This window comes from Thiothrix lacustris DSM 21227, from assembly GCF_000621325.1.
Taxonomy (GTDB): domain Bacteria; phylum Pseudomonadota; class Gammaproteobacteria; order Thiotrichales; family Thiotrichaceae; genus Thiothrix; species Thiothrix lacustris.
On sequence record NZ_JHYQ01000007.1, the window covers coordinates 1 to 57,671 of the forward strand.

Annotated in this window: 31 protein-coding genes and 2 rRNA genes (1 of these 33 running past the window's edge); 8 read left to right on the plus strand and 25 right to left on the minus strand. The window is 51.1% G+C overall.

The features are described from left to right. Both Q394_RS0104575 and rrf read left to right on the plus strand, forming a co-directional pair. Nucleotides 1-256, plus strand: a 23S ribosomal RNA gene (locus Q394_RS0104575); the annotation flags it as partial. Nucleotides 257-382: 126 nt separating this feature from the next. After that, nucleotides 383-498, plus strand: a 5S ribosomal RNA gene (rrf, locus tag Q394_RS0104580). A gap of 219 nt (nt 499-717) precedes the next feature. On the opposite strand, the gene lptG is transcribed toward rrf, so the two are convergent. The 5 genes from lptG to Q394_RS0104605 are packed head-to-tail and all read right to left on the minus strand — an operon-like array spanning nt 718 to nt 6,162. Next, nucleotides 718-1,785 (minus strand): LPS export ABC transporter permease LptG, encoded by a 1,068-nt coding sequence (gene lptG, locus Q394_RS0104585; protein WP_028488235.1) that lies wholly within the window; start codon nt 1,783-1,785, stop codon nt 718-720. Then, the gene (gene lptF, locus Q394_RS0104590) at nt 1,782-2,849 is read right to left on the minus strand and encodes an LPS export ABC transporter permease LptF (RefSeq protein WP_028488236.1); all 1,068 of its coding nucleotides are present in this window, start codon (nt 2,847-2,849) and stop codon (nt 1,782-1,784) included. The genes lptG and lptF overlap by 4 nt, the downstream gene beginning before the upstream one ends. 6 nt (nt 2,850-2,855) lie before the next feature. Further along, on the minus strand, nt 2,856-3,611 hold the full coding sequence (locus Q394_RS19130) for a phosphatase PAP2 family protein (RefSeq protein WP_051542788.1): 756 nt from the start codon (nt 3,609-3,611) through the stop codon (nt 2,856-2,858). Beyond that, nucleotides 3,608-5,164 (minus strand): ArnT family glycosyltransferase, encoded by a 1,557-nt coding sequence (locus Q394_RS0104600; protein WP_051542791.1) that lies wholly within the window; start codon nt 5,162-5,164, stop codon nt 3,608-3,610. The genes Q394_RS19130 and Q394_RS0104600 overlap by 4 nt, the downstream gene beginning before the upstream one ends. Further along, the gene (locus tag Q394_RS0104605; RefSeq protein ID WP_051542794.1) at nt 5,164-6,162 is read right to left on the minus strand and encodes a glycosyltransferase family 2 protein; all 999 of its coding nucleotides are present in this window, start codon (nt 6,160-6,162) and stop codon (nt 5,164-5,166) included. Before Q394_RS0104605 ends, Q394_RS0104600 begins: the two co-directional genes overlap by 1 nt. Before the next feature lie 58 nt (nt 6,163-6,220). On the opposite strand from Q394_RS0104605, the gene Q394_RS0104610 reads away from it, so the two are divergent. The 3 genes from Q394_RS0104610 to Q394_RS19140 are packed head-to-tail and all read left to right on the plus strand — an operon-like array spanning nt 6,221 to nt 9,275. Next, entirely contained in the window at nt 6,221-7,159 is a 939-nt protein-coding gene (locus Q394_RS0104610; RefSeq protein WP_051542797.1) for a lysylphosphatidylglycerol synthase domain-containing protein, read from the plus strand. Then, nucleotides 7,159-8,586: an ArnT family glycosyltransferase gene (locus tag Q394_RS19135; protein ID WP_051542800.1), complete on the plus strand. Its 1,428-nt coding sequence runs from the start codon at nt 7,159-7,161 to the stop codon at nt 8,584-8,586. Before Q394_RS0104610 ends, Q394_RS19135 begins: the two co-directional genes overlap by 1 nt. Then, on the plus strand, nt 8,583-9,275 hold the full coding sequence (locus Q394_RS19140; protein WP_051542803.1) for a phosphatase PAP2 family protein: 693 nt from the start codon (nt 8,583-8,585) through the stop codon (nt 9,273-9,275). Before Q394_RS19135 ends, Q394_RS19140 begins: the two co-directional genes overlap by 4 nt. Here the strand turns inward: Q394_RS19140 and Q394_RS0104625 are convergent. From Q394_RS0104625 to Q394_RS0104645, 5 genes are read right to left on the minus strand one after another with little or no spacing between them, the layout of a single operon-like run. Beyond that, complete coding sequence (locus Q394_RS0104625) at nt 9,272-9,469, minus strand: CPXCG motif-containing cysteine-rich protein (protein ID WP_028488240.1); 198 nt, start codon at nt 9,467-9,469, stop codon at nt 9,272-9,274. The genes Q394_RS19140 and Q394_RS0104625 overlap by 4 nt on opposite strands. Nucleotides 9,470-9,471: 2 nt before the next feature. Continuing rightward, nucleotides 9,472-10,620 carry a radical SAM family heme chaperone HemW gene (gene hemW / locus Q394_RS0104630; protein ID WP_028488241.1) on the minus strand — a complete coding sequence of 383 codons (1,149 nt, stop codon included), beginning with the start codon at nt 10,618-10,620 and terminating at the stop codon, nt 9,472-9,474. Next, nucleotides 10,617-11,360, minus strand: a complete 744-nt coding sequence (locus Q394_RS19145; RefSeq protein WP_245606731.1) for an ATP-binding protein — start codon at nt 11,358-11,360, stop codon at nt 10,617-10,619. The genes hemW and Q394_RS19145 overlap by 4 nt, the downstream gene beginning before the upstream one ends. Then, the gene (locus Q394_RS0104640) at nt 11,357-15,112 is read right to left on the minus strand and encodes a restriction endonuclease subunit S (protein ID WP_028488242.1); all 3,756 of its coding nucleotides are present in this window, start codon (nt 15,110-15,112) and stop codon (nt 11,357-11,359) included. The genes Q394_RS19145 and Q394_RS0104640 overlap by 4 nt, the downstream gene beginning before the upstream one ends. A 13-nt stretch (nt 15,113-15,125) precedes the next feature. Beyond that, nucleotides 15,126-15,701, minus strand: a complete 576-nt coding sequence (locus Q394_RS0104645; protein WP_028488243.1) for a Uma2 family endonuclease — start codon at nt 15,699-15,701, stop codon at nt 15,126-15,128. 114 nt (nt 15,702-15,815) lie between these two features. Between Q394_RS0104645 and recQ the strand changes: the two genes are divergently transcribed. Then, nucleotides 15,816-17,648, plus strand: a complete 1,833-nt coding sequence (gene recQ, locus Q394_RS19150) for a DNA helicase RecQ (protein WP_038140530.1) — start codon at nt 15,816-15,818, stop codon at nt 17,646-17,648. Here the strand turns inward: recQ and Q394_RS19155 are convergent. From Q394_RS19155 to Q394_RS0104675, 5 genes are all read right to left on the minus strand, one after another. Continuing rightward, on the minus strand, nt 17,645-17,839 hold the full coding sequence (locus Q394_RS19155; protein WP_038140532.1) for a hypothetical protein: 195 nt from the start codon (nt 17,837-17,839) through the stop codon (nt 17,645-17,647). The genes recQ and Q394_RS19155 overlap by 4 nt on opposite strands. A 109-nt stretch (nt 17,840-17,948) precedes the next feature. Next, complete coding sequence (locus Q394_RS0104660) at nt 17,949-22,322, minus strand: TIR domain-containing protein (RefSeq protein ID WP_028488244.1); 4,374 nt, start codon at nt 22,320-22,322, stop codon at nt 17,949-17,951. 108 nt (nt 22,323-22,430) lie between these two features. Further along, nucleotides 22,431-23,231, minus strand: a complete 801-nt coding sequence (gene rsmA, locus Q394_RS0104665) for a 16S rRNA (adenine(1518)-N(6)/adenine(1519)-N(6))-dimethyltransferase RsmA (protein WP_028488245.1) — start codon at nt 23,229-23,231, stop codon at nt 22,431-22,433. After that, nucleotides 23,231-24,733: an OmpA family protein gene (locus Q394_RS21315; RefSeq protein WP_051542806.1), complete on the minus strand. Its 1,503-nt coding sequence runs from the start codon at nt 24,731-24,733 to the stop codon at nt 23,231-23,233. The genes rsmA and Q394_RS21315 overlap by 1 nt, the downstream gene beginning before the upstream one ends. Before the next feature lie 48 nt (nt 24,734-24,781). Continuing rightward, complete coding sequence (locus Q394_RS0104675; protein ID WP_028488246.1) at nt 24,782-25,195, minus strand: hypothetical protein; 414 nt, start codon at nt 25,193-25,195, stop codon at nt 24,782-24,784. A 298-nt stretch (nt 25,196-25,493) separates the two neighbouring features. Between Q394_RS0104675 and Q394_RS0104680 the strand changes: the two genes are divergently transcribed. Both Q394_RS0104680 and Q394_RS0104685 read left to right on the plus strand, forming a co-directional pair. Then, on the plus strand, nt 25,494-28,493 hold the full coding sequence (locus Q394_RS0104680) for an Ig-like domain-containing protein (RefSeq protein ID WP_028488247.1): 3,000 nt from the start codon (nt 25,494-25,496) through the stop codon (nt 28,491-28,493). Nucleotides 28,494-28,653: 160 nt separating this feature from the next. Then, a complete protein-coding gene (locus tag Q394_RS0104685) occupies nt 28,654-29,145 on the plus strand; it encodes a metallophosphoesterase family protein (protein ID WP_028488248.1) in 492 nt (163 codons plus the stop codon). Nucleotides 29,146-29,151: 6 nt separating this feature from the next. Here Q394_RS0104685 and Q394_RS0104690 read toward each other — a convergent pair whose 3' ends face one another. The 10 genes from Q394_RS0104690 to Q394_RS0104735 all read right to left on the minus strand — a co-directional run. Continuing rightward, nucleotides 29,152-29,616: an FKBP-type peptidyl-prolyl cis-trans isomerase gene (locus tag Q394_RS0104690; RefSeq protein WP_245606732.1), complete on the minus strand. Its 465-nt coding sequence runs from the start codon at nt 29,614-29,616 to the stop codon at nt 29,152-29,154. Between the two features lie 78 nt (nt 29,617-29,694). After that, on the minus strand, nt 29,695-34,233 hold the full coding sequence (locus Q394_RS0104695) for a choice-of-anchor L domain-containing protein (RefSeq protein WP_028488250.1): 4,539 nt from the start codon (nt 34,231-34,233) through the stop codon (nt 29,695-29,697). A gap of 240 nt (nt 34,234-34,473) precedes the next feature. Continuing rightward, on the minus strand, nt 34,474-41,205 hold the full coding sequence (locus Q394_RS0104700) for a GEVED domain-containing protein (RefSeq protein ID WP_028488251.1): 6,732 nt from the start codon (nt 41,203-41,205) through the stop codon (nt 34,474-34,476). A 195-nt stretch (nt 41,206-41,400) separates the two neighbouring features. After that, nucleotides 41,401-44,043, minus strand: a complete 2,643-nt coding sequence (locus tag Q394_RS0104705; protein WP_028488252.1) for a hypothetical protein — start codon at nt 44,041-44,043, stop codon at nt 41,401-41,403. 32 nt (nt 44,044-44,075) lie between these two features. Beyond that, a complete protein-coding gene (locus Q394_RS0104710; RefSeq protein ID WP_169735878.1) occupies nt 44,076-50,069 on the minus strand; it encodes a YfaZ family outer membrane protein in 5,994 nt (1,997 codons plus the stop codon). A 106-nt stretch (nt 50,070-50,175) separates the two neighbouring features. Continuing rightward, on the minus strand, nt 50,176-53,187 hold the full coding sequence (locus tag Q394_RS0104715) for a beta strand repeat-containing protein (RefSeq protein ID WP_028488254.1): 3,012 nt from the start codon (nt 53,185-53,187) through the stop codon (nt 50,176-50,178). Between the two features lie 80 nt (nt 53,188-53,267). Beyond that, the gene (locus tag Q394_RS0104720) at nt 53,268-53,774 is read right to left on the minus strand and encodes a DUF11 domain-containing protein (protein ID WP_028488255.1); all 507 of its coding nucleotides are present in this window, start codon (nt 53,772-53,774) and stop codon (nt 53,268-53,270) included. Between the two features lie 164 nt (nt 53,775-53,938). Next, complete coding sequence (locus Q394_RS0104725) at nt 53,939-54,838, minus strand: CoB--CoM heterodisulfide reductase iron-sulfur subunit B family protein (protein WP_028488256.1); 900 nt, start codon at nt 54,836-54,838, stop codon at nt 53,939-53,941. 18 nt (nt 54,839-54,856) lie between these two features. After that, nucleotides 54,857-55,492, minus strand: coding sequence for a 4Fe-4S dicluster domain-containing protein (locus Q394_RS0104730; RefSeq protein WP_051542808.1), 636 nt, complete (start codon nt 55,490-55,492; stop codon nt 54,857-54,859). Between the two features lie 13 nt (nt 55,493-55,505). Next, a protein-coding gene (locus Q394_RS0104735) for a hydrogenase iron-sulfur subunit (RefSeq protein ID WP_028488258.1) crosses the window boundary here: on the minus strand, nt 55,506-57,671 show its 3' portion. It continues 51 nt past the right edge of the window; the window shows 2,166 of its 2,217 coding nt (coding positions 52-2,217); the start codon falls outside the window, past its right edge; it ends in the stop codon at nt 55,506-55,508.

The following is a 57,671-nucleotide window of genomic DNA, read 5'->3' on the forward strand; positions in this document are numbered from 1 at the left end:
ACCTTAGTACGAGAGGACCGGGTTGGACGAACCTCTGGTGTTCCTGTTGTCACGCCAGTGGCATTGCAGGGTAGCTATGTTCGGACGGGATAACCGCTGAAAGCATCTAAGCGGGAAGCCCCTCCCAAGATGAGATCTCCCTGACCCCTTGAGGGTCCTAAAGGGCCGTTGGAGACTACGACGTTGATAGGCTGGGTGTGGAAGTGCAGTAATGTATGCAGCTAACCAGTACTAATTGCCCGTGAGGCTTGATTCTATAACCCAAAATGGTCTATTTAGAGATGTATGACATCTGACCCAGTATTTAAAGTATCCCTTGATATTTTTCCAGTTTAGGTCATGAAGGCTGCTACGGCATCCCCTTCTTAACCTTGCCAGTTTGCCTGGTATCCATAGAGCTGTGGAACCACCTGATCCCATCCCGAACTCAGAAGTGAAACGCAGCATCGCCGATGGTAGTGTGGGGTCTCCCCATGTGAGAGTAGGTCAATGCCAGGCTTCAATCTAAAAGCCCCGTCTACGGTTTTCCGTGACGGGGCTTTTTTTTTGCCTAGCATTTATCAGGTCAGGCGAAAACAGCGAGTGAAAGCCCTTCATGCCAAGGTCACAATCCGAAAGGTAGCGTGGGTGTTTAACACATCTGCATGGATGTCAAAGGCTAGCACTACTGCTTGTTAGCGCTATGATTGGTTATGTTGTTTTGTCTTTAGGTTGCTATCAACGTATCCGCTTCAACATCCATAGCCCACCAAACAGGAACATAAGCAATGGTAAGGTGGCTGACAGTAGTGGTGAAATTCCGTAGACAATACCAATGCTACCGAGCGTGCGATTAAACAGGAAGAACACGATGCCGATGAGGATACCGATAAAAATCCGCTGTCCCGCCCCGGCATTGCGTTGGAAACTGAATACAAAAGGTGCAGCAATGATCAGCATGACCAGCGTCGAGAGCGGTGTCGTGAAATGCTGCCAGAAGGCTTGCTCAAAACGGCTACTGTTTAAGTCATTATCGCGTTGATGACGGATGAAGTCCGCCAATTCGCTGGCCGCTAGCTGATTTGGTTTGACGGCTGCAATACTGAGTACCTGTTCGGGAACCAGATTATCCTCATGAACCTGTGGCAATACTTCCTGTGTTACCCCATCTTCCTGAATATGCTTGCGATTAAGGTCGTATAGCATCCAACCGTTTGCATCCCGTTCTGCCCGGTCTGCGTGGGTAATCGTGTCGATGCGGCCTGCTTCTGGATTGATTTCGTAGATCGAAATACCCTCCATCTTTTGCTCTGACCACAGCTTGGCAATGTTAAGGATGCGGTTGCCATCCTTAACCCAGATACCCTGGTTGCCGACTGCCAGTTGCTTCTGCTGCATTCGTAACTTGAAACTGCTGGCGGCGAGTTCCGTATGCGGTGCAACCCATTCACCTAATACAAAAATGAGTACGACCAATACCAAGCCGAGCTTCAAGGTCATCATCACAATCTGGCGGATCGAAACACCCGCTGCCCGCATCGCTGTTAGTTCGCTATTCGCCGCCAGATTACCCAAGCCTAGCAAGCTACCAATCAAGGTCGCGGTAGGAAAGTAATCGTACAGCAACTTGGGCGTACCCATCAGGATGTAGTAAAAGGCTTGCAAGTTACCGTATTGCGTTTCGGGGCTGACATCGCCGAGTTCACCGAGGAACGCGAAAAACCGATCGAGCAGGGCGAGCGAGAACCAGGTAAGCAGGATACTGGTAAGGACGCTTTTCCACAGGTAGCGCTCTAAAAAATTCATGAGGGTTTCCCGTAATATTTGCGTAATAGCCAGAAGGCCAAGCCCAGCACTAACAAGTGTATCCACCATAAGCCCGGTAATTGGGGAAAATCCCCGCGTTCCATCATGCCGCGCACGCTTGCCAGAATACTGGCATAGATGGCATAGATCAGGATGGCCACCCCAATTTTGCCGTAACGCCCTTGCCGTGGCGCGGTGTAGCTGAGTGGAAACGCCAACAATGCCAACAGTGGCGCAGAAACAATGATGGCAATACGCCATTGCAGCTCTGCCCGTGCTGGGTTGTCGGTCTGTTGCCATAATTCCTCGATGGGCATCGAGGCGAGACTGCTACTGGAGGTGTAATCACGCAGGGGAATGCGGATACTGTGTTCACCGAAACGTATGACGGTCATGCCACCGTGTTCCGGGTCGGATTCGTAACGGTAGCCATCACTGATTTGCAAAACCCGTTCACCGCTACCAGAGTCAATGAACAGCACGGCAGATCTTGCCCAGATCAATACTTCATTGCTACCGTCTTTCACGCGGATGAAAAAACGTTCCATCACCGTATGGCTAGTGTCGATAGCCTCGGCCAAGGCAGTGTAATTACGCTCAGCCGTGCCAGAACTGACGAATTCACCCGAAGGAATGCCCGCTGCTTCCGGGCGTTCATTGATTTCGCGGCGTAACTCAGCATTATTGGTTTCCAGCCACGGCGATACGAAAATAACCAACACCGCCAATAACAAGGTAAGTGGCAACACAAAGCTGAAGATGGCGCGGTAAAAATGGCGTGGTGCAAATCCGGCGGCACGTAAGGCGGCCATTTCCGAATCACGGTACAAGCGGCTAAAAGCCAACATCATACCAATGAGCAGCGCGACCGGAATCAGGCGGATCAGTTGTTTCAACGAGCCGAACCATAACAGGTTGCCGACCAAATCGGTGGGAAGGTTGCCGGTACTGGCATCGGCCAGCAGGCGCACAAAGGTGTTGCCGACGATGATCAGCGTCAATACCAACAAGGTGGCAGCGAAGCTGAGGGCAATTTCCTTGAACAGGTAACGATTAATGATCATATTGGATTACGTTGTGTTGTGCCAAGTGTGCCAGAGGGTCAACAAGCTAGAGAGGGTCGTGGCACTGGCAATGCTCATTTGCAGCCAAAAGGCTTGTGGGTAGCCGGTATTCAGCCCAAACAGCGCAAGCGCCAGTAATAAGAAGAGTGCCGCCAATACTTGTTGGCCTCGGCGTAAACGGCTCCAGTGCCAACCAGCAGCGAGTTTCCACCCTGCCCATGCGGAAAACCACCCAAGTGCAGCCCCAGCAAATACATCCATCGGCCAATGTGCGCCCACTGCAATACGGCTGAAGCCTGCTAACAGTGCCACACAAAACAGCGCGGCGGTTATGCGGTCACGTTGTAATACCAAGGCATAAACCCCGGCAACCACGAAAGCCGCAGTCGTATGCCCGGAAGGGAAGCTGAAATTGAACAAATCCGAACCAATCACGTGTACCTGTGAACCCAACACCGTCAAGGGGCGCTCGACTTCCAGCAAATTTTTCAGGCTGCGGCTCAACAAGGTGGCGATTAGCCCTGCGAGTATGCCAGCAGGCAGCAAGGCCGGATAGCGCACGGCCAATAGGCTGAGGAGCACCATTGCCACCAGCGCATCCCCCAAAATCGTCAGGTTTGCCCACAGCGCATCGGGAAACAGTTCTGCGAGATTCTTTGCGGCAAAAAATAACGGGGTATTCAGCTCGCTCATATCAAGGGTTGCGACCAACAACAGCATTAATATGACGGGCACACCGATGGTTTCAGCTTCATCTCTCACGGTACGTTTACCTTTTTTGCCAACACCAAACCACCCTGCTTGAATACGACCAGATAGTTTTCTACTGGTTGCAAATAGTCTGCCTTGGTAAACACGTATTCACCCACGACCGGCGCTCGGCGTGGCGTAACCGTTTCCCGATACGTGGTGAAACTGGGCATGTTTACCCCATCCATGACAATCACCGAATCCACGAGATAGTGGCGGGCAAATCGCGCCGCTTCTTTCACCGCACTCTGCTGGGTGTAAGCGACCACCGGCAGCAGCACGCTGCCAAGGAATAAAGTCTGCAATACCGTTACCCCCAACAAGCGCAGGTGGTTCTGCACCTGAGGCCACAACAGCAAGGCCAGTAACGCCAGTAAATAAATACCTGTTGCCACCCGGTAATAAAGCCCAGTGACTTGTTGTGACTGCTCCAGCAAACCCTGAAAATAGGGTGTCGGATTTTTCGCAACGACACTCGTCAGCACTTCCGGCAAAAACAGCAAGACCAGCGCAACCAGTGCGGCGGGAACAACCGCTAGCCAACGGTTAGGATTTTCCCCGCAATGCATCGCGAGCAGTAGCAACAACGGCGTGATGCCATACAGTAAGTAATGTGGTAATTGCGTGTTGGAAAACGAAAAGAACACAAAGACGAAGGCAAACCAGAACCAAAGAAAGCGCTCGATGCCTTGCCCACTGATGTTCTTCAACAACTGCACCAGCAACCCGCCAAACGGCATGATGATCAACGGCAATGCCACGAGGTAATACCAAACTTCCCCGCCATGCCCTTCCATCGTGTCCGAGAAGCGGCTGACATTGTGTTTGAAGAAAAAACCGTCGATAAACGCCTGTCCCTGCGCTTGGTATTCGAGGAGATACCAAGGTGCCGCGACCGCCAGAAAGACCGCTAGACCGTAGGGGCTGAACACGGTTTTTAGCCAGATTCTCCACTGCCCGTGGCTGATATACAGAAAGGCGCTCACTACCAGTGGAATCGCGACGGCTACCGGCCCTTTGCACAAGAAACCTAGCCCTAGCCACAAGAATACCCGGAACAACACCATGCGCGTTGGTTGTTCCCAGTAACGCCAGACATCGAAGAGGGTAAGGGCAATCAGCAGGTTCAGCATCGCATCGGCAATCGCCGCCCGCCCGATGATGACGATCATCGCGGAGGTTGCCACCATGACCGCTGCCAGTATCGCGTTGCGACGCGGCATCCGGGGTTTGGCGAAATAATACGTCGCCGTGACCCACGCGCTAGCCGCCAGTGCTGAAGGCAAGCGCACACTCCATTCGTGCAAGCCAAACGCTGAAACACTGATGGCTTGCAGCCAGTAAATCAGGATAGGTTTGTCGAAACGCGGTTCGCCATTCAGGAAAGTCGTGATGAAATCGCCACGCTGAAGCATTTCCCAAGTCGCCGCGCTGAAAGCCCCTTCATCCAGGTCAAACAGCGCTGGCGTGCCGAGTTGCCAGAAAAACGCGAGGATCACCAACGGCAGCAGGAAGCCATCCCCGCTGTGCAGCAACCAATGCCGCAGGCCAGATGCAACGCGCATCAGGCGGGTTTGTGCCAGTCATGTTCCACCGCTTCCTCACGGCTGGGGCGGATCACGTAAGCATCGCGACTGGAGGATTCAAAGTAAACCCGCGCCAACATTTCAGCAATAATACCGGTGGTGAGGAACTGGATGGAGGTTATCACCAGCATTACCCCCGCCAGCAGCAGTGGACGGCCTCCAATGGGATTCCCCAGAATGAATTTGTCGACGCCCAGCCATGTAAGGATCAACATCCCCAGCATCCCAAACGCCAAGCCAATCGTGCCGAACAAATGCCCCGGACGCGCCCGGAATCGCATGAAAAACCACATGAACAGCAAGTCGATCACCACCCGGAACGTGCGCGAAATGCCGTATTTGGATTCCCCACTGAGGCGTTCGTTGTGGTTAACCACCCGCTCGCCGATGCGTGAAGGCGGTACAGTCGTGGCAACCCATGCAGGAATGAAACGATGCATTTCGCCATACAAGCGTACCCGTTCCATCACGGAAGCGCGGTAAACCTTGAGGCTACAGCCGTAGTCGTGCAGGTAAACGCCGGTGACTTTGCGGATCAGGCGGTTGGCAATGCGCGAGGGGATTTTGCGTAAGACCAGCGTATCCTTGCGGTTTTTGCGCCAGCCGACTAACAGGTCGAGGTCGCGTTCCTGCAATTCTTTGACCATCGCGGGGATGTCAGCGGGGTCATTTTGCAGGTCGCCATCCAGCGTTACCAGCAGGCTGCCGCGTGATTGGTCGATACCGGCCTGCATCGCGGCGGTTTGCCCAAAGTTGCGTTGCAGCTCAACAACGTGGATGTGTTTGCCGAACGTATCTGCCGCTTCGCGCAGGCGTTTCAGGGTCTGGTCGGAGCTGCCGTCATCGACCAGCACCAGTTCCCAGAGGCATTCAAAATTGGCAAGCGCTTCAGTGACGCGCTCGACTAGCGGCAGAACATTACCTTCCTCATTATAGAAAGGCACTATGATGCTGACGGTATCAGGAGAATTTGTCATTAAATCAATGTCCGGTTCGGTTACAATGCTGCATCGGATTATACGTTAAAGCGAGTGAATGATGACAGAACAGCGCAATACATCAACCTCACGCTGGAAATTGTTGGTTTCCTGGCTGGTGTTGATCCTGTTTGTTGCAGGTGTCGAGTACTGGATAGGCTGGAAAACAGTACTAGCACCGTGGGCAAGCTTTAGCTGGGCAGATGGTTTGATTGCTCTGGCCTTGTTGGTGCTGAGTTATGCGCTGCGAGCGTGGCGTATGTATGACTACTTCCCGCAACAGTTAGGCGGCCAGTGGATGCAGACGTGGCGGTTGATGTTGATCCATAACGCACTGAATAATTTGTTGCCTGCGCGTACTGGGGAAATCAGTTTTCCGGTGATGATGAAACGCTACTTTGACGTGGGTTACGCACATTCGGTGTCGGCCTTGGTGTGGTTCCGTTTTCTGGATTTACATACTATTCTAGCGTTTGCGATTTACCCGCTGTTGGTGGTGACACCGCTGAAACGGATAGCGATACCACTGGTGGTATTGTGGCTGCTGTTGCCTATCGTGGTATACCTGTTGCGCAACCGTATCGAAGTGGCGTTTGCAGGCAAAGATGGCAAGCTGAGCAAGCTGGCACAACAAGCCATGTACGGTTTGCCGGATAACTGGAGCGAGTTCTGGCGTAGCTGGGGCATGACCTGGGCAAACTGGATGGTGAAGCTGGTGACACTGGCGTGGTTATTGGGGCAGTTCGTACCGAATGTCAGTTGGAATATGTTGCAAGCGGGCGTGGTCGGTGGCGAGTTGACCAGCGTATTGCCGATCCATGCCCCCGGTGGTTTTGGGACGTATGAGGGCGGGGTGATTGCGGCGTTGTCGCCTATTCGCACGGTGACTATCCATGCGGCGACGATTGGCGCGGTGAATGTACATTTGTTCGTATTAGGGTCTTCACTGGTGGGTGCACTGGTGGGCTGGTTGATTCCTTTAAAAGCTAAAAAATAATGATTGAACGTAGGGCTGGGCTGTTTCTGCTGTTATTGCTATTGGGTATAACAGCGTATCGGGTATGGGTGGTGGCCAGCAGTGGCCTGAACCTGTATGTGGATGAGGCGCAATACTGGTATTGGGCGCAACACCTCGAATGGGGCTATTACTCCAAACCGCCGGTGATTGCGGCGATTATTGCTGCCACCACTTCGGTGTGCGGCGATAGCGAAGTGTGTGTGCGGGCGGGCAGTTTGTTGCTGTATCCGCTGAGTACCGGGTTACTGTTTTTGCTGGCCAAGCGTTTGTTTGATGCCAAAGTGGCATTATTGGCGGCGGTGTTGTTCATTACCCTGCCTGCGGTTAGCCTGTCTTCTACCCTAATTTCGACCGATGTGGCGCTGTTCTTTTGCTGGACCTTGGCGCTGTATGCCTTCGTGAAAGCGCTGGAAAGCGATGCGTGGGGTGATTGGCTGTTGCTGGGTGTGGCGCTGGGCTTGGGGATGTTGAGCAAGTACACCATGGGAATCTTTCTGGTTTCCGCCCTGTTGTATGTCGTTGTGGCGAGGCGTTTTGATGTGTTGCTGAATCGGCGGGCATGGTTCGCGGTGCTGGTGATGGCGCTGATGTTTGCCCCGAACCTGTGGTGGAACTGGCAGCATGATTTTCCAACTTTTAAGCACACGGCCGATATTGCTGCGGCAAGCACGCAAGGGGCATTGCATTGGGATGAGTTCAGCGAATTCATCGGTGGGCAATTTGGGGTGTTTGGCATTTTGTTGTTCCCCTTATTGGCGTGGGTAATCATGAAGGGCAAGGTGGCACACAAAGCCTTGTTGCTAAGTTTTGCCTTACCGTTTTTGCTGATCATTACCTTACAGGCATTGTTTGGGCGGGCGAATGCCAACTGGGCAGCACCGACGTATGTTGCTGCTACCTTGCTGGTCGCCGGGTGGTTGCAGGGGCGTTGGAAATTACTGACCTTGGCTTTGCTGTTGAATATTTCGTTGGGCTTATTGGTCTATCACCCCGCGCCGCTGAACTACCTGCTCAAGTCCGATTTGCATAAGCGTTTGAAGGGATGGGAGGTTATCGGGGAGCAATACCTCGCACTTCAGCAGCAATACCCGCAGGCCATTTTGTTGTCGGATAGCCGTGAAGTGTTGAGCGAACTGGTGTATTACGCCCGCCCACAAGGTTTACGCGGGGTAAGCTGGAACCCGCAACACCAGTTGCGCCACCATTACGATCTGGTGACGACGCTGGATGGCAAGGTTGGGGATGATTTCTTGTTGGTGACAAAAAATCCATTAGCGGCTGATGTAGCAGGTTATTTCGAGTCCAGTCAGGCACTGGAGCCGTTACATGTCGAGGTTCATCCTACCTATACACTGGATTACCATGTGTTCCTGCTGAAACACTTCAAAGGGTTGGTGTCGCCATGAAATTCTGGAAAACATACCCGCAACTGTGGCTGTGGCTCAATCTGGTGGCAGCATCGACGCTGGTGTTCTGGTTGTCCAACTGGGATTTGACGGTGGCGGGGTTGTTTCAGCGGGCTGATCATTGGTTATTGGATGATTTTCCCTTGTGGAAAGCGGTGTTTTACGACGGTGTGCCGTATATCGCGGGCAGTGTGCTGGGCAGTAGCTTGTTGATCATGCTGGCGAGCACGGTATTGCGCCGTTGGTATCGCCTGCGCTTGTATGCGGCTTATGTGTTGCTGGTGTTTTTGGTAGGGCCGGGCTTGCTCGTCAATAGCCTGTTCAAGGATAACTGGGGCAGGCCGCGCCCGGTGCAAGTGTTGCAACTCGGTGGGCAGGAGGCTTATGCGCCGCCGGGGTATTGGGTGGCAAACGGTCACGGGCGCTCGTTTCCCAGCGGGCATAGCTCGATTGGGTTTGCGTTTGTGGCGTTCTGGTTTGTGTGGCGGGAACGTAAACCCCAATGGGCGCGGCTGGCGCTGGTGGCGAGTGTGTCGCTGGGTTGTGCGATTGGCCTGACCCGTATGGCGGCGGGAGGGCATTTCTTGTCTGACGTAATGTGGTCAGCGTGGGTGGTGTTATTCGCGGCGTGGGTATTGTATTACCCAGTAATGCGCATCCCGCGCCGCGAAATGGCTTACAACACTTAGCTATTACCCGGTTGTACGTCGATATGGGTGATTTCACCGTCGGCATCGATGTGGATGAAGAGTTGAATCGGGTTGCAGCAGATCTGGCAGTCTTCGTAGTAGTCCTGACTGCCTGCGGTAATGTCGATTTCGGTACTAAAGGCCGAATAGCAGTAAGGGCAGGTGATATTGCTGTGTGTTAGAACCTGCGACATGATTAATCCTCCAAAAACAGTTGAATAACCTCATTCAGGAATTGCCAGCCGATTGCTGTAGGGCGGATATGCCCCTCCTCAACATCCAGTAACCCGCGCTGCAATGCCTGATCCAGCCCCGCCTTGAGGTGATGGAATGCCAGACCGGTACGCTCCGTCAACAATGTTATGGGAAAACCGTCCCGCAAGCGCAACGCATTCAGCATGAACTCAAAGCTCAGGTCAGCAGGGGTAAGGATTTGCTCACCGCTGCGGGCTGCGCCGATGCTGGCTTGTTGCATGTACTCGGCGGGTTGGCGGTGGTTGTGGTAACGGGTGATGCTGCCTTGCGCGGGGTTGGTTATTTTCCCGTGTGCGCCTGCACCGATTGCCACGTAATCACCGAATTCCCAGTAGTTCCGGTTATGCCGACATTCAAAACCCGGTCTGGCATAGGCGGAAACTTCGTATTGAGTATAACATGACAAATTGATTAAATGTTGACCTGCGAATTGCATTTCGGCAACTAAATCATCGTCGGGCATGGGGGGTGGTTGTTTATAAAAAAGCGTGTTGGGTTCGAGGGTGAGTTGATACCACGACAAATGCGTGGGGTTCAGGTCAATGGCTTGTTGCAAGTCTTGCAGTGCCTGTTCTTGGGTTTGCTTGGGTAAGCCGAACATTAGATCCAGATTGAAATTGTCAAAGCCTGCGCTGCGGGCAATGTCGGCGGCGCGTAAGGCTTCGGTATTGTTGTGCACCCTGCCCAAGACTTGCAAATGCTCGGCGTTGAAACTCTGGATACCGACGGAAAGGCGGTTGATACCCGCTTCTCGGAAGCCTTTGAATTTTTCCTGCTCAAACGTGCCGGGGTTGGCTTCCAGCGTCACTTCGATATTGGGGCGGAACGGCAGTAGGGCGCGGATACCGCACAGCAATTCGTCGATACTTTCCGCCGAAAACAGGCTGGGCGTGCCGCCACCGATGAAAATGGATTCGAGCTTGCGTCCCCAAATGTGTGGGAGTTCGTTGGCTAAATTGGTGAGCAGGGCTTGCACGTATTGTTTTTCGGGTAAGCCGCTGGGTGCTGCGTGCGAGTTGAAGTCGCAGTAAGGGCACTTGCGGATGCACCACGGGATGTGGATGTATAGGGATAGGGGGATGTGGGTCATGGTTTATCTTGTTGGGGGCGTTGCATAATGACCTTGAACTGGTTGCCTGCACGGTCGTCAATGAATTGGATAAAGGCGTAGCTGCTTAATGCTCGCGGAATTCCACTGCCCAAACCCCGATAAGGCATTTGCCGGGTGGCGTGAGAGGCCATGATCGGATTGCGCATATTGGACAGCCCGAAGCGGATTTGTTCAATGGTTAAGTGGTTAGGCAAATGACCGGGGCTAATGATTTCCACCCGATCCGTAAACATCAGGATGCGGATTGGGGCAGAAATGAAGTAATCACGGTGAATCAGTGCATTGACCAGCACTTCTTGCAAGGCGATTTCGGGGATTTCAAGTTTGCCGAGGCTGTTCACACCTTGCCCGGATTGTAAGCGGTGTAGGTTGCGGGTGATGAAGGAGAGGGCGCGTTCGTATTGCTCCAATAAGCAGCCTTCGATGTCTTCACTGTCACGGTAATGTTGGGAGGCGATGTCTGTACCGTCGATGTAGACCGCCTTGACCATGAATACCGGACGGAATTGCTGCGGGTTTCTGCCGAATAATAATAAGCCTGCCAGATTTAACTCGCCATCTTTGCCCAGTTTCAGGCTGTGAATGACTTCTTCCCAAGATAAACCCGCATCATCAATGGTTTTTCTGTAGCGTGTTTCAAAGTAATCGGCAAGCCGGACACGGTGAATATCTTGAATGCTGGTATCAGGAACAAGTAAATCTTCGGTATCGTAGGTCATAGGTACTTCTTCACAATCGCCGCTTTCCGCTCTGCCGCCCCATCCATCACCGCCTGATTCGCCTTAATCCGCCCTTCCAATGCTGTGATTTCTGACACGATCCGTTGTAGTTCTTTGGGCGCGGGTAGAGGTATTTTAATTTTGTTTAAATTACTTTGTGACAGCTTCGGTTGTGCCATGCCTGTTATATATTCATTAATTTGAGTGTTATTTAAGTAAAACTCCATTGCTTTATGCAAACATGTGTCTTTGAATTTTAGTATATGAGCATGATTGTTAACCCATATTTTTCCTTGAGCAGTAAAAGCAATTGGCGTTGTTCTTGATAATAGATTCGCACCATCCTCAGATATGAGTAATACATTGTCATCCAAGATATAATTATCTACATAATCAACAATTCCAGAAGCTCCGTAGTAAGGATATTCGCCAGATTTTCGGTTTCTTTGTGTTATTGGAATACGCTTGTAGTCCCAGTTCTCACAAATGTTGCTTAGTGTCGTTTTTGGAGCAGCATTCAATTCAGACAAAATATTGCTTGCCTCTATTTTAGCGTTGGCAATGCTTTGTTTAGCTTTCTCGTATTCAGCATCAACGGCTTCGCATTCCTGCACAATTTTCTGTTGTACCTCTATCGGTGGTACAGGAATTTTGATGTCACTGAATGTTCGGGTAGTAATTGCATCAAATTTGCTGCCGTAAGCATTACGCTTGAACTGCTCTATTTCTTGTTTCAGCACATAGTATAAAAAGTCATTACTGATAGATTCCTTTGCCCTCAAACCATAACATGACTGGTTGAACGTCATGGGTTTTGCAAGCTGTGCCAATGCGCCGACTGTTCCGCGTGCAGAAATGATTAGGTCGTTGGCTTGCAAATATTTAGTACTGCTATTTTTTAAACCTTCTTCAGAGATTGTTTTTTCCGTGGTGTGGACATAGCGTTCATCTGAGTTGAAATCTACGACACTTAACCAAGGTATATCGCCATTCCAGTAGGTTTGGTTCTTAGTGTCAGGTGTTCCACCGCCGATGATCTCAATCAAGTCAGATAGTTTTCGGATTGTCCATTGAGATTCAACCGTGTAGGCATTTTGGGGAGAGAGGGAGAGTTGTTTGTTGAAGTCGGTGCGGGTGAAGTCGAGCATGTCGACCAAGCGGGCAGGGGTGACGAAGGGCTGTAAATGTTCGGGAATGTCAGCCGTTTCGCCGAGAAAAGCGCGTTCGATGTGGTAGTTGATTTTGTCAGGGTTGCGTGGATTGTCTTCGTCGTAGAGTGGGGTGATGTGTTTGCCCGCTGCGTCAGTCGTTAACTTGATGCCTTCGTTGCCTTTCGCGTTGCTCCACTCGTAACCGAGGAATTCCTTGGCTTCTTTTGTGCCTGATGGGCTTTTAACGATGATGACTTTGCCGGGGTTGATGCTGGCTAGTACAAAATAATACAGCTTCTCTTTTTCAATGCCCTGAATGTAGGCCATGAGCTTTTTACGCATTTCAATGGCTTGGTCAATTGGGTCAAGGTCTTTGAATGACTTCTGATTTTTACGTTGCACTGTGCCACTGAGTTTGTCGAATGCCTTTTTGTATTCGTCAAACATTTCGGTTTGCATCAAATCTTGATTGGCATCACCCAGCAGCAAGGTTTTGTAATCCTCACATTCAACGCCTATATGGTGACAGTATTTTTTGATGAAATGCTCATCGGCAAACACACCTTGGCGCTGTGCTTCGTTGGTATCAGCCAACGTGGTAAACCACTGTTCAACCCGATTACGGTAATGGTCAGCAGGTTGCGGTTGTGCCGCCCTGCGGCGTAAAAAGAGCGTGACGGTGTTTGTGCCTGTTTTGCCGAATGTGCCCGAGCCAAATTCACCGATGGCAACAATATCAAAATACTTGAGCAGGATTTCCCGCGCTGCCGTGTAAGTGGCATCAGCATTGGAAAGAATGGATGAGGGGAAAATGATTCCCGCCACGCCATCACCTGCCAGTAATTGCTGGGCGCGTTCAATAAAGAAGCTTTCGATAGAATTGTTATTGGCAATGTTCTGCACAGTTTGGGTCAGCGTATACTTTTCCCGATCTTCTTCGCTCAAGGTTTCCAGAAAACCTTTGACGCTATAGGGCGGATTAGCAACCAAAACAGCGTAACTGTTTAGCGGTGTTTTGGCATCTTTCGATAAGGCATCGGCATACGTGATCTTGATATTATCCTGCCCGTACATGAAAGCCGAGACTTTAGCGACCTTGGATAGGCGATATTCTTTTTCCACCCCCTCAATGACCCGGTGGAAGTTTTCAATTTCGCCCTTTTTGTGCTGTGTGACATAAGGCTCAATTTGTGAAGCCAGCTCATTCAGGAAATGCCCCGCACCACAGGCATAGTCCAGACAACGCGGCGGATGCTGGCTATCGACAATGACTTTTTCCAGTGGCAAACAGGCAATAATGAAACGGGTAATCGGCATCGGGGTAAAAAATTGCCCTTCGCTCTGTTTTACGCCCTGATCAAGGAATATCTCGAACATATCCCCCAAAAACTGGTTGCGGGCGTCACCCTTGATGCGGGTATCCTGAAACAGCCGCACAATATCCCGCAAGACGGCCGCATTCTGGTAAAACAGTGCTTCGTTATGCACCTCGATAAAAGCAAAGTCGTTGTTGGTGAAGAATTTTAGCTGCTTGAAATAGCCCTTGATGGTATTTTTGGTGGCATCCTTGTCACCGAGAAAAGCCCAGAAGGCTTCATCAATTTTTTCGTTACCGATGTAGGTGATTTGCTCCCCGAGGAAACGATCCATGCCCTCTTTATACAGCAGTTGCAGACGGTCTTGCAGATCAAAGGGCGAGTCGTAAGCAACCCCTTTCCAGTAGAACTTCAGGTCTTCGGCATTGTTGGTTTCATCCACGACTTTGCACAGTAATAAGTTGACCAGCTTGTCAAAAGCGTTTTCGCGCCCAGACACATTGTATTTGCGCAGGATAGTGGCAAACGCATGGTGCTTGCTTTGGGTATCTTTGCTCGAAATGCGCTTTAGATCATTAGCGGTGAATTTCTTCTTGCCGATTTCATAGGCCGGAATATCCGCCTCAAACAAGCCTTGGGTGGCATAGTCCAGCAGGTAGGTTTCTTTCCATGCCCTGTACCGATCAGAGCGGTCTTTGGCTTCCCGATAGCTGGCAGGGTTTTGGTGTTTGCGCTCTTCCAGCAGTTTGTCATTATCTTGCAAGGTGATGATGTGGCTATCGTAAACGACGTTATCATCCAGCCAGTCAGAAGCGTATAAACACAAGAAAGCCGTGCTGGGTTCTTGTTGGGCATAACCAAATAACTGGTCGCCGTCTTCCAGCGTTTTTTTCCAGTGCTTGTTAAATTCGCTGCCCGCATTTTTACACTCGATGATCAACAGAGCCTTGCCAGTATTGTCACGCACCAAAATGTCAGCCCGCCCGCCGCTTGCGCCATGCCCCAGTTTCCATTTGGGTTCCAGCTCGATATGGTCAGGTTTATAGCCTTGGTTTAGTAAGCGACAGACACACTCGAACACCACGAAATTTTCATTGGAGGCAAAATTACAGGTTTGACGTTCGTTGATATTCAACCCTTGTGCTTCGGGATAGATGAGTTGTTGCTGATTAAAGTCGACACTCAACGTACTATCAAAGGCGGTAAAGTGTTTGGTGTAAATGGCATTCTTTGCTTGAAAACCAAGCGCGAGCAGGATACGTTGAAAATTATCTTTGACTATCATGTTCTTTTATTTCTTAATTATAAATGTCACTGACATTGAGCGTGAAACCGGGCAGGAACGGTATTGTGGGAACACGCTCCTCACCCCGCAGCAATACTGAATCGGTCACGGAGGTGAACACTTGAAGGGTCTTGTTACGCGGATTGGCAAACCACACTTGTACGACGCCAATGGAAAAATAGTCTTCCAGCTTTTCAGCCATATCCACCCATGAATCACGCGGTGACAGCACTTCCACCACCAATTCCGGCGCAACATCCAGATAGGATTTGGATTGGACTTGTTGCAAGCGCTGGTGGGAAATGAACAACACATCCGCAGCCCGTACACTATCCGGGGCGCGGCGGATATACATGCCAACTTCCCCGGTCATGACTTTGCCAAGATTTTGCTGACGCACAAAACTTTTCAGGCAAAAAGCAATGTCGCTTTCAGTTTCGCCGTGTTCATAGCCGGTTGGTGGCATGGGGTGTAATTGTCCTCTGATTAATTCAAAGCCTGATGTATCAGCCATCGCAAACAGCTCGTCCGCAGTGATTAGCTTTTCTTCAGGTTCTGATGCTGTATTCGGTAAGGTAGCGGCAGACATGGCAACACCTTGGTTCTTAATAACAAACCCTGATTGTAGCGGATCGGCTACCTAAAAGCAGTTTGCTGACAACACCCACACGACATTCAATCACGATTGGGGTAGGATTCTCCCATGCAACAAGCCTACCACATTCTCAACAATACCTACGGCTATGCCGACTTCCGCCTCAATCAGAAGGACATCATCGGTTCCTTGCTGCAAGGCCATGACGTACTCGCGCTGATGCCTACCGGCGGCGGGAAATCGTTGTGTTACCAGATTCCGGCTTTGGTGCGCGATGGCGTGGGGATAATCGTTTCCCCGCTGATTGCTTTGATGCAGGATCAGGTGGATGCCTTGCTGCAACTGGGCATTCGGGCGGCTTACCTCAATTCCACGCTCAACTACGGCGCGGTGCAGCAAGTCGAGCGCGATTTGCTGGCGGGTGAGATTGACCTGTTGTACGTCGCGCCGGAACGTTTGCTCAGTGAGAAAATGTTGCCGTTGCTGGAACGTTTGCATTCCACGCTGGGCATTGGCCTGTTCGCTATCGACGAAGCGCATTGTGTGTCGCAATGGGGGCATGATTTCCGCCCGGAATACCAGCAGTTGTCGGTGTTGGCGGAACGCTTCCCCGGTGTGCCGCGCATTGCGTTGACCGCTACCGCTGACCAGCGTACCCGTCAGGAAATCATTGAGCAGTTGCGCCTGCAACAGGCTGATATTTACGTCAACAGTTTTGACCGCCCCAATATCCACTACACCATCCAGCAAGGGCAGCAGGCACGGCAACAATTGTGGCAGTTCATCGAGGCCAATCACCCGCAAGACGCGGGGATCGTGTATTGCCTGTCGCGCAAAAAGGTCGAAGACACGGCCGCGTGGTTAGCCAAGCAGGGGCGCAACGCGTTGCCTTATCATGCGGGGATGGATGCAGACACGCGCCGCAATCACCAGCAACGTTTCCTGCGCGAAGAGGGTGTGATTATCGTTGCCACCATCGCCTTTGGCATGGGCATCGACAAGCCGGATGTGCGTTTTGTGGCGCATTTGAGCCTACCAAAAAGCATCGAAGCCTATTATCAGGAAACCGGGCGTGCCGGGCGTGACGGTATGCCCGCGAATGCGTGGATGTCTTACGGCTTGCAAGATGTCATCACCTTACGCCAGATGATGCTGGAATCCACCGCCAGCGAGCAGCAAAAACGCATCGAACACCACAAGCTGCAAGCCATGTTGGGCTTGTGCGAAATGACCACTTGCCGCCGCCAAGCGTTGTTGAGCTACTTTGGTGAACCTACACCGCAACCGTGCGGGAATTGCGATAACTGCGTGAATCCGCCGGAGGTGTGGGAAGCAGCGCTGGCGGCACAAAAGGCATTGTCGTGCGTGTACCGTACCGGGCAGCGTTTCGGGGTGAATTACCTCATCGACGTGTTATTGGGTAAGGATGACGAGCGTATCCGCCAGTTTCGCCACGAGCAGCTTTCGACCTACGGGATTGGCACGGAGCATTCCCCAGAGGAATGGCGCAATATTTTCCGCCAATTGATTGCGCTGGGGTATTTGAGTGTGGATGTGGACGGGCATGGCGGTTTGCGCCTGACGGACAATTCCCGCCCCTTGTTGCGCGGTGAAATCGAGCTGCATTTGCGCAAGGAGCAGAAGCGCGAACGGGTGCGGCGCGAACGTGTGCGGGGTGATCCTGTCGCCAAACCTCGGTTTAACCGCGATACCATGCCCATTGAGGTGGAAGCCTTGTGGGAAGCCTTGCGTGCGCTGCGACTACGCTTGGCACAGGAACAGGGTGTGCCGCCGTATGTCATTTTCCACGATTCTACCTTGCTGCAAATGGCGGATGAACGCCCGCAAACGCTGGATGCGATGCGGGGTATCGTGGGGATAGGGGAGCGGAAACTTACGCAGTATGGGCAGGCGTTTCTGGATGTGGTGTTGGGAAGTTAACCCTTAATGGCAGCAAACAAGCTATCGACGGAATAAGATTGCTGCCATGCCTGACGGTCTAGCGTGTAGTTGCCGTGGCCTTTGTCGTATTGCTGCATGAAGCGGATTAGCCCGACTACACCCAAGCTATTGCGCAGGGCTTGGAGTGCTTGCCGCTGGATTTCTTGTTCGGTGAGATAATTTCTTTTCATGTTCAGTAGTATAGTAAAGAAGGCAGCAGAGAAACCGAAGTAAAAATCCCTCTTGCCCCTCGCCCCTTGAGGGAGAGGGGTTGGGGTGAGGGGTTGGGGAGAGGGGTTCTTACTCCAATCCCTCCAACAACAAAACCAACTCCGCCGCATACTGATAGTGCAGCCCCTCATCTTCCGCCAAAGCCAAATCCCGCTCCCCGGCGATAATCGCTTGCAGTTTGTACAGGAAGTTTTTGTTTTGCCATGTTTCAAAGTTGCGCTTTATCTGTTGATCAACCTCCGCAGTATCCCCATGCTGTATTGCCAGCCTCACCGCCAAAGCCAAACGTCCGCCACCTTCATGATTCTCCCCACCATCCCGGCGATACGCCAGAAACGCCGCCAGTGCTTGTTGACGTGCCTCGCGGGCGGCTTGTGGATTGCTGCCCTGTTCCAGATTATGCAGGATGTGCCACGTTTTCCAAGGTTCTGCTGCATGACCAAAGGCTTGATCGCAGGCAATGGCGCGTTGCAGTTCCGGGCGGGCTTCGTCGTAACGCTCCAGATTGATTAGGATATCGGCAAGGTTGTTTCGGGCAAAACCTTCGTGGTATTGATTGCCCAGTTGTACGTACAAATCCGCTGCTTGCCGATAAAAGTTCACAGCATGTTCCGGGTGCTTCCATTCAACATAAAGATTGCCCAATTCAGTCAGGCTACCGGCTTCACCCATCCGGTTGCCCATCTGGCTTTTGAGGGAAAGGGACTGTCGATACGCCTGCTCGGCCTGCGAGTAGTCACCTGAGTTTTTATGTACCATGCCGATCTGATGCCAGAGGGTCGCGACGCTGGAGGTTTCATCCAGTTGAGTAAATATTTGCAGGGTTTCGCAGTAGCCTTGTAGGGCATCGGCATGGCGTTTTTGATACATACGGGTGGTGGCAAGTTGGCTTTTGCCTACCGCAACTTGGCGCATATCCCCCCGCTGCTCATCATGCTGGATTGCTTGCGCATAGATGGTAGCGGCTGCATCCAGTTGTCCCAATGCTCGCAGGCAATTGCCCTGTTCGGTGAGTGCTACGGAAGCCATTCCCGCTCCCGGTGTTCCCAGTTCCTCAAAACGTTGTTCCGCCTCCTGTAAGTAGGTCAGGGCTTGTGCTGCTGCACCGCCGGTTTTCAATACCTGCCCTAACAGGAAGTGTGCCATTGCTAGATCGTGATCCGCCCCGGTATACGCCTGTTCCCCAGCCTGCTGACACTCTTGCAATAAGGTTTTGGCTGCCTGACAAGCGTCTTGAAGTTCATCCTGCTGTAATAGTCGATCAATGTTCATACGCTCGTTTTTAAAACGGGCATGACTCCACTCACCTAAAGCCTGCGCTGCCTGTTTGCGCCATGCCACTACCTGCGCCAGTGCCTGCGGTTGATGCAGGTTTGCCAGTAATTGTTCGACACTACCTGACTTGTCAGCCACCAGTTCCGCTTCTACTCTTCTGGCTTGTAAATCCGCCACCAGCGTTTGCAGATAAGCCATCAGGTTAGGCAGTTCCAGTTGGGTGAGTTGTACGGCTAGCTTGGCATCCGTGAACCATTGCTCATAGAGAAAATCCACCAGTTGCCCCATCTCTTCCATCCAGCGTTGCCAATAGTCCTTGCGCTGTTGTGCTGTCAACTCCAAATCCAGCGTTGCAGGTAAGGCGGGATCAAGGCGGATGTAGCCGTAGTCGCCGATGTGTTGTGCCAGACCGACTTCGATTAGCTGTTTTTCGAGACTTCGGATTTTTTCTTCGTCTATGTCTAACACGGTCATCAATGCCCAGCGATTCCCACCATCTTGAAACACCGCCAACCCCGCTATCTGCCCACGCACATCCGGCGACAGCCGCCGCAGGGAGAGTTCGACGCTGGCGAACAGCGACAGTTCGCGCTGCCCCGGATGGCGTTGTTCCAGCTCTTGCATGATCGCCCGCACATTCGCGGTGGTCGCCGTCACCCCGCGCTGCGCCAGTTCCCGCGCCAGCAGCACCAAAGCCCGCGCATGGCAACCGACCGAACCCACCAGATCGTCCACTTCCTGCGGCGTATTGCCCTGATCATCATGGCGCAGGTGCAAACCTTCGTTGTTCATCACCTGCATCACCAACGCCTTGGCATCCGTCACGCTCAACGCCCCCAACACAATCTCACGGGCTGTGCGATTGAACGGCGCGGGCAACGCCTCACGGGTAGTAAACAGCACTCTTGCTCCCTGCCCCCCTTGCGGGGGAAGGGCTGGGGATGGGGGGGTTAACAGCTTCGCCAGAAGCTGCAACACCGCCGCCACATTCCCCCCATCCGCCAACAACGCCTCCACATTATCCACCACAATCAACACGCGCTCGTTTTCCAGCACCCGCCGGATTGCCTGCAACGCTTTATCGGTGTCGCTGGCGTATTCCGCTGCAAAATTGTGATTCGCGTTCACCAGTTGCTGGAGCAGTTGTTCCAGCACGTAGTCGGGGTGGGTGTATTGCTCGACGCTAACGAAGGCGCACCGCTTGAAGCGGCGGCTTTGCACCAGCCACCGAGCCAGTTCCACCGCCAACGTGGTTTTGCCCGCACCACCCTGACCGCGCAGCACAGCATAAGCCGTTCCCTGAGCGGAGCCGAAGGGACGTTCCAACAACCGCTCGACTTGCAGCAATTCGCGGCTACGCCCGATGAAACTGTGCGGCGGCGGTTCGGGCAACCTGCCCAGCCGCGTCTGGCGTTGTTGCGCCGTCATCAGTTGCGCGGTGGCGGATGGCAGCCGTGCGAACAACTGCGGGTCGTGCTGTTCCTGATACAAAATCGGCACAAACCAGTCCTGCAAGTGCAAATCGCCCGCGCCCGCAATCGGCAGGCGGAACGTGTCGCGCATCAGCTCCGTTTGCCCCGCCAGCATCGCCTTGCCAATGCGTTGCCCCTCCGCCAAGGTGCGGTAAAACTGCGTGACGAAACGCCGCGCCGTTGCCACCAATACGCTATGGGTCATGGCGACCACCGAGGCAATGCCTTCTTCCAGCAATTTGGCGGCAACCGACGCGCTGGGGTCGGTATCGGTCTGCGCGGTTTGGCAGGCTTCGAGGAACACCAGCGGAATGCGGTAATCGCGCAACAGCACCGCCAGCGTGTCGGCATGTACCAATTGCATCCGCCGGTTTTTCAACTCATGGCTATCCTGCGGGTCTTCAAAACACAACGCACCCAGCCCATACTGCTGGTCATAAATCCCGTGACCATCGAAGTGGACGACGTGATAGGGTTCGTCAACCTCACTGGCGCGTCGCAATTCCTTTTCCAGTGCGCCCAAGGTCGGCGGTGTCAATACGCTCACTTGCACCAACTCCCCAAGGGTTGCCACCCCATCCACCAGCGGCAAGGCACTGGCACGGTGGTCGATATAACCCACGCCATCCTGTTCCGGGCGCGGACTCAGCAGCAAAATGCGGATCGGTAACTGGGTCATGCTGGGCGGTTTCTGATCGTAATTGGGCAACCGCCGCCGGATGCGTACCGGGTATTTGCCATCACTGACATACCCTTTGCCATCGTGCAGCAATTCCCACGGCAGGCTTTGCAAGCGGCTGGCAGCGGTATTGGCATTGGCTTTTTCCGCATCGCTGGCATCATCCAGCAACGCCGTTTCCACCAGCACCGAAAACAGGCGTTCGGATTCGGTGCGGGTGTTATGCCAAGCGGCTTTCACTGCCTGACATTCGGGTTTGTCCAACACAGCGGCGGATAGCTTCGCGCCCCATTGTGGCAATTGTGCTTCGGTACGTTGCGCCCGGTCGCGGAACAAGCCGACAGGCCATTGGTAATATTTCTCCAGATACCAACGCAATTCGTCCTGCTCAATCTGCCCGATGGGGGCGATGAAGCGGAACGGGCGGCTGGTGACTTCGCGTTCCCTGCTGAGATCAGCGGGGGTGTAGGTCAGGGTTGCCCGCGCACTCAGTTGTTCGCCGCCATCGGCGTTGCGCGTCAAGGTGGGTTCGGTGAGTTCCAGCAGCAATTCGGCAAGGGGTTTGTTTTCGATGGTTTGCTCTGGTGGTAAATCGTCGGGCAGGCGTTCGCCAAGTGCGGCGAGGATGCGCGGCATCGCTTCCTGCAATTTGCCGACTTCCAGCTCGATTTTTTCGCCAGCAGGCTCTTCATCAAACCACATACCCAACGCAGCAGGCAGAATGCCGGGTAACAATAACGGGATGACCGTTACACCTGCTTGCTCGGCTAAACGAACTTCCTTGCGTACCCACGATGAATTGACGGTATGGGTGCTAATCACCATTAAGACTTGGCGGGCGGTGCGGATGGCTTCGGCAACTTCAGGCCAAAGTTTGTCGCCGCCGCGCAAATTACGCGAATCAACCCAAACGTTAAGGTGGTGCAGTTCCAGCTTTTCACGCAGTTCCTTGACGAAAGCATCGTCAGCAGTCGCGTGGGAAATGAAGATGTGTTTGCCCGAAGTCGTTGACGACATGTGTAAGCCCGGTGTGCCGTAGTTTACAGCAGTATAGCAGAGGAGGGCGTATGCAATACGCCCCTACGGGGATTCTATGTAGGGGCGTATTGCATACGCCCTCTTCGTTCAGGGTTGTGTCATGGCAGGCAGCAAATTCGCCAAATTAACAAAATCTTCCACCGACAAGGTTTCTGCGCGTCGCACTGGATCAATTCCCACGCTTTCAATCTGTTCCACTGTCAGCAAGTCTTTCAACGTGTTGCGCAAGGTCTTGCGCCGCTGGGCAAAGGCTTGCTTTACCAGCTTTTCAAACTGTTCGGCATCGTTGGCGATAAAGGGTTGCGTTGCCCACGGTTTGAGGTAAACCACAGCCGAATCAACCTTGGGGGGCGGGGTAAACGCGCCGGGGCCAATCTTCAATAGGTAATGTGGTTCGCAGTAGTATTGCACCATCACTGAGAGTCGCCCGTAATGGGCGCTGTCCGGTTCGGCGGTGAGGCGGTCGACCACTTCCTTTTGCAGCATGAACAGCATGTCGCGGATGTGTTCGCGGTGTTCCAGAAAGTGGAAAATCAGCGGGGTGGAAATGTTGTAAGGCAGGTTGCCGATAATGCGCAGCGTGTCGCCGTCCCCGCGTAGGCCGGGGATGTCGAGCTTGAGCGCATCTTGGGCGTGGATGTGCAATTTGCCTTGAGCTTGCGGCTGTTCTTGCCACCACGCAATCACGTCGCGGTCGATTTCGACGACATCGAGACGGGGCAGCAATTCCAGCAGCGGGAAGGTGAGTGCGCCGGGGCCGGGGCCTATTTCCACTACGTGATCAGTGGGTTGCAGGTTCACGGCGCGGAGCATGTTGTCGATGACGTTGCGGTCGTGCAGAAAATGCTGACCGAAACGTTTCTTAGCTTGTTGTTGGTACTGGCTCACTATTGTTCCAATATTTTGAGTTCGACGCGGCGATTTTTCGCTTTGCCATCAGGGGTGGTGTTATCCGCAATCGGTATGCTGGGGCCGTAGCCTTTCGCGCTGAGTAGTTCGGCTTTTGCGCCTTTTTCTACCAAGTATTTCATGACGGCTTCAGCACGGGATTGGGAGAGTTTTTCATTGGTTGTTTTATCACCGCTGCTGTCGGTGTGGCCGCCTACCTCGATTGTTAAGTCGGGGTGTTTTATCAGGGTGATGGCGGCTTCGTCGAGAAGTGGTAGGGAATCGGTGATTAGGACGGCGGAGCCGGTTTCAAAGGTGACACCATTGAGGTTAATGTTTTCGGTTTTGGCGCAGCCGACTTGATTAACTTCAGTCTTTGCTGCGGTGTTGGGGCAGAGGTCATCGGTATCGGCAATGCCATCATTGTCGCCGTCTTTCGGGGGTTCGCAGCCTGTCGCATCCACGCTGACTCCTGCTGCACTATCCAAGCATTTGTCGAGTTTGTCTGGAATGCCATCGGCATCGCTGTCTTTGATTTCATTTTTCAGCGTATTGGCCAGCTGTTGTTTTTCTTCAGCCAATCGTTGTTTTTCAGCTTCCAGTGAGGCGAAGTTTTCGCGCAGTTGGGCAAATTGTTGGGAAACTTCGGTAACGGCGGATGCTTTCTGATCCATAGCGTTGACTTTGCTCTCCAGCTCGCCTTTTTCGGCTTTACAACTGTCCAATTCAGCTTTTTTAACGCTTTCCGCTAATTCGCCTTTCAATGCATTTAGTTGGCTTTCAAGGTCGCTTTTGCCTTTGCTGCTGGCTTCTAGTTGTTTGCGAAGTTCGGCGATGGTTTTTTCTTGAAGCGCCAAGGTTTCTTGGGCTTTGCTTTCTAGTGCAGTTTGTTGTTGGCGTAAGCTGCTGAGGTTGTTGTTGAGTGTGTCGATTTGTTGGGTATTTTGGGGAGTGCTCGTTTGAGCGTTCGCGGTGTTGCTGGTTTGGTAATTGTAATTGCCGTTACGGTAGCCATAGCCCATGTTAGGCCAGTTAAAGTTGGGAACGCTTGGCATCATCATCGGTGGCACTGATGGTGGTGTCATCATCGACCCCGGTAGAAAATATTGTGAAGGATTATAGTAATACGGTTGCTGTATTCCTGTGGTGTAGGGTTGAGTGTAATAGGTGGTGGCTGCTTGCGTGGGGGGGTAGCGGTAAGTGCTGGTTGGGCTGACCGCTGTGCCCGTCGTGGTGATAGGGCTAGTGTCGGCTTGTGGGTAAACGTAAATGCCCGCTGCACTATTACCGGTTGTGTTCCCTGTACTGTTTCCCGTTGTGGTGGTTGTATTATTAACCGTTGGCTGGGCGTAGGTATAGGTTTGCTGTTGGGTGGTGGTAACGCCATCGCTGCTGGTATTAGTGTCAGGAGGGATGACACTAGGGTCAGGAAATTGTGGTGTTTCCGCGTAAGCAGCAGACAGTGCTGACAGCATCGTCAAACCGGTAATAAGTTTGTACATGGGCAGGCCTCTCTCAAAAAACACTCTACTATATTACGACGTAAATCGTTAACCTCTACCACCAATCGCTAAGTCGCGGCGTGCTGCTGAAATCGTGATAGTGAACCCGGCAATGACATCGAGAAAAGCCATCCCGGTCAGAATCAGAAAGACGGAGTTCCCCGCCCATGGGTAAATCAACCAGGCCGTCAGGTAGAAAATCAGTACGAAGGTTGAGAGTAAATGGTCAACAATCGTGGTTTCTGATGTACGGGTGGATTTAAAGAGTTCAACGTATAAGAAAACGACACCCAACAATACCATGAAGTCTCCCCACGTGGGCTTCCAGAGTGCGCCAGAGGGCAAATACAGGTGAAACAACACATGATTGAGGCCATTAGGAAATAGATTAACTTTAACGGCGAGCCAGTAGATCAGTAGCAAAATGCCGAAAAAGGGAACGATTTGTATAACTCGAAACATGATGGCTAGTTATTCTCCATTTATTAACCCTTTGAGAGGCTTCGCTTATCCGTGCGTTATTGGGTGAGTGGCAGAAAACGGTGTGCAGTATACCGTATGCAACAAAGTATAAACGAAGGGTGCCAACACGTCAGGCTTAAAAAACAAAATCGCGAAGATTCAGTCTGTTGGCTAGGGATACAGCAGGTTGATACGTTCGTCGGAATATCTTGTGGTGTGTAAGCCACAGAGAATATAGTCGCGGTGATCATGTGACCCAATACCAATAATAAAGGCACGCAGACAGAGAAATATAACAATGAATAATAAAAAAATACTTTCCCCTAAATGGGCTATCCTGCCATTACTGTTCTGTTCTACCGCTGTTCTCGCAGGAGATGGCGGTTATAACGAGCCTTATGGCCAAATTCCAGCATCCGAACAATCATCCCTACCTCTAGAAGATGATGCCACGTTGCCAGCACCTGCACCAGATACTATGCGTCAGGCGCAAAGTTTGGGTCAGGAAAGTGATGGTTTTTTGGAAGATTCCACCGAAACCTCCAGCGTTAATACTGGCTATGTAGGCGGTAATACTCGCATTGGTATCGGTATCGATAGCGAACTCAAGGGTAAGCTTGACGCTACTCAGGTACTACATCAAAGTGGCAGCAGTGCGACTATCGGGCAAGGCTATGTGGGGGTTAATCCCATGGCTGATCAAGATATCGATGAGGAAATACTGACCGGTGCCGGTGCTAAGCTGAGTCATCATTGGGTATCGGGCGATCCCAATAACCCTTCACGTGTTAACAAGGTTTTTGGTGCTTACGACCAAAATATAAACAAAGACAACAAAGCCACCGTTGGTTATGGTCAGGAAACGTCTGATTTATTCTGGTCAGGACATGTTAGTAAAGGACTGTCCGGTTCGCGTACTACGGCGACACCTGGCGTCAGTGAAAAAGCTTATGATTTAGGTGTCGGTGGGCGTGTGGGTGCTTACTTGCCAGATCAGCAGATGCGTGTGCAGGGTGGTTTGGATTATGAGTGGGGCAAAGACTTTGCTGCGAGCGAAACGCGTCCAGCGCAAACGACCTTGACTGGGGGTGTGGAAAAATTCTTCCCAGATACACCGCATAGTCTTGGGGCTGAAATGGAAGTCTATAAAAAATCAGGGGGCGCAGTGCTTTCTGAAGATGCGGAAATGCGTGGCGGTGTTTCCTACCGTTATGACATCGGTAGCGAAGCAGGGGTTTGGCAACCTGAGCAGCGTTATCGCCGTATCCGTACTGAGATTCCGGGTGAGCAAGTTCAGCAGCCACCGAAGATCGAGCGCAAGCTGGTCAAAAATACCATGGAGCTGGAATCCGATACCTTCTTCAAGCTGGACCGGGCGGAACTGACGCCTGAAGCGAAGACGCGGATGCAGGCGGTGCTGGGGCAACTGCGGGCGTCTGGGCATGAAGGTAATATCCGCATTACTGGTAACACTTGTGACAAGGGTTCTGATGCGCATAACCTGAAATTGTCTGAGCGTCGTGCTAATGCCGTGCGTGATTTCATGATCAAAAACGGTTTCAGTGGTAGTGAATTATTAGCGCAAGGCTTGGGTGAATCTCAGCCGAAATACCCTAATACCGAGGTGGAAGGCCATAAAAATCGCCGTGTTGACATTGAATATGTCACGTACCAAAACGAATACAAGGATGAGGTCATTGAACAGGGTGGAACCAGTAAGACTGATCCTAAAGTGGTGTGGCGTAAGGAGCTGATTCCAGAGCCACCTCTCTGGGTACGCCAGGCGCTGCGCAACGTTATTGACCATAAACAAACGGTGGATACCTATACCACGAAAGCGTCTAGCAGTACGAATGGTGGAGCGACAACCTCAAATGTACCTGTAGCGGTAAATGATACGGCAACCACGACCACGGGTACGCCTGTTTCTATTGATGTCTTGGCAAATGATACCGATCCCAATCGTGATGTGCTGATTATTAGCACCTTCAATCAGGGGGTTAATGGTTCTGTCACGAAGGTAGGGAATAGTCTTGTCTATACATCTGTCCCTGGTTTCACGGGCACGGATACCTTTAGTTACGTCATTGTTGATCCAGCAGGTAACAAAAGTACGGCGATGGTAACTGTCACCGTTGGAGCACCTTCTCCTAATGCGCCTGTGGTAAGGAGTGATACGGTTACGACGATAAGCGGCACACCTGTTAGAATTGCAGTCCTAGATAATGATAGCGATCCAAACGGTGATACCTTAAGTGTTGCTGGTTTCAGTACATCCAGCAACGGTACGGTGCTTCAAGAGGGGAATGTACTGGTTTACACGCCACGTACAGGTTTTGTAGGCACTGATACGTTTACCTACACGGCAATAGACCCAGCAGGCAATCGTAACAATGCGACGGTTAGCATTACTGTCACCGCTGCGACACCTAATTTGCCTGTTGCGAACGTGGATCAGGTGGAAACGTTACAAAATGCGCCGGTGACTATCACTGTGTTGGGTAATGATACTGATCCAAACGGCGATACCTTAAGCCTTACGGCTGTTGGTTCAGCGGCACACGGTACCGTCACACGCAGCGGCAATACGGTGATCTACACGCCGAATGCGGGTTTTACGGGTGAGGATCAGTTTACTTATACCGTTTCTGATGGTAACGGTAATAATGCAACAGCCAATGTCTTTGTGAAAATCAATGCACCCGGCGGTAATCTGAAGGCCGTCAGTGATTTGTACACAGTGGATATGAACAGCAGTGCCAATATCTTTAATGTGACGAACAATGACGAGTTCCCGACGACGGGTGTGACTGTCAGCATCGTGGGTGCTCCGAGCCATGGTTCTGCCAGTATTTCAGGTAATACCATGGTCTATACCCCGAATGCTAATTTCTCTGGGGTGGATAAGCTAACGTATCGTTTGACCGATTCAAGAGGTGGGACAGCAGAAACGACGGTGGATATTACGGTTAGTGGGACAGCGACTTCTGCTAATTTAGCGCCAGTAGATGATTACCTGTTGATTGATCTGAATGATACGGTAACTAGGTCATTACCCGTATTGGCCAACGATGCGGGGGATGGTTTGACTATCGTTGCGGTTAGTACGCCACGTTATGGTTCAGCGTCCATTGCCTCAGATGGTTTATCGATTCGCTACACCTTGCGTAATGGTTATTGTACCGATCATTCTTTCACGTATATCGTCAAAGATAAGTACGGTAATCAGGCGCAAGCAACGGTTGTGATTGATGTATCACCGGCTAACGTGAAGGACCCCAATAGCCCACCAGGTTAATTCGTCTCTGACTAACCTTATCAAGGTCGCAGTGGTCATACGCTGCGGCCTTTTTTGTTTTCAATGTGTTGCATTCGCCCCGGCAGGTCTAGTGTCACTTGCTATCGTTAGGGTACTCAAGGACAATTACACTCAATCATAACTCTTAGGGGATCTTGCAATGACTGTTTCTGTTGCCATTATTTCTGATACGCACGGGCATCTTGATCCGCGTATTATCGAGATCATCCGTGGGTGCGATTACGCGATTCACGCCGGTGATATTTGCGGTGAGGATGTACTTGCAGCTATGCAGCCAAAAAGTGCGATGGTGATTGCTGTAGCGGGTAATAATGAACCACGCTGCATGGTTGATTTCCCCTTGCCTGCTATTAGCGAGCTGACATTGCCCGGCGGTAAAATTTGTATTGAACACGGGCATGAGCATGGGCATCACAGCCCTTGTCACGATTCCCTACGCGAAAAACACCCCGATGCTCGGGTGATTGTGTATGGTCATACGCATAAAATGGTGCAGGATAAAAGTGCCCTACCGTGGGTCATTAACCCCGGTGCAGCAGGGCAGACCCGCAACCATGGCGGGCCTTCCTGTTTGGTGTTGAGTGCTAATGATCAACAATGGGATGTACAAGAATTCAAATTTGAATCTTGATCCTGTTTATTGAACACCCAATAGCTCAACGTCAAAAATCAGGGTGGCGTTGGGTGGGATAACACCGCCTGCACCGCGTGCGCCATAACCCATTTCAGGTGGGATAATCAGGGTGCGTTGGCCACCGATTTTCATGCCAACTACGCCTTGATCCCAGCCTTTGATGACTTGACCGCCGCCGAGTGGAAACTCGAATGGCTGACCACGGTCACGTGAGCTATCAAATTTTGCCCCGTGTTTGTCAGCAGCTTTCTCGTCATACAACCAGCCAGTGTAATGTACTGAAACCATCTTGCCAGCAGTGGCTTCTGTGCCATCACCTACTTTCACATCTGTTCTAACTAAATCGACCATTTTAATATCCGTTGCTTGTGGGGAAGGGGAAGAGGTAGCTGTTTTATCAGAACAGGCTGCCATGAAAATGCTGCTGGACAGCGCTAAAGCCAGCGGGAAAAGTACAGTTGCCTTCATATTATTGACTACCAATATTGTCGCACAAATAAAAAAAGGGGGATTATGCCCCCTTTTTCTACAATAGCAAACGTCAGGTCATTCCACCATGACATCATAGGCAACCGAGCCTTGTGAGCCAGCCTGAAGTTTGCCAGTAAAGTTCCAATCCAGACTGCCCGCATTGTTGCTTGGTGAACAAGCGCTCAATTCTGTCGGCGTTGAAACACATTGTATGCTGCCTTCCACTAAGCTGGTGAAGGCTGGGATACTGTCGTGTACCGCTAATTCATTCAGCACACCGTCGCCAATGTTTTCGTAGCGAATGGTGTAGCGTAAGGTTTCACCCGGCAAGGCGACGGAGCCATCGATGTTGCGAGTGGTGTTCCACACGGATTTTTCCAGTGACAGTTTGCCTTCTCCCCCCACCGGCGTGGTGTTGGTACCTGAAGAGACACGGGTTAAATCAAGGCGGGTTTGCACATTGTTATCAGTCACAACAGTGCCATTGCCAAACGTGAACGTGCTTTCCACTTGTATGCTGTGGCTAGCCCCCGCGCTGACATTGGCGGGAGTCAGCACTTTGACCAATAGACAGATTTTTTCACCGCCAACCAGTGAGATTGAAGTCGTTATTGGCGTGTCATTGCTGTTGAGTTTGGCATTGCAGTTGGTGTCAATGTGCAGCGTACTGCCCCATGTTGACCCAGCAGGTTCAGCCACTTCGTTCATCAAATTGAAGATTACACTACCGGTGGCATTGTTACGGAAGATGTGTGGGTAGAACACGCTGGTATCGGGTAACGTGACCTTTTCATTATCCAAGGTTAAGGTCGGTTTTTTGACATCACCAAAGTTTTGCCCGGTCACCGCCGCATGACTGACCGTTATGGTTAGGCTGCTGGGTGTGGTGAACACGTAGCCATTGGGAGCATTTGCCGTCGGTGGACACTTATCTGGTTGGGTGGTTTTTTCAGTGGCTGCTTGGTATAGCACATAGTTATTGGCAGTGGCGGGCGGTATGCCGGTAAAGAGATAGTTGCCATCTGCATCTGTTTTGGTACTTTGGCACGTGTTAGCCGCCTGATCGTGCAAGACAATCGTGACAGATTTAATGCCTTTCTCGGTGTTATCTGTCGCATTGACGTTTACGTCATTGAAGACTCGTCCACTAACGTTATACCCACTGTCGTTAATGTTGAGGGGGTAATCTTCCACCTCGCCATCCGTGGCCGAGCCAGTGGGAAGGCTGGTGCTGGCCGTGCCGGTGGCAATATTGCTGTCAGTGGTCAAACGTAAACGTACATAACTGGCACCGGGTTTGATGTCACTCGGCAGCGTTTTCCAGGTGAGCGCCACGATTTTGTTCGTTGCTCCACTGGCTACGTTGACGGTGGTGGCTTCGTCGGTATCAAACGTGCCATTGCCATCGAAGTCGATCCAGCCGACCAGCCGTGCGGTGCTGCCACTGGTATTGTTGAGGGTGACGTTGAGGCTGTAGTCTTTGCTGCTGGTGCCTAGTGTGGGGAAGTTGGCAACACCTTCTTCATCGTCTCCATTATTGTCATCGCCTAAACCATCGACCCCGCCATTGGCGCTATTCTGCGTTTTTGTTTCCTTATCGGGTGCTGTGCTACCCAGATAGAGCTTCGGTGTCAGGTCTAACCAGTGGATAGCATCTCCGTAACTGGCGGGGGCGTCACCGAAATCTTCCTGAACGATGTCCATGCCGATGAAATTGATTTGTTCGAGACCAGCATCATCACCAAAATCATCGTCACCAACGATGACCAGTACAGACTTAATCCGTGCGGAGGTGGTGTTATCCACAAAGCCTACCCAGCGAGTAGATTGGTTGCCGCAGGCATGGTCGGTGCCGGGGGCGACACTGCCACATAGGTTCTGATCAACGGCTGTGTTGGTGGTGCCATTGGAAATATCGGTGGGCGTAATCGGGATATCCTGCCCAATACGATTGCCGCTGCTGTCCAGTAAGCGCAACCAAGCCGGGCGAGCGTTGCCATCTGTACGGGTTTCCAGATCCCCAAACCATGCACCGAAACGTTTTACAGGCGTGGCAAACGTGAAACGCACAGCATTCGGACTTTGGCTATCACCGCCAGCATCGTACCAGGAGGCAGGTTGAGCACTGGTATTGTATAAGCTACTCGGACGCGGGGATGAACCTTGCAAGGTGTCACTGGTGCTCAGGTAGGCGCTGGCACTGGATGTGCTGCCAAGGCAGGGCGAAGCAGGTTGGATGTTCACGCTAGCGACATCCACCGCCACGCCATAGGTTTTGAAAAGTGCAGGCGCATCAGAACTGATACTGGTGACTGTCGTTCCCAACCACGGAACCAAGGTGCCCGTGGTTGGCAATCCAGCCGCCGCCCGCCATGTATCATCCAGTGAATCTGTTACGCTGCGGGCTGCGATACTGCCACCTTCCACTTCCTGGCTGATGTAGGGGCTGATAGCCGTATCGGCTGTGCCGCCACCGGGCACGCAACTGAAAATATCGAAACCGAAATTGACCGTGGTCGTATTTCCTGCTGTAACGGTCACGCCTGTTTGTGGGTGAGTCGTGCCGATGAGTGCTCCTGTGGGTAGATCGGGGTCGGTGAGGTTAACCACGACGCGGTATGTGCCAGGGTCGAGATTGGTAAAGGTATACGTACCACCTGCCGCTGTTTCTGTGGTGGTTACCAAGGTGTCATCCGAGACGGTATTGGGTGTGCCATTGTCGGTATAGACACTGACAGTAATTAAGTTGATGCCTGATTCGCTACCATTTTTGGTGTTTGATTGATCGTCATCACGAAATACAACACCGCTGATGATCCCTTTTGCCAATACGGTGACTGCATAGTCTTCCACCTCACCGTTGGCAGTGGCAGCAGTTGAGCGGGTATCCAGAAGTGTTGTTGTCCCGCTGTTAGTATTGGTTAAGGCTTGCGTTGTTAAACGTAAACGCACGTAGGATGTTCCCGCTTTGATCCCCGTCAGCCCTGTCCAGTTTAGAGTTGCACTGGTTGTGCCACTGCTAACACTCGCGGTAGCGACTTCATTGCCATCAAACTTGCCATCTAAGTTTGCATCGATCCAGCCGTACAGGGTGGCTGTTGCTCCGGTGGTATTGGCGAGGGGAATATTACTCAGGGTATATGTGGTCGCACCGGCCGTCAGCACGGGGAAGCTGGTAATAGCATCTTCATCATCTACCCCAGTAGTATCATCTAGGTTTGCAGCACTATTGGGTTGGGCGGCAGATTCGTTGTCAGGCGCGATAACACCCAACTGAATATTCGATGCAATCGCGTGTGAGGGCGTGCCATAAGTGGCCGGGGCATCGGAATAATCATATCCCGTCACCGTTAGGGTTAGCGTGGCTTCATCATCTTCAGGGGGCGATTGCGTTCCATTACCGGGTGTAGAGTCAATATCATTGGCATTGGCTACGGAAACTTGAGCAAATCCATTAACAACCCCAGCAGTGCTCGCGGTGGCTGTCATGATGATGGAGGAGGTGCCTGTAACAGCCGCTAGACTACTAGGAATACTCCACATGCCTGTTGATACATCATAACTGCCTGATGATGTGTCAGAGACATAGGTAAACCCCGTGGGTAATGCAAACGCAACTTTAGCGCCTGATATGGCGCTTTGCCCTTTATTTTTAATTGTTAGGGTAAATTGAGCACTGTCACCAACGTTCAGCGCTGTTTTATTGGCTTGTAAGCCCAATTCCAAGTCAATATCATCTGGGTAAGGTGCACTAGAAACCCATTTGATAAACATGGCGCTGTCGTAGGAGTAATCGCCTGAGTCTGCAATGGCGAGCTTAACGTCATATAATGTTCCGGGTGATACTGCGGTATTAACAGTAAGAGGAATGGTTAAGCCATCAAATTGTAAATTTGTATTGCTGGTCGGTGTCGTGCCTGTGCCATTACTCTTGTAGTAAGCACTATTATTGATGCCTTTACAGGTACTTCCATTGACAGTATTGATGGATATGGGCGTTGATGAGTTGGGTAGCTTGGCGATATTTGTCCAGTTAGCAGCTAAGTCTGCGGCGCTACTCGGCTTAATAAATACACCAAAAGCATCATTGTAGGAGCTACAGGCATATTCCATGTACTCATCTGATGCGAAGACGAACGTCATCTTAAAGTAATTGTTTGTAGGAAGAACCTGCATCTTTAAAATGACAGGGTCATATTTGGCATTGGCATCAATACTAGTCAATTGCGTGTCAGTATAAGTTGTGCCAACGAGGCTAGAAATCCCGCCTGTACCATTTGGCCCTTTGACAGCATTTTGTGTCGATACCACACTATTCGCATGACCTGTTGCCATGAAAATACCACTTTCAATGTCAACCTGTGACCCTAGCGTGAGTGAGGAAGCACCCCCCGAAAAAGTGCCGTATTGTGTGGCTGCTCCCGCAATAACCGATAAGTTACTAACCGTAAGACCCGGCCCTTGTAACGTGTTGGTGATGGTTGTATTTGAAACGGAGTCATTTAGGACTAAGCTAGCGGCTGCTGCATAGCTTAATCCCATCATTTGCGTGATCAATAGCAATAACAACGTTGTCCAAGGCATCAACTTGCGTTGAGCGGTATACTTGGCCATAATTTTTATTGTTCTCTTTTTGCTCAATAGTGATGATTCTCAAGCCCTAAGATGGAGCTTGAGAATCATCTAAATACCACCAATTTGGCAGTATTTCTTTCGTAATCAAGCAATTGGTCTGGTTGATCCCCTTTCCAGTATTCTGACCTGATATGGAATAGTATTCATGAGGTAGCCTTAATCAGGGCTGATATTCCTGATTAAAAAGCTAGGTTTATTTTTAAGCATGTTTTTTAGGCGTCACTCCACCATGACATCATAAGCCACAGCTCCCTGTGAGCCAGCCTGAAGCTTGCCGGTAAAGCTCCAATCCAGACTGCCTGCGCTGCTGCTTGGTGAACAAGCGCTTAACTCTGTCGGAGTCGATACACACTGCAAGCTTCCACCCACCAAGGTGGTGAAGGCTGGCACACTGTCATGTACGGCCAACTCATCCAGCGTGCCATCCCCAATGTTTTCGTAGTGAATGGTGTAGCGCAAGGTTTCACCCGGTAAGGCCACAGCGCCATCGATGTTGCGGGTGGTGTTCCACACGGATTTTTCCAGTGATAATTTGCCTGCGCCGCTGAGTGGAGAGGTAGCGCTACCCGAAGAAACACGGGTCAAATCGGTACGGGTTTGCACATCGGTAGCCGTTACGACAGTGCCATCACCGAAGGTGAAGGTGCTTTGCACTTGTATGCTATGGCTAGCTCCAGCACTCACATTTGCAGGGGCTATCACTTTAACCAACAAGCAGGTTTTTTCAGTACCGCTCACACTCAAGGGTGCTGTTATCGGGGTGTCGCTGCTGTCCAGTTTTGCATTGCAGTTGGCGTCGAGGTACAGCGTACTGCCCCAGCTTGAGCCAGCCGGTTCAGCGATTTCGTTTACCAGATTGAACGCCACACTACCATCTGCCGTGCTGCGGAAGATATGCGGGTAGACCACGCTGGTATTCGGCAGAATGACTGTTTCGTTATCCAACGTTAGAGTGGGTTTTTTGATGTCGCCAAAGTTTTGCCCGGTTACATCCGCATTGCTGACAGTCACTGTCAAGCTGTTGGGGGTAGTGGATAGGTAGCCGTTCGGATCATTCGCTGCGGGTGGGCAAGCGTCTGGTGTCGCGGTCTTTTCATTCGCAGCTTCATACAGCACGTAGTTGTTAGCGGCGGCGGGTTGCACGCTGCTAAAGGTGTAGCTGCCATCTGCCCCCGTTTTAGTACTGAGACAGGTTCCGGCAGCCACATCCTGCAAAACGACGGTGACGGCTTTAATGCCTTGCTCGGTGTTATCCAGTGTGTTGACGTTTGCGTCGTTGAATACGCGCCCGCTGACAGCAAAGCCTCCGGGTGTAATGTTGATGAGGTAATCCTCTATTTCCCCATCGCCAGCCACGCCGCTGGGAAGGCTGGTGCTGGCATTGCCAGTTGCCACCTTGGCATCGGTGGTCAACCGTAGGCGCAGGTATGAGTCACCCACAACGCCACCGCTTAAGCCCGTCCATGATAACGTCACGTTACTGTTGCTGGTGCCAGCAGGCACTGTCGTGGTCGCGGCCTCATTGCTATCAAAACTGTCATTTCGGTTAAAATCAATCCAGCCCACCAGATTGGCGATTTGAGTTGAAGTATTGGTAACCTTAACACTCAGGCTATAGCTACTATCATTGCTTGTTAAGGTGGGCAGAGTACTCACGCCATCTTCATCATCACTACCGGACGTGTCATCGCCACTCGCAGTATTACCCGGCATTCCCTCCAATTCCTTATCTGGTGGGCTGCCGATGTAGAGGGCTTGTGTATCGTATAATTGATGATACGCCCCATTATTGGCATTGTTTGTCGGGTATTGAGCTGGTGCGTCACCGTAGTCGCGGCAGGTGACGCCCAGTTCAATATTGTCGACCAGATTGCCAGCCACAACGTTTCCGCCAGTTGTGGCAGCAGAGTGAAAGCCAAAACGCGTGACATATTGACCTGCGGGTATTTGGTAAGTACCACTGTAAAAAACCCATTGGGTGTTATCATCAGAGATTAGCTTTTGCTCCGTAGAGGCTAAGCGTTGCTGAACATCATCGGGTGTCCCGATCAACACATTCATGCTGTCGACCCCATCCCGTCCGCGATGCCACAATGACCAGGAAACCGTTGTGCCCGGTGTCAGTGCTACATCCTGGTACAGGGTGCCGCTGACGTGAGCATTGATTTCAGCGAGGAAATCGCCAGATTTTGAGGGTGTTGACAGAAAACCATTTCTCCAGATTTCAATGCTATTGCGTTCTGCAAAGGTATTGGATGAGGGCATATCAGGCGTAGTGCCCCAGTACGGTATCGTATTTTCGTCATACCAAGCGTAGTCATTCGTGGTAACACCTTGCTCAAAATCACCATTCAATAAGGCACTGCAACTGCCATTATACGGTAATGTCACATAATCAATTTTATAGTCTTCGACTTCACCATCCGAGGCTAGACCGCTGGCACTGCTACATTGTCCGGCGGTGGTGCAGAAACGGAAGCGTGCATATTTGCTGCCTTGCGTGGTGGTGTTAGGTAGTGTGATAGTCAGGGTGTTATTACCTGCTACGACGGCTTTATCACTGGCAATATTATCGGATGCATCCCAGACACCATTCTCATTCCAATCGATCCAAGCATTGAGGTAGCCAGCGGTGCTGACATTAACGGTTAGGGTGTTGGCTTGCTCTACATAGAGGACAGACTTGCCATCCGGGAATGTGGGGAAGGTGACGCCATCATCATCGCTTCCATCGCCGCTAGCAGCGGCGTTGGGTTGTCCATCTGTTTCAGCGTCGATACTCGCGCCCATGTGGACGGCTGGATTGATGGTGTGTTTGGCAGCACCATCGGCATCCAAGACATTATAGATGTTGATGAGTGCGGGGTCTGTGCTGCTGAGGTCGCTGGGGGCATCGCCGTAGTCATAGGATGTAGGCAATATAGTGACGGCGTAATCCTCGATCTCACCGTCTGATGCTGCGGTAGTCGCATCCAGCCCAGCCGTCGTTGACCAACGGAAGCGGGCGAAGGTTGGCGTTGTTACCGCATCCGCCGGTACATTCACTGTCCAGCCAATAATCCCTGCTGCTGGATTGGTGTCGGTAGCGCCACCATCGGTAAGGTCAACTGCGATTTTCTCAGCGGTATCAAAGACGCCGTTGCCGTTCCAGTCGATCCAGCCTTGCAGGTAGCCACCAGTTCCGGCGACCGTCGCTGTCATGGTTACGGCTGAGCCTTGGGTGAAGGTTGGAAGGGTTACACCATCTTCGTCGTCAGGTGTGCTGCCGCCGGTATCGTCACCATCCGCATTAAGCCCCGCATCACCCCCGTCACGGACACCACTTTCAGCATCGGGTTTTGCACTGCCCAGATAATACGTCGTTGTACGGGGTAGGTTATGGCTTGTTGAACCATAATTAACGATCGGGGCATCAGAGAAATCCTGACAAAGCCCCATGCTAACGTGGAAGTCATCCCAGTAGACTGCACTGGCATTGCTTGCGCCATAGAACAGAATACGGAATTTGTAAGTCGTGCTGGGTTTTAAGTAAAGCGGCTCATTGGTTGCCTTATCAATCCATTGGTAGCCGCCGGACGCAGGGGATATAGCATAATCTGACAAAAGCGTTGTGGCGGTGGCGAAGTTGTCTTCGGAGAACAGAAGGGCGATTTTGTAGCTTTGCGTGTAGTCATGCGAAGCAAAGGCAAAACCATTGAAAAGCTGTGCTGCATTCATACTGGCTTGCGTCGTGAACTGGTATTCAATGTAATCACCGCCGCTGAATGCGCTCTGGGCATCGCTTTTGTCCACGTTTGACAGGTGGATGACGGTTTGCTTATCAGCATCAAACGTGTAGCCCATCCCGGAACCAATGGTTTGTGCAGGTGCGGAAGCAATCACGGTCTGGTCAAATTGACCATTGGGCCAGTTCCCGCCAGTATGATCCGGTAACAGGGTATTGACCGGTGAGTTATATGTCCAGGCAATACGGTAGTCGGTATAGCCTGTATCCGTGGTGACAGCGGGGCAGTACAGAACCGTTGCATCATTGGTCGGGTAAGACTGAGCGGCTGCAATGGTCAGCGAATAGTCTTCCACTTCGCCGTCGTTGGCTGCCGTGGTGCTATCCAGCCCTGATGTGCTTGACCAACGGAAGCGGGCATAAGTTTGGCTGGTGGTGGCAGTGACGGGAACATTCACCGTAAAGGCGATGGTTCCGCTGGTTGCATTGGTATCATTCGCACCGTTGTCTTGGAGATTGGTGGCGATTTGTTCGCCGCTATCAAATATTTTGTTGCCATTCCAGTCGATCCACCCTTGTAGGTAGCCCGTTCCAGTAACAGTTGTTGTGATCGTTGCCGTTTCTCCCTGGGTTAACACTGGTATGGTGACACCATCATCAAGGGTATCACCCGTGGTGGTTTGAGAGGAGGTTTCCGCCGACACTGAATAGGCAGAGCCGAGGTTGATACCATTCCTGATTGTGTGTTGGGCGTCAGGATAGCTAGGCGCATCACCAAAATCCAGACGGCAACTGTCGATGGTCATTGTGCCCATGCCCAACTGGTAATCCGCAACCCAGATATATGTGTAAGCAATGCCATCAGCCGGATAAGTAAAGTTGAGCGATTGTGTGCCGGATGTCATATACAGGGAAGTACCTGCTGTGGTCGGTTGTTTGGCAATAATATTGCCAGCACTGTTCATGATGGCTGCAAAGGTATGATCCGCCGCTCCACTGTCGTTAAAAGTGAAGCTACCTGTGCTGCCGGGTTTGCCTTCTGCTCTGGAAACCAATAACCACTCCTCGCCAATATCAGTACCATTTCCCACCGGCGTGCCGGTGCTATCGAGTTCCGTCGGTTTGGCACTGGGCGCCAGAATGGTATTGGTCAGAGGAATGTCCGTCTTGGGGCGCGTCGGATAACCTAAGGTGGTGCTGTAAGTCCACCCTCCCCGATAGAGATCATAGGGCGGTGCTTCACCGCCAGTAGGATTAGCAGGGACTGTGTACGTGTGCGTCCAGCCATAAGCCTGTACGTTACAAGTTGCTGTTGGCTGTGTTGGGATAAAGTAGGTGGGCGTTGCCGAAATCGTTAGCGCGTAATCTTCCACCTCTCCATCTGACGCAGTGCCATATGAACGGGTATCTTCGCTAGTAGATGTTGCACTGTTCGTATTAGTTAAGGCTTGTGTCGTCAAACGCAAACGCACATAGGAAGCTCCAGCGGTTACACCCGTCAAGCCTGACCAGTTAAGATTCACACTGGTTGCCCCATTCACAACCGTCGCTGTCGCCACTTCATTGCCGTCAAATCGGCCATTCAGGTTGACATCAATCCAGCCATACAGCGTGGCTGCGCTGCCTGTGGTATTGGTGACGGGAATATTACTCAAGCTGTAAGTATTCATACTCGTCGACAAGATGGGGAAACTGGCAATCGCATCTTCATCGTCTGTGCCTGTCGTATCGTCCAGTGTTGCCGTAGTACCGGGTTTGGCTGCTGTTTCGCTGTCGGGTGCTGTTGCCCCCAACTGTAGACCCGCAACGATACCGTGTGAAGGTGTGCCATAAGTAGCGGGCGCATCGCTATAATCATATTGTACAAGGGTCGGTGAGTAATCCTCTACCTCTCCCGAGGTCGTTGCACCGACGGGTGTATTACAGATACCCGTTGTGGTACAGACCCGGAAACGTGCAAAGGACGCTCCTGTAACAACATTGGCTGGAGCTGTCACACTGAGATTGGTTGTACCAACGGCAACGGACTTGTCGGTAGCAATTTGTTCCCCACTATCCAGAAAATCCCCATCCTTGTTCCAGTCAATCCACGCATTCAAATAGCCACTGGTGCTCTGGATTGCAACGGGAATGGTGATGGTAGTACCTGCTGTAATAGAGGCGGGCATGGTGACGCCATTTTCATCATCTGTACCATTGGTGTCGTCGCCTGTTGCATCCGCGCTGGCAAGTAACGCAGAGTCCGCATCCACACTTGCACCTAAGCGAATACCGCTGATGGTATGGGTAGCTGTCCCGTAGGTGAGGGGGGCATCACTCGTATCATCATTATCAGAGGAAATAGTGAACGCAGGTGCCCAGCCACCCCAGACCAAAAGTGAACTTGCACCAGCAGACTGGATAGAATAACTGCTGGCAATGCCATTGCGGAATTGTGCCGAAGCACTCATACCATCAGGTTCAGTTGTCACCCAAGTAGGCTCAGCATTATCATAACGCCCACCTGAGTTGTTGGTGCTGACTGATTGTAACTGTGTGTAACCTGACATGGTAAGAAAGCCGCCATTACTGGAAGGTTGTCCCAGACTGGACACACCAACCACCAGCAGGCCATCGTTGGCATCATTGGGAGCCTGACCTGCATCAAATGATGGTGCTGTCAGTGTATAGTTACCCGCTTGGCCTGTTCCAGAATCGACTAACTGCGGAACTGCTGAGCGCACAATTCCTGAGGCGGTTTGATCCGCATTGTTGAATACAAATGCCATCATGATGGCATCATCACCTGCACTTTTAGGTAGGGGAACATCGGGAAGCGTGATGGATATAGTGCCGGAAGCAGCACCACCCAGCAGGGTTTCGATTTCTGACTCGTATAGGGCTATATGATAACTGTCCTCATTGAATAAAGTAGAGTTAGGAATCACATTGTTAGAAGCATCCTTCACGCTCCTTTCCATGAGACTGAAGCGCAGGTCGCCACTGGGTGTTCCACCAACTACCAAGGCATTTTTTTTGTCTATAGTACCGGCAGGCCCTGTTACATGAGCAGTAATTTGTTGCGTTGTAGGCGTTACTCTGGGGAAGTTGTCACTAAGTCCGACGCCTGTATTGGTCATATCACAAACATCGGTAGCCTGATCGCAATGATCACGTTCAAACGCAGAAAAAATAAAGAGGACGCGATTTTTACCAGCAGGAATATTGAAGTTGCTGATCGAGGGCATTCCACTTGCCCCTATGCCTGTCGCGCTGGTACTGGTTGAGTTCAGTAAGCCTACCTGTGCCGCAAAAAGTGATTGGTTTGCACAAAGTGTGAGAGCCATAACTAGTAATAATCGATGAAGCCATCTATTAGTAAAATAATAATTAGTACGTTTCAACACAAACCACCCCAATTTATCTTTATTTTGTTGATTAAATTATTCGATTTTAATGCCGAACATCAGCGTAGCACTATAACCAGCCTCTAATGTCCCCATGGCTCCTATAATCCTGCCACGCGCCCCACTGGTAATAGGGGCGACTAAAGCCCCCTGCGTCAGGGTTGGCAAACCACCTGCTGTAATGAAGCTAGTGTAAGCCGGTGTTGCATCCTGAATCCGCACATTTAAGACCGCGACTGCCCCAGTATTGGTAGCGGTCAACTGGTACAGCACACACTGACGAGGTTCTGCCGGATAAGCACTGGTACTGAATGCTGTTTCGGGTGTGCCATCACAGTTCGTATCCAATGCCTGCTCCTTACGGATGTTGACGGTGGAATTGTTAGTGGACGTCACATCCAGTGCAAATGTGCTGGATGCACCGCCATCCCATGTCGCCATGAGTGTCGTGACATTGCTCGCACCCATTTGTAAGTTCGCCGCCGCCAACACCTTTACAAAGATAAGCTTACTACCGCCTGCTGCCAGCGAGGGAATCGTATTTAAGCGCTGATCGGCGCCGGTTAATGTGCCACTGCCATCCGTATCCACATAGAACAACGATTGCCAGCCAGCCGAGTCCCCTTGTGTCGCCAAGCTCAGGCTGGTCTTGGCCACATTGCCCTGGTTCACCAGCCAGTGCGAATACACAATTGAACCACCGGGTAATACCTGCCCACTGTTATCTGGGAATAGCACCACATCCACCACCTCACCTACGGTTAAGGCATCGTGTTTGATGTCTTTCACACCCGTAACAGGTGACGCTACCTGAAAATACAAGTCCGTTACGCCGGTGCTTGCATTGGCAGGCACACTGACTTCTGCAAAGAATTCCTTGCTAGCACCAGCGGCAATAGCTCCACTATTCGTGATCGCATTTCCCGCTGTGTCGACAAAGCGCACTGACCAACCCGTTGGTACACTCACGTTAGCAAAAGTACTATCGGTACTGGCTTTCAAATCGTAGTTATCTGCTGCACTGCTAAGATTATTAATGAATAAAATAAAGCGCGTGCTGCTGCCCGGTAGGGTATTACGTGTTGTTACGGCTGCTGACTCAGGTCCAGCACCTGCGCCGAGTACCCCGGTTTGCCCCAATGCGGCATTATTGGTCAAGTCAACTGAACCTACACTTATTCCACTTAATTGGTTAAGTGCCGAATTGGTTTTCGAATCATCCAAAAACGAGGTGGCTTTCAAGGCTACCTCATAACTGCCACTCGTTGCACTAGCAGGCAATGAGGCTTTGATCACCACTTGAGTGACACTACCAGCGGCCTTTGTGCCTGTGTCAGGAATGCCGTTATCATTGGTGTCCAGTAAAGGGGTTTGCCCATCTGCCTGATACAACATGAAAACAGTGCCTGTCGGGAAGTTGCTACCCGTCAAGGTAATGTCGAAACTATCTGCGCCGTTACCGGTGTTCCACACAAAATCATGGAATAGGGCAGTGCCATTTTGTACCGTTCCCGTTACTGTGATGGGTTCATTTGTCAAATCCACATGGCTAGTGCTACTGCCATTGGTTACCACACCGGCCTCTTGCACTACTTCAAAACGCACTTTATTGGTGTTAAAACGTGCGGTGGTGGCGCTGCTGTCATTAAATTCGTATTCGCCAGTATTGACCAATACGGAGACGGGCAAGCCAGCCGCGATGCTAACATTGAAACGCAGCTCCCCGCTGGCGCCAGCAGCCACTTGACTGATGATGCCTGTTACCTGATTGGTGGTGCTGCTATCAGCATCATTATTGGCTTCGGGGATGCCCGTACAACTGTTGTCATACGCACAGTAACGTACTGTTGCGCTGCTACCTTGTGTATCGGCGGTGTTGCTGTCGGTCAATACCGTAACGCCTGATTCGCTCCAGCGTCCGCTGTTAGGCACGTAGACCATGCCGCTGGGTAAAGCATCGATCAAGGTCACATTGCTGGCATCGACTTGGCTGGTATTGCGGTAGTGCAAGGTCACGGTATAGGTTCCACTACCCGCTTTACCCGAATTGGCACTGATAGCCTTGGTAACATCCAAAATCGCTTTGTTGGTAATGTTGGCCGTGTCCGTATTGGTTTTTTGTGTTGCTGTGGCAAAGGTACTGCTGGCAACGACATTTAGCGCCCCATTGTTGCCACTGACAGCGCTTGCTGGTACGCCTGCAATCGCAACAAAAGCAAAACTCTCCCCAGCTTTCAGTAAGGGGGTTTTGGTTATTGGGGTGGAAGGGGTGTCGGCTTGTCCATCCTGGTTCTTATCGGCGTAGAAGCTGACAGTACTGAAATCAAAGTTATCGCCTGTACTCTGCGTGAATGCCAAGGTGTAACTGTCATCGCCATTACCCGTATTGGTGACAACGTGTGTAAATTCCACCGTACCGCCGGGACTGGCTAGCTTGCTTTGTGTTTGCTCAAGCTCTAAGCCAGCAGCTTGTTGCACCAGCGTTTCCACCATATTGGAGGTCACGCTATAAACAGTGCCTGCGTCATCTTTAAAGGTGGCGCTGGCCTGGTTTTTGATTAGGGTATTGGCGGCTGTTGCCGCCCACCCGGCGATAGGTGATAGGGTAATACACAGTACTAGGCACAACAAAGGCGTTGCATTGCCGTGAAGAAATTGGGTGAACGCTGGTTTTTTCATTTGTTATGCCCTGATTTTTATTATCTGTTTATTTATTTGTTCTTCTGGTTGGCGCTAATTTCCCCTTCGCGTGGCGTCATCCACTTAAACATGTCTTCATCGACTTTAAGTTGTAAGCCCACATAAGCGCCTTGGTTGAAAGAACCATCGGGATCAAGGTCGCTGTCGTTAACACCAGCAACGTTATAACCAGCGCCTACACGCATATTGTCGATGACGTTGTAATATATGCCTGCCCCAGCATGATATTGCTTGTCGCTATCACCCGTCATGAGTGTACCCGCATGGCCTTCTACACTAAGGCGATCGGTCACTTCTGTTTCTGCTTGGAGGGTGCCAAGGAGAGCATTGGAGGTGTGCGTACTCTCATTTTCTGTCAAACGCTGCTGTTTAGCACCGACATGCGCGGAGAGATCTGTCTTTTTGCCTACACGATAATGTTGGTGTGTGGACAGAATGTGTGTATTTTCATCGCTAGCGCTATCTTTCTCCCATTTGTAAGAATACAGCGCATTGTAAGGGCCGCCGCCTTTTGGCCGATAAGCGGCATTTAACGATAAGGTATTTTGTACGGTCGTATCTCCAGTATCATGCTCAGTGACGCGTAATTCATTGCCGACCATGCCGCTCACATTGTCATTCAAGCGTGTTACATAAGAACCATTCAGCCCATAGTATTTTTCACTATCGCTGAGGCGCGTTTCCAGATTCAGCATTTTGCGGGAATCTTTTTCGCGGGTATCGCGTAACGTGACGGATGCCGCCACACTGTCTTCCTTGGTGGAACCTGGCAAGTAAGTCATGACCTCAAGACTAGGTGTCAATGTCAGATTTTCTTTCAGGTTCAAGGTTGCTTTAGCACCGTTGACGGCAACAGCATCTTGTCCGCTGATGTCGCCTTCGATCCGGTATTCAGAATAAAGCTGAGTGGACGGCAATATATCCGTTTTGATACCGGCCACCACGTTGTGTTGGGTGTCTACTGCGCCTGCTAAAGTACCACTGGCTAATCTGTCTGCATTTTCATAGCGTACATAGCCTTTGGTTTTTTCAGCAATTTCTAATTCCGCACCCAGCGTAGTCCGTTGACGACCAGTGTCGCCCAGTTCATGTTCGTGTTCAGCTTTAATGCTGCCCTTTTTGCCGAACAACTCTATGGTGCGTTCGATGCCAACCAACGCCGTGTTGATGTTTTCCTTGGTGGTTTCATCGGACTGCGTAATGTTACGGAGGCCAAGTTTTACTTTCCAATCATCAAGTTGGGTAGAAGCACTCAGTTCCAATGAGGTGCGTTTTGACTCTGTACTCAGTGCTTGGCTGTCCACCGCTTCAATTTTGGCGCTGGTGTCCGCTGTGATCTTTTGTTCGTGCGTTAATTTCAGTTCACGACGATCAGCTTGTATGCCGCCACTGGTGTTAGTAAACCCAGCATCAGCCTGTGCAGCGGTGAGTTCAGTACGACTGTTATTAGCCCATTGTTGGCTGATCTGTAGGCGTTCTGCTGTGCCATCAGCTGTACCGTCTTTGTGTTCCATTTGGGCAACACCCGCTTCTATTTGTAAGCTTGCATCTTTGTACTGACCGTAAGCGCCACTGATGGTTGAGCCATCAACAGGAGCACCGTCTTCGGTGTGGCTGACGCCAACCGTGAGGTTGTCGGTGACTTTGTGTTCAGCCCGCACACCCGCTACGGTATAGGTTTCGGTTGGTACATCTTTGTCATAGGAAATGCGGATGCTGACCGGGTTACCATCTGAATCCAGCGTTGGTACGGTGGTATGGAAGGTGATGTACCCGGTTACTTCATCAATCGTGTAGTCAGTGAAGCGTACCAGTTTCTCTACCTTGAGTAATAAACCAGAGTTGGCTTTGTCACGGGTTACAATCTCGATGATTTCGGAGTTGAGAACCAGTGGAACACCTTTGATCTGATATTGCATCGAGGTGCCATTACCCGCAATTTCTTCCGAAGCACGTGGGTTGTCTTGGCGTGCTGCAAAGGCTTGTACACGGGTCTTTCCATCGTCGTAGATTGCATTAGCGCCGGTTAGTGTGCGTTGTGTTTTCGCCAGATCTGCATTGCTGCCGTTGTTATCCGTGACGTAATCACCCCACATCATGCTATGGCGTTCTTTTTCCAGCTTGATATACAGGTTGCTGCGGCTTTGGGCTTCATAGCCGCGCACGGATGAGTCACCGTAAATTTCGTAATAGGCCTCTGGGTCAATATCACGTAAGAGTTCGGCCGTCGGGTCTTTCTGGTTGTCGTAAGACAAGGTGAGGTGCATGTCGCCTTTGACTTTGCCTTTCATGAAAATGGCGGTGCGTCCATCTACGCCGGTGGCTGAGTCGGTTTCACTGAGTTGTTCGAGTGAGACATTGGCGTAATCATCCCCGTAACCTTGATGCGCACGAATATCCAGTAAACCTACGGCAATCAGCGGGCGCATTTCTGCAATTTGGCTGACATCTGTTTCGCTTTGCAGTGTACCTGTAGAAGCTCGGATCTTGACTTGCCCAGTTTTTCGACCACTGCTTAAGTGGATAATGCGTTCACCGTTGGTAACCTTCACTTGATGCCCTGGGATTTTGTCTTGGATATCGGCTTCAACCCAAGCGCCTTCACTGGTTTCCATGGTCAGGAAATATGAACCTTTAGCGGGGTAGCCATTCACATCCAATACTTGGATTTTGACTGGAACACTAGTGCGTCCACCGTCTGCGGTTAGGGCTGTGTCGACACTTAATTTGACGGCTATTGCGGCGGAGGGGCGCTTAAAGGTTTTGCTGGCTAATACGCGGTCATTACCAAAGTTATCCTTGGCCGTCACCTTGATTTCATTTTCGCCGTCACTCAGTTCTACGCCATACCATGCCATTAATTGTGCTTGCTGCTGTTTATTGACGATTTGCTCACCCAGTTGTGCATCGGTTACTGGCTTGCCATTAACGGTCATCGTCGGTGTTAGGTCAGCAGGTACAACCACCATGAAGCGTCCATCCAAGCTAACATCCGTCAGTGGCCACAGCCATTGGCCTGCTTTAGCTTGTTCGGTGGTAATGTTTTTTACCGTCTCTTTAGCCAAAGGCATACTGGCTTCTTGTTCGGCTTGATTATCCGCCGTGACTTGTGCTTGAGTTTGCTGTTGTTCTTTGACTTTTTCTTGGTAAATCTGCATCAGGCCATTAGAAATGTCGCCATCTTGAGCTGCTTCGGCTTGGCGAGCAAGGTTGCCGAGGCTGTTGATATTACCGGGGTCAAGGCTGTCCATTTCGTTGTACCAACCCTGATCAACTGCTTTACTGCGAGCAAGAATGCGGTTTGCGACAACATTTTCAAAGCCACCTTTGCATTCGGTACGTAATGTTTGTGCGTGTTTTTCTACTGGTTCATCATAGATCAGTACCACGTCGACACGACGATTTTGCGCCATACCTTCTGGGGTGGCGTTATCAGCAATAGGGTCAGACTCACCTTTGCCATCAACGGTGACATCCAGATCTTTGCCGAGATTTTTAAGGACGTATTCTGCAACTTCCAATGCGCGTGCTTTTGATAAGCCGTCATTATCTTTATATTTTTTCTTTGTGGCTGGTTTTAGCCGCTCATTATCGGTATGACCAACAAAGCCTAAGCGTACATTTTGCTTATCTTTAGTCAGTTCGATGAGTTGAGCCAGTTTAGCTAGGTATTCCGGTTTAATATCGGCTTTTCCTGAATCAAAATGCAGCGCTGGAATAATGTCGGGTAGGCGACGGGTTGTCCATTCTTTGCCTTTTTCATCCAGCATTTGTTCGCTACAAACTTGTTCGGTTTTAATCGCTTCAGGACACGCTGCAACAAAGTCAGCACGATCGAAATCACCGGGGATTAAGTCAACAAAGCGACTGTCTGGGTCACCCGCATTATCTGCGCCCGTGATTTTAAAGACGACACCTTCTGGAACGGTGTGATGATCGACTTTCAATACATGTACGCCAGCTTGAAGACCATACAGGCTGAATTGGCCTTCTGCATCTGTTAGGACGTAGGTGCCATCTTCCATGTATAGACGCACATTAGCTAATGGCCAACCATTTTCCTGGCGGTCTTTATTGTCGCCAATCGGGCAGCCAGGTTCTACGGCTAAGCGCCCAAAGAGGATGGCACGGTCAGATAAGACACCTTCTTGTTTTACCGTTACTTGGGCTTTAACCGTTGGTGAGGTAATTAATAAATCTGTCAGGGTATCGGCATGAGCGTAGGCGGTGTTAATACCATTACTGCTCACGGCAGCAGCGGTGACTTGTAAAATATACGTTAGGCTGACTTCGGCATCCTTTTTTAAGTCGCCTAAACGGAATGCAAGTTTCGCCCCATTAGGCGCATTCCCAGGAATGAGTTGTGGGTCTGTCAGGGTAGTATCGTTACTTTTGGCTGTTCCTGATAAATAGCGGAAACCCCGTGGTAATTGGTCTTCGATATAAGCAGCATAAAGATCTTCCCCAGATACATTACGCACTTTGACGGTGTAAGATAATAAGTCACCGATAGCTACGGTGGTTTTGGAGGCTGTTTTCTCAATGGTTAATTGCCCTGTGACGCCTTGGCGGTCTAGCGGGATATCAATATTCATACCGACGACTGTGGCATCTAAGGTGAAGATGCCACTGGTGCCCGTTGTTTGGGCAAAGCCGAATTGGCCATAAGATGGCTGACTGACATTTTTGCTCGGGAAATTAATCGGTGCATTAATTGAGGGCGCTGTGTATTTTTCTGGTGGCGTAATCTGTAGGTAATACTGGCCAGAGCTGATATTGTTTAACTGATAGCTGCCACTTTCATCGGATACGGTAGTACCTAGTACTTTACCGGTGGTGACTTCTATAATGCTGACGGTTGCGCCTTTAATATAATTAAGGTTAGCTGAGTCAAAGACAATACCATTGACACTGCCCGCTGTACCACGTGTTTCCGGTACGGTGATGGGCTTGATGATATTGCAGCTATCATTACTTTTGAATTCATTGGTGCCATCCCCATTCTCATCCATGGATGCATAGCTGTTATTGGTGTAAGCGCCTGTCGGTTGCTTGGTTACTTGCGTGGTGTAACCAAATTTACCACTTTGTTGGGGTTTTAAGTTTATGGCTGGGATGAGTACGGCTACTTTCTCAACTTTGCTAACACCGTCCCATTGTGCGTAACTGATCCAAGTGCTGCCGCCTAATGAGACAACCGGCATGGCTTGAGAGGGAGCCGCAAAAAAGTCTCCGCCCGGTACTAGGTTAAAATATTCTGACAAATTGGCTTCAATTAATACGCCGTGTAAGGCTATTCCATCCACGACTACTGCTCGTTCTACAGGATTAGCATTGCCGGTATTATTAAAGCCGACTTCGTTATAAACGCGTCTAGCAGAGCTTAATGAAACGCTACAGTTTGGATCTGTAATATGGCTGAGGCGAATAATGGCACCTTGACGAATACTCGTGGTATCAATATTTTTCTGGCTGGTTGCCGTATTCTTTTGGGATGTTGATGTCAGTGTGATGACATATTGGTTATTTTCAGCCGCTTGATTGGGTACGGTCGCAGCGACTACGACATGAATTTGTTCGCCTGGTTGTAATAGGCTTGTTTCAGTGATTTCTGGTTCACCTGCATTGGCTTGACCATCTGAGTTCAGGTCCAGATAAATATGGATGCTCTCCAAGTCTCCATTGTCCCCGGTTTGATTCGTGGTAGATAAGACATAGGAGTCTATGACGTTACCTGTATTGGTAATCAAGTGAGGAAAGTAAACAACTTGGCCAGCGGTTGAGAACTGTTGGTTATCTTGGCTTTGTTGATGTGCTGGGCGGGCAGCGACGACTAAGTTGGCATAGTTTGACAGTATGGTAATGACTGTGCCGCTAGCGGTGTCGAAATAGCTTGCTTCGGCTTGGTTGGTAATACGCGTCCCTACCGCTGTCGCAGCATGGGCGGAGAGAGTGAACCAATTACTCAGTACAATCAATAAGAAAACACCAAATAGGCGTGCCATAGGAGCCTCGCTAACCTTATTATTTTTATAACGTATATGTGCGGCATTGCGCAGCATCCCCCGTATAGGCTGATACCTATACGGGGTTGCATGTCAGGTTAAGTTATTACTGAACCTTGGTGGAGAATTGCACGGTGGCCTTGTTACCAGGTTCCAAGTCGCCGCCTTTCTTGGTTGCCGGAGCTGCTGATGCGCCAACATAGAAAGAAATCGCATTGCCGGTGACACCGCCACTGATGTCGATTTCACCCGTATCTACAACACTATCGCTTAGATTAGTAAATGGATCATTACCCAAGCTATATTTCATACTTTCCAACTTATAGTTGGAATAAGCAGGAACTGTATCGCGGATGACAACGTTTTTGGCCAATGCATCACCTTGGTTTTCTGCCTGAATCTGCCAGATGGCACATTCACCCGGTGCTACTTTATCCGTTAGGTTGGCTGCGAACGAACTATCAGCAGTGCCATCGCATAGTTGGTCATAGGCGACGGTTTTTTGCAGACGTACCTGACCCAGAACCACGGAACTGGCATCGTTGACAGTAGCATTGGGGCCTGTGCCTTTATTGGTAGCTGTGATTGTCAATACGTCCGTTGTGCCCGGCGCTGCATTGCTGGGTGCGTACACAGTCGGGGTCAGGTCAATCTTTTCACCCGGTTGTAAGGTGACATCTGGTTTACCATCAGCTGTGCCTGTTACTGGAATCCAGACGGTTTTCCCTTCTTTGTCTACACCAGCAATCTTGTCACCATCAACCAGTTCCGATAGGGTTTTAGTGGCATCAGGCGTGCCATTACCATCGGTATCAACTGAAACTTTGACAGTGTTGCCCCAGTTGTTAGCGCTCAATTTGTTAGTCGCGGTGAGTTCCAGTGTTTCAGCTGTATTACCGCTATTTTCCAGTGTGTTGCTGTAATCAACAGAGCCGCCTGGTTGGATTTGGTTGTTACCCGGTGGAGTCAAGGTTACTTGTGGCAAAGACGCTACATCAATCGCATCAAGCATGATGTCGTTTGCGCCGCTGAGGTCAGACTTGATGCGGATGAAGATCGGTTGATCACCATCAGTATCACCGTTAGCCAGCATACGTTCTGCTACGCCATCGCCATTATTGTCGGCAAAGTAGTCAGCCGGTGCGTAAGCAGGGTTATTCGGAATCGTGACAACCGCGACATATTTATTACCGGTTGACATGGCTGGCAACAAGCTTGTGCTGGTAATTGGGCTACCCGTTGGGTTACCACTGCTGTCCGCTTTATAGAACAATGCACTCCAACCAGTGGGCAGTGCCCCCATCGTTTTGGTGGTGTCATTCCATACACTACCTACGCTCAGTTGGAAAGAATCCGCCGAACCAGAACCGTTATCAATGTTGAGTGGAATATTAACGGTGCCACCGACAACGCCTTCCAATGCTAAACGACTACCTGCATCAGAAGCAGCATTATTGATGGTATAAGGGCTAGCACCCAGTGCATCTTCATTAGCGGATGAACCAGCTTTTGCTGAGTTATCATACAGATCCACGCCCGGTGCAGTCACAGAAAGCAGTTGCAATGTGGTGGTATTTGCTTTTGGCGTTGCAGCAGGGTCACCAGCAGACGTTGCTGTAACGGTTACAGAACCGCCTGTGGTTGCACCTGCTGGCAGTTGCGCTTTAACCATAATGGTGGTGGTTGCGCCCACTTCCAACATGCCCGTATCCAAGCTGCCCTTACCATTGGTATCAACCAACTGTACGGTGCCATCCGCATTCCAGAAAGTGAATACTGTGCCACTTGGGAAGGAGCTGGAGCTTGTGCCCAGTTCAAAGGTATCACGGCCGGTGCCTTGGTTGGTCACCTTGACATTAAACAACACGGTTGAACCAGACGGTGCGCTATTCACTAACTGCACATCATCCGCTGTGTTGTCATCTTTACCGTTATTGACGGCGTCATTAGTATTGTCACCCGTATCGGTAGAATTGACCCCAAAGAGTTGTGGGATGACGGTCTTGGTTGGGTTGGATGGAACAGTGACTGAACCACCTGTGCCGCCAGGGTTAGCTGTCAGGAATGCGGTATTGGTAATGATATCGCCTGCTGAACCCGCAATAGTGTTGTTATTGAACGCAGTTGGAACGTAGCTAGCCGTAAAGCTCATGCTGATGGTGGCACCTGAAACAAGGGATGCATCCTTGGCATAGATACCATTTACCGCAGTATCAACTGCGTTATTTTTATTCAAGTCGATGCCGATGGTGGTTTCATTTAGAGTAGTACTGTATACAGGCTCGATATCGCCATTAGCCGTGATTAAACCAGACTTTGTAATGGAGCTTGTAACAAAGGCCATATCTGTTGGGATAGCATCGTAGAGTTCGACATTGGTCGCTGTTGCATTACCCGTGTTGCTGACGGTCAAGGTGTAGGTGATTTTGTGCAGTGCAGGGTCTGATGTGTCTAAAACCGCTGATTTGGTATAGTTCAGCACCGCATCAGTGGAAACGGTAATCCAAGTATGGTTGGTACCCGGAACTGCATTTGCGTCACGGCCACCTGCGGTATCGGTAATATCTTTGACAGTGCCATTGATGGATGTTGCTGTCAGGATTGCACCCAGGGTGTCGTTCGCCTTAGCTGTGTTGGGAACGGCAACTGCCATGACCAATTCAACTTTTTGGCCTGCGGTCAATGTCAGCGTGGTTGCTTCTAGTTCGCCCGCATCCACTAAGCCGTTGCCATTGCTATCGATGTAAACCTTCAGGGCACTTGCTGCCTCTAGGTTATCGCCAGCTGCATTCGTTGCGGTAAACGTATAAGTATCTTCACCGTTACCGGTGTTGGTCAGGGTGTGTTGTGAATAAACGACCTGACCCGCAGCGGCGGTTTTGGTGGTATCTGAACCGATTTCGGCAGAATAGATCTGCTTGACGGTAATAATGGCTTCATTGGATTGTGCGCTGTAAGTGTTGCCGCTGGCATCTTCATAAGTCACGGTAGCCAAGTTTTTGATTTGTGTGCCTGCTGCGGTAGCAGCCATGACAGGGGATACATGCAAGAGTAATCCACTAGTCAATAAGGCCGTCGCACATGCACTGGCCAATTTATTGATGGGTAATTTTTTCATTATAATGACTCTCTATTTTTAATGAAGCCAAATATTATTTGGCTTATCTTAGTTATTGTTGGGGGTTATGGTTTTGTGACTTAATTGACCAGTGAGCGATAGGTAAATGTTTGTGTTTCACCTGCCTTCAACGGGTTATCCAAGAACCAGCGAACATGTGTGTATTCACTAGGAGGAATAATTTGGGTAACTTTTTTACCCTTTGCATCGGTAATGACGCGCTTGACGGGTTCAGATTCAAACGTTGCGCCGTTATCAATACTGACTTTGAAATTAGCTTTCACACCTGCCACAGCAGATTTTTCGATGTAATCTGTTGCAGAAGGAATCGGGCCAGTAACCGCAATACCTTTCAATGGCTTATCACTGACATTTTTGTAAGTCAGCGTGTATTGAACCGTCTGACCGGGTTCGACTTCTTTAGCCGGTTGAGACTTTTCTTTGCCATTGCTGTCAAGGCTAATCACAGCTGCTGTCATGGTACTTTTTAGTGGTGACTCCGCTGGTTTAGCATTAGCCATTGCTACGCCACCCAGAACAACTGAAGTTGCCAAAATGATTGATGATAATTTTTTATAGTTAAACATTTGCCCTAATCCTTTTTGTTTTTATTGACAGGTGTATTGTGATAACGAATTTCATCTACGGCAACAATAAGCCGATGAGCTGTCATGTCACTAGTCGTTTGTCTAATATGCAAAAAAAAGGATGCCTAAGCATCCTTTTAATGTTGTGTGTTTTTTGCTCGAAACTACTTGTCAGCAATCTCACGCAATCTCTTGGACTGGATGATATTGCCATTGAGTGCCGCATCCAGTGCGGAACGTCCAAAGGCTACGTCCATCAACTGGCTGTAGTACATGACCGGCATATCGAACTTGGTCTTGTAACGCGCGTTGATGTCATCCTGATAGATTTCCACGTTGGCTTGGCACAGTGGGCAAGGTGTCACGATCATGTTCGCGCCGCTGTCGTAAGCCGACTCGATAATGTCTTTGACCAGTGCCTGACCTTTTTCCGGCTCGGAGAACATCAGCGCACCGCTACAGCAAGCGACTTTTTTGTCGTACTTGGTAAGGGCTTCCGCGCCGAGGGTTTCGACCATCTTGTCGAGGTACATCGGGTTTTCAAACGATTCGCCGTCGATACCGAAGGGGCGGTTGGTTTGGCAGCCGACATAACCGGCGATTTTCAGACCTTCCAGCGGCTTCTTGACCTTAGAACCCAGCACGTCGTAGCCGATGTCTTCGATCAGCACTTCCACCATGTGGCGGACTTTCTTGTTGCCCTTGTATTCCAGCTTGACCGATTGCAGCGCAATATTGGTTTCAGCTTTCAGGGTAGGGTTGTGGTTTAAGCGTTCTTGCACTTCGCGGGTGTTGAGCCAGCAAGCCGCACAAGTGGCTACCACGTCCTGATCCGGGTGATGCTTTTCAGACAACGCCAGGTTACGGGCAGAAAGCGTCATGCGGGGCAATTCACCGCCGCCCGCGTAACCGATGGAAGCGCCGCAGCAGTTCCAGTCGGGAATCGGGTTAAGCTTGATGTCGAGCTCTTCGCACAGGGTTTCGACCGACTTTTCCAAGTTGGAGGAAGATGCCCCCTTCTGTGAAGAACAGCCGGGATAGTAAGAATATTCGTGTTTAGCCATTGTGTTACCTCATCCTCCTCATTTCGCGTCAGTATTTTCGCCGACCCGTGCCGCTTCTAGCTCTTCAGCCTTTTTCAGCATCGCGTGGAAACCGGAAAGATCTTTGACACCGTGACCACCGAGCATTTCCATGGGGGACATACGCTTGGCTTTCATCATGTTCAGGCCGAGCTTTTGTTTGCCCATGGAGACTTTCACGCCTTCAGCAAAACCGTCTTTGAAGTACAGACCCAAACCCAGTTTCAGCTCGTTGACACGGCCTTTCTTGGTCAGGTTGTCCCAGAACATCTGCCCGAATTGTTCAGTTGGCTGATGTTTCGGCTTCATACCCATACGTTTGGAATAGTGCGCGAGGCCGTGCATGATGTGCGTAATGGGTAAGCCGCGCGGGCAACGTGCCACACAGTTGTAGCAGGACGTACACATCCACATCGAGGTGGATGACAGTACTTCCTCACGCTTGTTGGCGCGGATCATCATGAACAGCTCTTGCGGCGGGTGATCCCAGTGCGGCCCCAGCGGGCACGAACCGGAGCAGACGCCACATTGCATACACATTTTGACCCAGCTACCTTCCTCGACGTTATCCGTCACTTCCTTGAGAAAGTTGCCTTTGTATTTTTCAACCATCGCTTGATTGACAGCAGTAGTCATTCCAGCATCCTCCTTAGAACTTGAACGGGCTGAGGCCGACACGGTTAATCACTTCAACCATCTCATCCAGCAGCTTCGGTGCGCGGTCAATGTCGGTAATCGCCACTTCATGTACCGCCACCCGTTCGGATTCGAGGTTCATGGTGGACAGGGTGTCGCCGATCTTCTCCATCCTAACATGCGCCATTTCCGAGCCCTTCACAAAATGGCACTGATAGTCTGCGCCTTTTTTGCAGCCCATCATGACCACGCCGTCGTAACCACTGCCTAACGCATCCTTGATCCAGATGGTGTTGGTGGAGCCGAGGCAGCGTACCGGGATGACGCGGATGAAGGCGCTGGATTCGTTGCGCTTCATGGCAGCCATGTCGAGTGCCGGGTAAGCATCGTTTTCGCAGGCCAGTACCAGAATACGTGGCTTTTCTTGGAACTCGTCCGGTACATCAACGGCCTTGAGCTGCGCCCCGACGGTTTCAATGGAGTAGTTCTTGAAGGAGATAACCTGTACCGGGCAAGCGCCCATGCACGTACCACAACGGCGGCAGCGGGCTTCGTTGTACTTGGGGTAGCCTTTTTCGTCTTCGTCGATCGCGCCAAACGGGCATTCCACGGTGCAGCGTTTGCACTGGGTACAGCCTTCCTTACGGAACGTCGGGAAGCTCAAGTCGCCAGAACGCGGGTGCGCAGCACGACCACTCGCGGAGTTTTCAATCGCTTGAATGGCTTTCATCACCGCGCCCATCGCGTCGGTTTGTGCTTGGCCTGCGTCCATCGGGCGACGTACCGGGCCTGCGGTATAAATGCCGGTGCGGCGCGTTTCATACGGGAAGCAGATGAAATGCGAGTCAGCGAAACCATTCACCAGATGCGGTACGTCTGGCCCTTGGCGGTAGTTGAGGTTGAGGATGGAAGTAACGGGAACCTTGATTTCGCCGCTTGCATCCTTGTCTTTCATGGTGTCGATGTCAGTGCCGGAATTGGGCAGCATACCCGTTGCCAAGACCACCAGATCAGCATCCATGTGCGCGTCTTCATCGAGGATCAAATCCTTGAAGTTGACTTGCAGGTCGTTGCCTTTGACATCAACTGTCGAGACTTTGCCTTTGCGGAAGGTAACGAATTTGTCTTGCGCACTGCGGTAGAAGTTTTCGCCGCCTGCACCCGGTGTGCGGATGTCATCAAACAGCACGGTGGTTTCGATTTCAGGGTTAGTGTCCTTGAAATACATCGCCTGTTTGATGCTGGTGGCGCAGCAATGACCAGAACAATAGGACAAATGCCCTTCTTTCTGGCTGCGTTGCCCGGCACACTGTACGAATACCACGTTTTCGACGATTTTGCCGTCCGCCCGTTTGATTGGGCCATCGCCTGCGGCTAATGCCAGCGCTTCCAGTTCAAGCTGGGTGACCACGTTCGGGGTTTTGCCGTAGCTGAATTCGGGCAGCTTGTTAGCGTCGTAAGGGGTGAAGCCGGTGGCTTGCACAATCGCGCCAAATTCGGCATGAGTGCCCGTGCCGACAGTGGAGGCAATGTCCACTTCAAAACGCCCTGGCGCACCAGCGGTTTTGGCAATGGTGGAATTCAGGTAAACGGTGATTTTGTCATCCGCTTCCACCGCTGCAATCAGTGCGGCAACGCCCGTGTCTTGCGGGTTCTGGTAAGGGGAGCGTTCGGGTTGACGCTGCTTGAGTTGCCCCATGACCCCGCCGAGATGGTCGGCTTTTTCGATGATGCTGGCGTAGTAACCGGCTTTGGAGGCTTCCAAAGCCGCCGTCATACCCGTCATACCACCGCCCACCACCATGATGTGGTTGTTTTTGCTTTGCTCGCCACTGGCGTCGGCCTGCTGCATCGCCTTGGCTTCAGCGCAACCCATGCGGATGTAGTCGGCAGCCATTTCCTGCGTGGTTTCGTCGTGTTCGCTGCCTTCCGGGCGAATCCAGATAACACCTTCACGCAAGTTAACGCGGGCAACCGGGGTTGCACCAAAATGGAAGCTTTCGGTTTTCGCCCGGCGCGAACAGGCCATGATGACTGCTTTGGTAACTTTTTCGTCGCCTTCCGCTGCCATGTCGGCTTTGATCATGTCCACGCCTGCCTGACTGCACAGGAAGTCGTGGGTTTTGCAGAAACCAATACGGCCTTCGCGTACCGCGACGGTTTCGAGGGATTTGGTGTC

Excerpts from the sequence above, each read along its gene's own strand:
- lptG (WP_028488235.1), bottom strand. The coding sequence starts at position 1,785 with ATGAATTTTTTAGAGCGCTACCTGTGGAAAAGCGTCCTTACCAGTATC.
- lptF (WP_028488236.1), bottom strand. The coding sequence starts at position 2,849 with ATGATCATTAATCGTTACCTGTTCAAGGAAATTGCCCTCAGCTTCGCT.
- Q394_RS0104600 (WP_051542791.1), bottom strand. The coding sequence starts at position 5,164 with ATGCGCGTTGCATCTGGCCTGCGGCATTGGTTGCTGCACAGCGGGGAT.
- Q394_RS0104605 (WP_051542794.1), bottom strand. The coding sequence starts at position 6,162 with ATGACAAATTCTCCTGATACCGTCAGCATCATAGTGCCTTTCTATAAT.
- Q394_RS0104610 (WP_051542797.1), top strand. The coding sequence starts at position 6,221 with ATGATGACAGAACAGCGCAATACATCAACCTCACGCTGGAAATTGTTG.
- Q394_RS19135 (WP_051542800.1), top strand. The coding sequence starts at position 7,159 with ATGATTGAACGTAGGGCTGGGCTGTTTCTGCTGTTATTGCTATTGGGT.
- Q394_RS19140 (WP_051542803.1), top strand. The coding sequence starts at position 8,583 with ATGAAATTCTGGAAAACATACCCGCAACTGTGGCTGTGGCTCAATCTG.
- Q394_RS0104625 (WP_028488240.1), bottom strand. The coding sequence starts at position 9,469 with ATGTCGCAGGTTCTAACACACAGCAATATCACCTGCCCTTACTGCTAT.
- hemW (WP_028488241.1), bottom strand. The coding sequence starts at position 10,620 with ATGACCCACATCCCCCTATCCCTATACATCCACATCCCGTGGTGCATC.
- Q394_RS19145 (WP_245606731.1), bottom strand. The coding sequence starts at position 11,360 with ATGACCTACGATACCGAAGATTTACTTGTTCCTGATACCAGCATTCAA.
- Q394_RS0104640 (WP_028488242.1), bottom strand. The coding sequence starts at position 15,112 with ATGATAGTCAAAGATAATTTTCAACGTATCCTGCTCGCGCTTGGTTTT.
- Q394_RS0104645 (WP_028488243.1), bottom strand. The coding sequence starts at position 15,701 with ATGTCTGCCGCTACCTTACCGAATACAGCATCAGAACCTGAAGAAAAG.
- recQ (WP_038140530.1), top strand. The coding sequence starts at position 15,816 with ATGCAACAAGCCTACCACATTCTCAACAATACCTACGGCTATGCCGAC.
- Q394_RS19155 (WP_038140532.1), bottom strand. The coding sequence starts at position 17,839 with ATGAAAAGAAATTATCTCACCGAACAAGAAATCCAGCGGCAAGCACTC.
- Q394_RS0104660 (WP_028488244.1), bottom strand. The coding sequence starts at position 22,322 with ATGTCGTCAACGACTTCGGGCAAACACATCTTCATTTCCCACGCGACT.
- Q394_RS21315 (WP_051542806.1), bottom strand. The coding sequence starts at position 24,733 with ATGTACAAACTTATTACCGGTTTGACGATGCTGTCAGCACTGTCTGCT.
- Q394_RS0104675 (WP_028488246.1), bottom strand. The coding sequence starts at position 25,195 with ATGTTTCGAGTTATACAAATCGTTCCCTTTTTCGGCATTTTGCTACTG.
- Q394_RS0104680 (WP_028488247.1), top strand. The coding sequence starts at position 25,494 with ATGAATAATAAAAAAATACTTTCCCCTAAATGGGCTATCCTGCCATTA.
- Q394_RS0104685 (WP_028488248.1), top strand. The coding sequence starts at position 28,654 with ATGACTGTTTCTGTTGCCATTATTTCTGATACGCACGGGCATCTTGAT.
- Q394_RS0104690 (WP_245606732.1), bottom strand. The coding sequence starts at position 29,616 with ATGAAGGCAACTGTACTTTTCCCGCTGGCTTTAGCGCTGTCCAGCAGC.
- Q394_RS0104695 (WP_028488250.1), bottom strand. The coding sequence starts at position 34,233 with ATGGCCAAGTATACCGCTCAACGCAAGTTGATGCCTTGGACAACGTTG.
- Q394_RS0104700 (WP_028488251.1), bottom strand. The coding sequence starts at position 41,205 with ATGCCCTCGATCAGCAACTTCAATATTCCTGCTGGTAAAAATCGCGTC.
- Q394_RS0104705 (WP_028488252.1), bottom strand. The coding sequence starts at position 44,043 with ATGAAAAAACCAGCGTTCACCCAATTTCTTCACGGCAATGCAACGCCT.
- Q394_RS0104710 (WP_169735878.1), bottom strand. The coding sequence starts at position 50,069 with ATGGCACGCCTATTTGGTGTTTTCTTATTGATTGTACTGAGTAATTGG.
- Q394_RS0104715 (WP_028488254.1), bottom strand. The coding sequence starts at position 53,187 with ATGAAAAAATTACCCATCAATAAATTGGCCAGTGCATGTGCGACGGCC.
- Q394_RS0104720 (WP_028488255.1), bottom strand. The coding sequence starts at position 53,774 with ATGTTTAACTATAAAAAATTATCATCAATCATTTTGGCAACTTCAGTT.
- Q394_RS0104725 (WP_028488256.1), bottom strand. The coding sequence starts at position 54,838 with ATGGCTAAACACGAATATTCTTACTATCCCGGCTGTTCTTCACAGAAG.
- Q394_RS0104730 (WP_051542808.1), bottom strand. The coding sequence starts at position 55,492 with ATGACTACTGCTGTCAATCAAGCGATGGTTGAAAAATACAAAGGCAAC.